This window comes from Rhizobium mulingense, from assembly GCF_029194105.1.
GTDB lineage: Bacteria > Pseudomonadota > Alphaproteobacteria > Rhizobiales > Rhizobiaceae > Rhizobium > Rhizobium mulingense.
Genome location: NZ_JARFVE010000015.1, coordinates 112,571 through 169,403, shown reverse-complemented (window position 1 = coordinate 169,403; position 56,833 = coordinate 112,571). Strand labels below are relative to the sequence as shown.

Genomic DNA, 56,833 nt, shown 5'->3' with positions numbered 1-56,833 from the left:
CGTACCCGAACCAGCTCCTCAAAAGATAGGGAATGATGCCGATCGACGGTGTGGTCATCAGCTTCCAGACGGAGCCGACGATGATTGGCGCCATGATCAGCGGTAGGGTATGGATCGTGCGAAACACTGCTTTTCCGGGAAAGTCCTTGAGCAGCGCCTGGGCGAGGATGTAGCCGAGAACCAGCTCCGACACGACGGCGAACAAGACGAATGCCAGGGTTATGCCGAGCGATGCCAGGAACTGCGGGTCGAAGACGAGCCGCCGATAGTTTTCAGCCCAGTTGAAGATCATGCCCGGATTGGCCGCGAACGGGTTCCATGAATGGAAAGAGACCCAGAGGACATAGATGAACGGAAAGATCCCGAACAATCCGAGGATCACTATGGTCGGTGACAGCAACAGCCACCCGAGCTTCTGCGAATGCATCGCCTATCCCCCATTGAACGTTATGTGGACGTCCGCTCCATTCCGGAGCGCAAGATGACGGGTCGTCGGAACGACCCGTCAGTTGGGGAGGATGTTTTATTTGCGATAGCCGAGCGAGGTGAGCTCCTCTTCAGCCTTGGCCGCCATCTGGTCGAGGCCTTCATCGGGACCGATCTTGCCCGTCAGGATGTCGTAGAAGATCGGAGCGGTCGCTTCACGCACCTGAGCATGGAAGGGGTAGGGAGGAGCACCGGCGAAGAGCTTGCCCTGGTCCTTCAGCATCGTGTAGAAGCCGCCGAGCTTGACGTCCATCTCCTTCACCTTTGGATCGTCGAACGTCGCCGTGTTCGTGATGCGCGGTGCGGCGATGGCCCAGTCGGGCTGCACTTCGTTCTGACCGATGAATTCGAGGAAGAGCAGCGATGCTTCCTTGTTCTTGGACGTGACCGGCACGCCGAAGGCGCCGCCATCGTAGTAGCCGATATAGCCTTTTCCGGCTTTCGCATCTTCCAGCACGCCCGGCTCGAGCGGCGGCAGAGCAAACCCGACCTGGCCGACTACCTTCGACTGCGCTGGATCGCTGGCGATCCACGCGGCGTTCTCACCGTAGATCAATCCCTGGGCGACGCGGCCCGCGGCGAACGTCGTTGCTGTTTCCGTCCAGGTTGACTGCGTCGATTCCGGCGGGGCGATGTCGCGCAGGTGCAGCCAATATTTCAACGCGGCCTTCGCCTTGTCGCCGTTCATCGCGCCGCCATGTTCGACCGTTGCCGCATAATTGTTCTTGGCGTCGATGCCCCAATTATAGACGCCGAAGGTTGGCACGATGGACTCGAAGAATTCATACCACGACGCCGCATGGCCTGTATGTGCCTGAGCAGTCGTGCCCCAGAGTTCCATGCCATTGTCCTTGCCGTATTTCGTGAAGAATTCGGCGATCTGGGTGTATTCCTCGTGGGTGGTAGCCGGCTTCAGGTCCTTGCCAGTTTCCTTCTTGAAGGCTTCCTTGATCTTCGGATCGTCGAAGAGGTCCTTGCGATAGAGATAGGTCTTCAGGAAGGCTTCCATCGGAACGCCGAAGAGATCGCCGCTCGTGTCCTTGAAGTAGTCGGCAAAGCTGGTGAAGTTCGCATCGTCGTAGGTGGGGGCTTTCAGATCCGGCTGGTCTTTCAGCGTCTTCGTGATGTCGATGAGGAAATTCCTGGCGAGATAGGAGTAGATGATGTCCTGTTCGATGTAGACCATGTCATAGATGCCGGTCTTGGATTCCATATCCTTGATGGCCTTGTCGTACATCTGATCCCAGGACGTCGTCTCGATGTCGACCTTGATGCCGGTCTTCTTTTCGAATTCCGGAGCAAGCACGTTCTTGATGTAGTTCGACGGCGGGGTGCTTTCGGTGACGCCGTGTAGGGTGACGCCCTTGAATTTAGCACCGGCGTCGGACCAGAAGTCGACCCAGGCCGGTGAAGCAGCGGCGGCGAGGCTGAGCGTCAGCGCGAGTGCGCTAGCCTTCAAAGCATAGTTCATTTCCAATCCTCCCTGAGTGCAGCGAGATCATTTCGCCGGTGCTTTGTGTAGGCCAAAAAAACCGGCAGCGCAACATTTGTTGTCAAGACATGCAAATGCTCTGTCTATCCTATTGATTTTCGCGGAAACTAAATCTTTACGGGAAGCCCCAGTATTCTCGGTCCGAGATAAAATGTTGCGATGCAAGCAATTTTTGCAAAGCAGCAAAAAACATGCCACGAAAATTATTTGTTGCCTAGCCAAACTAAATGCCCTAGCACTGTCCGTAATCAAAGGCATTTCGTGGAGGAAAAGACCATGCGTCGATTGGGTATCCACTCATTTGTATGGACAGGCGGCCAAACGCAGGAAGGGCTGGAGATGGCCCTCAACAAAACGGCTGAACACGGATATCGCACGATCGAATTTGCCTATCTGCGCCCTGAGAAATTCAACCTCGATCGATTGGCCAAGCTTGCCCAGTCCCTTGACGTCGAGATTGGCGTAACGATGGGTCTTCCACTCGACAAAGATGTATCGAGCGAGGACATATCCGTTGTCTCCGCTGGCAAGCAGACGTTGGCCGACGCCATTCGCGCGGTGCGCGATATCGGCGGCAACAAGCTCGGCGGGATTCTGTATTCCGCGCACACCAAGTACAATCGCCAGCCGACGAAGAAGGGCTGGGACAACAGCGTCGCTGCGATCGCTGCGACCGGGGAAATCGCCACACAGGCAAACGTCGACCTCGTCCTTGAGATAGTGAACCGGTTCGAGACGAACCTGCTGAATACGACGGCGCAGGGACTCAAGTTCATCGCCGAGACGGGATCGGAGCATGTCCGTCTCCATCTCGACACCTTCCACATGAACATCGAGGAAGCCAACCCGGCCGCCGCGATCCGTCTCGCCGGCGACAAGATCGGCTACTTTCACATCGGCGAGAGCAATCGCGGTTACCTCGGCGACGGCGTGATCAACTTCGATCTGATCTTCGACGCGCTGCTCGACATCGACTACAAGCGCGACATCGTGTTCGAAAGCTTCTCGACGACGGTTGTCGACGAAGGCCTGTCGCTCGCCTGCGCGATCTGGCGCGATACCTGGGAGGATAATGATCCGCTCGCGGCGCACGCGAAGCGCTACATCGAGCTTAAATATGACGAGGCCAAGCGCCGCCGCGCCACAAACGCGCGGCCCTGATTATCCTTCTGACAGCCTGTTCCAATCGTGTAAGGGTTGGGCGACTGAAGGGAATTGCAAGATGAACGACACCGTCTCCATTGGAAGTTCGCCGCGCAGGATCCGGCAGAACAATATCGTCGCCGCCTTGCAGACGATCTACGCCCACGGGAGCCTCAGCCGGGCGGATCTCGCCCGCAAGCTCGGCATGAATCGCTCATCCTCGGGAGAGATCGTCGCTGAACTGACGGAAGGCGGGTTCGTTCAGGAGTCGGACGAGGGTGCAAAGCAGCGGCTGGAGCATTCCCGTGCTGGGCGCCCGGGCATCATGCTCGAACTGGTTCCCGATGCCGCATTCTTCGTGGGGATCGAGATTGGCGTCGAGCATATATCAGCGGTCGTTATCGATCTTTCCGCCGAAGTCCGGGCATGTCGGAAAATGGCCTTCGATACGCCGTCCTCCACGGTGGAGGAAGCCATGGCGCAGGGTGTCGAGCTTATTGTCAGTGCGATGGCAAAGAGGATGATCGGAAAGTGCAAAGGTCTCGGCATATCGACGCCGGCCCATATCCGGCCGGATGGATTTGTCACCCTCGCACCCATCATTGGCTGGCGAGACGTACCGTTGAAGGAGATTGGCCAATCCGCCTTCTTGGCCGCCTTCCCAGCCGCCGTGCCCATCGCGGTCGAAAACGACGCCAACGCCTTTGCGATCGGTGACAGCTATCGTCATGGCGCCGCAGGTGTGACCCTGTTTCTGCTCATGGAAACGGGCGTCGGCGGCGGCATCATGATCGACGGCAAGCTGTTCCGCGGCGGCCACGGTCTGGCGGGAGAAATCGGCCACACCCTGGTGCCGGGAAGCGGCGGCCAGAAGTTTGAACAGCTGATCGGTCGCGAGGTGCTCATCAGACAGTATCGCGAGGCTGTCGGACGCCAGGAAGCGGATCTGCAGGAATTCCTCGGCGACGTTCGTGACCGTGTCCCGGCTGCCGTCAATATCGCCGAAAGCTGGTCGCGGCATCTCGCATACGCATTGCTGCAAGCCTGTCGTCTGCTCGATCCGGACAGGATCGTACTGGGCGGCTCCGTGGCGTCGCTCTACCCAATGGTGGCCGCACGGGTGGCGGTCCACATGTCGGAGGGCCAGAACATCCCTTTCCCCACGCCTGAGATCGTCGTGGACGATGAGGCGGAGTTCGGTTCCGCCTTCGGGGCGGCATGCATGCTGCACCAGCGCTTTCTGTCATTGGAGAGCGAGGAGTTCGGCAGCGAGGATGGTGCGCCGGCCCAATCGGCGCCGGGTTGATGACAAGAACTTTCGAAAGCAGGATTGCACATGGCTTCAGCATTGGCCCCGGATGCGCTTGGTCCTACGGTCTGCGTGGGCGAGATCCTTGTGGAGATCGTCGCCACGACCGTCGGAGACGGGTTTCTCGAAGCCCAGCCGCTTGTCGGTCCGTTCGCGAGCGGGGCGCCGGCGATCTTCATCTCGCAATGCGGTCGCCTGGGCGGCAAGGCGGCCATGGTCGGCGCCGTCGGCGATGACGATTTCGGCCGTGTCAATACGGACCGCCTGAAGCGCGACGGCGTCGATGTTTCGGCGATTTCGATCGATGCGGACTATCCTACGGGAAGCGCGTTTGTTCGCTATCGCGCGGATGGCTCCAGAAATTTCGTATACAACATCGCCACATCCGCGGCGGCCCGCTTCGGCTGGTCTCAAACGGTCGGCGATCTCATCGATCGAAGTGGACATCTTCACGTGATGGGCTCGGCTCTGTCGGTCCCCAGTGCGCGCGAAGTGATCGACAAGGCGGTCGACATCGTAAAGGCGCGCGGGGGAACGCTCTCGGTGGATCCGAACATTCGCAAGGAATTGAAGCTGGACGAGGACACCGAGCGCCGGTTTTCCAAGCTTGTGGCCGCCGCCGATCTCGTTCTGCCGACCGGAGAGGAGCTCGAGCGTGCCGCAGGTGTCGAAGGCGAGGCAGAAGCGATCCGTCGCTTGTTCGAGATGGGCGTCAAGGAGATCGTGCTGAAGCGCGGCGTCGACGGGGCGACCTATTTCGGCAGGCAAGGAGACCGCATCGACGCTCCGGCATTTGTCGTTCAGGAGGTCGACCCCACCGGCGCCGGCGACTGCTTCGGCGGAGCCTATCTCACTTGCCGGCGGCTCGGAATGTCTCAGAAGCAAGCGTTGACCTATGCCTCGGCCGCCGGCGCCCGCAACGTGACGGTCCTAGGTCCGATGGAAGGTGCCGGCACTCGGCAGGAACTGGACGCGTTCATCGCTTCAACGGAAAGGCGGCGGTGATGCAGGTGCATCTCAACGAACTGGCCAGGCTGCGGATCGAAGGCCGTCCGACAGGCGTGACCTCCGTATGCTCCGCCCATCCGATCGTGCTCCGCGCCGCGCTCCGGCACGGGCGGCAACAGGGAAGCACCGTCCTCATCGAGGCTACCTGCAACCAGGTCAACCACCTTGGCGGCTACACAGGAATGACGCCAAACGATTTCGCGTCCCTCGTCGTGAAGGTGGCCGCCGAAGAAGGGTGCCCCGAAAAACTCATCCTTCTCGGCGGTGACCATCTCGGCCCCAATCCCTGGCGCGACCGCCCGGCGGAAGAGGCCATGGTCGAGGCTGAGAAGATGATTGCCGCCTATGTCGCGGCCGGTTTCCGAAAGATTCACCTCGACGCCTCGATGGGCTGCAAGGGCGAGCCGGTGGGGCTTGATGATGAAACCACGGCCCGTCGCGCCGCCCGGCTGGCAGCAGTCGCCGAAGCTGCAGCGAAGAAGGTCGGCGGCGCAATGCCGGTTTACGTCATCGGAACCGAAGTGCCGCCGCCGGGCGGGGCTGATCATGCCCTGACAACAATCGAACCGACGGCTGCGGCAGCGGCACTGAAGACGATCGATGTCCATCGTCGGATCTTTGCGGAGGCAGGACTCGGGCAAGCGTTTGGACGCGCCATCGGGCTGGTCGTTCAGCCGGGCGTCGAGTTCGGCAATCACAACGTGATCCTGTATGAGCGCAACGAGATAGACACGCTGAAATCAGTGCTCATCACGGAGCCGCAATTCGTGTTCGAGGCTCACTCGACGGATTATCAGGGAAGCCGACCGTTGTCCGCGCTGGTGGAGGACGGGTTTTCCATCCTGAAGGTGGGTCCCGAGCTGACCTTCGTCCTGCGCGAGGCGCTCTATGCGCTGGATGCGATCGCGTCGGACCTCTTGCCCGATTACGGCCAGCGTCCGCTCTATGCGGCGATGGAAGCGCTGATGCTCGAGCAGCCAGGCAATTGGAGCCGCCACTACCACGGGACAAATGCCGAGATGCGCTGGCTACGCCACTACTCGCTGTCAGACCGCATCCGCTATTACTGGGCGTCTGCTGAAGCGCAAGATGCCGTCGGTCGCCTGTGCGAGGCGCTTCGAGGGCAATCCGTACCGCTGCCGTTGTTCTGGCAGCATATGCCGGCCGCAGAAGATTTCGCGGATGCGCCGCTCGATCCGGAACAGGTTTTGATTTGGAGAGTGACGAAAAGTCTTTCGGACTATCACGCAGCCTGCGGCATCGAGAAAAATTAGCAGTCAGGATCAAGACAGGAGGAAAAAGCGATGAACGAATTGAATGGGAAAATCGCGGCGGTCACGGGTGCAGCGTCAGGCATAGGATTGGCCTCGACCGAGGCGATGCTCGCCGCCGGTGCGACCGTCGTGCTGGTGGACCGGGATGAGAAGGCCCTTGAGACGATTTGCGCCCGGCTTGGCGAGCGCGCTATTCCGCTGGTCATCAACTTGCTGGATCCGGATCAGTGTGCGGGACTGCTCGAAGGCGTCCTGTCGAAGACCGGCAAACTCGACATCCTGCATGCCAATGCGGGCACCTATATCGGCGGCGACCTCATGGAAACCGACCTCGATGCCATCGATCGGATGCTCAATCTCAACGTGAACGTCGTCATGAAGAACGTTCGAAATGTCATTCCTCACATGATCGAACGTGGCACTGGCGACATCGTCGTCACCAGCTCGGTCGCGGGACATTCTGCGGTTCCGTGGGAACCGGTCTATTCGTCATCGAAGTGGGCGATGACGTGCTTCGTCCAGACGATGCGACGCCAACTTCTGAAAAATGGCATTCGTGTGGGGTCGGTTTCTCCAGGGCCGGTGATCAGCGCTTTGCTCGCAGATTGGCCGGAGGAAAACCTTCGCAAGGCCAAGGAAGCTGGGGCTTTGATCGAGCCCAAGGAAGTCGCCGATGCGATCATCTTCATGCTGACCCGGCCGCGCAACGTCACCATCCGCGATATCGTGGTGCTTCCCAGCGCATTCGATATCTGAAGGAGCCGAACATGAGCTACCAGGAGAAATTTCGCCTCGACGGCGAACGTGCGGTGGTCACAGGCGGAGGGCGTGCGATCGGCCTTTGCTGCACCGAGGCGCTGGCGGAGGCGGGTGCCGCCGTCGTCGTTATCGAACGCGGCGAGGCCGACGCCCAGCAAGCGCTTGCGCTGCGCGACAAGGGCTACGACGTCGAAGTCCAGGTGGGCGACGTCACCGATGCGGCCCGCATGGATGCGATTGCGACCGAACTTGCCGACCAAGGTCGGCCGGCGACGATCCTCGTCAACAATGCTGGAATTGGCCAGAGTGGCATCCCGGCGGAGGAGCTCACCGATGCAGACTGGCTGCGCATGATGGAGGTCAATCTCAACGGCGTCTTCTGGTGCTCGCGCGCCTTCGGTCGTCCCATGATTTCGCTGAAACGCGGCGCCATCGTCAACCTCGGCTCGATGTCGGGACATATCTGCAACCGGCCTCAACCCCAGACGGCCTATAATGTCTCCAAGGCGGCGGTCCATCATCTCACGCGTTCGTTGGCCGCCGAGTGGGCGCATCACGGCATCAGGGTAAACGCCGTCGCGCCCACCTATATCGAGACACCGATGGTGGTGGCCGTCGAAGCCAATCGCGAGCGGATTCCGCTCTGGCTCGCCGACACGCCGATGGGAAGGATGGGAATGCCGGAGGAGGTTGCAAGCGCGGTCCTCTTCCTCGCATCCGGCGCCGCCAGCCTGATGACCGGCGCAATAGTCAACGTCGATGCAGGATTCACCTGCTGGTAACTCCAGTCTTCTCAGCCAGTTCTGCAAATCTCTGTGCGATCATGCCCCCGCAACCAAATACACAAAAGCCCGCCTCGTGCGGGCTTTTTTGATTCCAGAACACATCAGAGCAAATCGCTGGCACGAAGACTTCATCTTCTCGCGGAAGGCCAGATAGATGCCCGCAATGGCCAGCTTCAGCTGGTTCACAAACAATCACCGTTTTGTCCTGAAGCAGCGCAATACAGAGACGTGCGCATCGAACCAGTCGTCTCGAACGTCCTGAACCCGCAAACATCATCGCCAGCGACGGCATAACTGTAATGGCATTGTAAGAGGTGCGTCACCGTTATACCATGTAGCCTGACAAAGTGCACAAGTGCTCAGTGTATAGCCGGAGCCGAAGTCCGGTTGAGCGTTTCAACCCGATGAATAAGTAGTCGCGGATCATGGAACTTATCGTCGCCCTTGGCCTGATCGTCTTCAAGGTCGCGTTTCTGATTGCGCTCTTGCTGCTGCTGCCCTTGCCGCTGACCTGGCTGGAACGCAAGATCGCAGGGCACATTCAGCAGCGGATGGGACCGATGCGCGTGGGGTGGCACGGGCTTCTGCAGCCGGTGGCGGACGGAATCAAGCTCTTAACCAAAGAGGACCACATCCCGGCCGAGGCCGATCGCTTCCTGTTCAAACTGGCGCCAATATTGGCGCTCGCCCCGCCCTTTGTGGTGTTCGTCGCGATCCCCTTCGGCGAAAGCATCTCGGTCCTCGGCGCCGAGATCACGCTCTACGTCTCCAACATGAATGTGGCATTACTCTTCGTCTTTGCGGTGATCGGGATCGAGGTCTATGGCGTCATCTTCGGTGGTTGGGCCGCGAACAGCAAATACGCGGTCCTCGGCAGCCTCAGGACCTGTGCGCAGATGATCAGCTACGAGATTCCGATGGGGTTCGCGGTGATCGGGGTGGTTATGTTGGCGCAATCCATGAGCCTGCTCGACATCGTGCGGGCCCAAACCGATGTCTGGAATATCGTCTACCAACCGGTCGGCTTCTTCGTGTTCTTCGTCGCCGGATTGGCCGAGGCGCAGCGTATACCTTTCGACCTTTCGGAAGCGGAAGGCGATCTGGGCGCCGGCTTCCATACAGAATACAGCGGTATCCGCTTTGCATTTTTCATGGTCAGCGAATATGCCATCGTGTTGCTGGTGTCGGTTCTGGTGGTGATCCTGTTTTTCGGCGGCTGGAACGGCATCCTCATCCCCTTGCCACCACTGCTCTGGTTTGTGCTCAAGGTCGCATTCTTCGTCTATGTGTTCATCTGGTTCCGCTTCACTTTCCCCCGCTACCGCTACGACCAACTGATGGCGATCGGATGGAAAGTCTTGCTTCCTCTGTCGATGGCGAACATAATTATAACCGGCGTACTTTTAGGGGCCATGGCGGCTCCGTAGCGAGGCGGCGATGTCGCGCGCGCAGGACAAAGTTGGAACATGGATTGGTTGGGCGTTCTTCGCCGATCTGGCGAATGCGTTGGTTCTGACCTTCGGCTACCTATTCTCCAGAACCGTAACCATGCAATATCCGGACAAGGAAAAATGGCTCCCGTATTCACGCTATCGCGGGCATCACTTCCTTACGCGTGATGAAGAGGGCGAGATCAAGTGCGTGGCCTGCGAACTCTGCGCGCGGATCTGTCCCTGCGACTGTATCGAAGTCGTCCCCTACGAGGACGAGAAGGGCAACCGGCACCCGGCCAAATTCGAGATCGACACGGCTCGCTGCCTGTTCTGCGGGCTGTGCGAGGACGCCTGTCCAGCGGATGCAATCGCCCTTGGCCAGCAGTACGAATTTTCGAGTTTTTCCTCGCGTGACCTGGTGATCGGGCGCGACGACCTGCTCGCCAAGCCGGGCAAGGCGGCAACCGGCGGCGGCGTGGTTACCGCACGCCTGAATACCAAGAAGGACGTGCTCGTCGAGACGAAAGAGATGCAGGGCTATAACTGGTGGCGGAATATCCGGCGAACGTGAACGCGCGCCATCCGTCAAGCCGGAGCGCGCAGACAGGAGGCTCAGATGCTTGTCGGCGAAATCATGAAGAACAAGGGTGTCGGTGTCATCGCGGTCGCGCCCGATCAGACGATGTTGGAAGTCTTGAGGCTGTTTCGCGACAACAATATCGGCTTCGTCGTCGTCAGCCAATCGAACGACGAATACCTGGGTTCGCTATCGGAGCGGGATTGCTGCAATGCGGTGGCGGAATTCGGGGCCGAGGCGGCGATGATGCGGGTCGCGGATGTCATGAACCGGAATGTGGCTACCTGTTCGACACGGGATTTGCTCCCCTCCGTGATGGGGATCATGACCCAGCGGCGTACGCGTCATGTGCTGGTCCTGGATGGAGGCGACGTTGTCGGCGTGGTCAGTATCGGCGACGTTGTTAAACATAGGCTCGACGAAGCGCAGCGCACAGAGCAGGATCTGCAGGACTACATCTGCGGGACCAGGTATCACTGACGTCGCTAGAACAGGATGATTTTAGACCTGGTCGGCGTAAAATCTGAATCCTGTTCTAAATTAAACAGTTAGAGCAATGTCGTCCGAAAACCGCTCACACTTTTCGGCATCATGCTCTGGGCAGCTTGCGGAGGCGCGGCGGCCCGATTCCAAATCTTCAGACCCCACGCCAGATCCGGCTCGTGCGGTTGGCCTCAAGAGTGGCGTCCACCTTCTGGACTTCCACCGGGCATGGGTACTCACCCCGCCGCATCAAGCCGTTGAGACGCAAGGCTCTGTAGTTTTCCGGAACGAAGACGAGGCCCTTTGGAAACCGGGGGTCGACCTTCAGCTGCGCCGCCAGTTCGCCCTGGGCGGACCGCACAATGACCTGATCGCCATCCGAAAGGCCAAGCTGTGCGGTATCCTGCGCGCTCATCGCGACATAGGGATCATTGGCGACCGTGTTCAGGATGTCCGACCGTTCGGAAAGATATCCGTTGTGGAACAGGCAGTCACCGGTGATCAGCATGAGCCGGTCGGCTGCTGGCGGGACGGGCGGCGGCGAAAAGAACCTGGCCGCAGGTGCCGTCGGCACCGCCTTGGTGAATGCGCCGTCGGCGCCAAGTCCATCCTGTGTCAATCCCTGGTAGGCGGGAACAAGCCGCGCAATCTCGTCGAAAATTTCGCCTTGCGTCGACGGCCGCAGTGCCTGGTTGCGAAGCGCCGCGACGAAGTCGAAGATCGCCAGATTGCTCCGCGCCTCGAAGGCGGGTTCGCGAAATTTGCGGATCTTCTGGATTCGCCCCTCGTTGTTGGTGAACGTGCCGGTTTCCTCGCCGTAACCTGCCGCGGGTAGGACGACGTCGGCAAGGCCCGCCGTATCCGTGAGGAAGGCGTCCTGCACGATCAGGAGATCGGCGGCGCCAAGCGCCCGCGTCACGAAATCCCTGTCAGGATAGGCAATCAGAGGGTCGGTTGCGACGATGTAGAGAGCGCCCATCCGGCGGCCGACGCAGAGCTCCAGAATGGCGTCGAGATCCGCGCCGGGTTCAGACGGGATTTCGACGCCCCAGTTCCGCGCAAGCGTTGTGCGCGCTACGTCGTCGGTTACCGCCCGCAACCCCGGCAGAGCCGCCGGCAGAACTCCCATGTCCCAAGCGCCCATCTGGTTGGCACGGTCGAAGAGGAACTGCATCGCCAGGTCCTTGCCGAGCAGGCGCAGAGCCTGCAGCAGGTTATTGATCTGCTGCAGCGTCGCGCTGGCTTCGGGTGATCTCAGGAGGTCGACGCTGACTAGTACGGTGACGCTGCGGCCTTCCTTAAGCGCCGCGGCCAGACGGTCCGGCCCGTCAATGCGGGTTTCCGCCGCTGGCTTGCCGATTGTCGCGCCAATGCCCGCAAGAACGTTGCCCGGTAAGGCCTCACCAACTGCCGCTACGAGACCGGCCACCACCGCCGCAAGGCTCGCCGCTTCTCCGCCCGGCGGCACGCGAACCGCCACCCTGGCATCGGCATCCAGACGGGATGGCCGCGCCGAGAGCATGAGCAATCCGGTCTGCCGTCGCCGCACGCCATCCCGCAGCAGGTATTCGGTGACCGGGTTCTCCTCGGTGACGTTGCCGCCGACGACGAGCACGCAGTCGTTGTCGATCACTTCGTCCAGCGGTGCGCGGCTGTTGAAGGCTGCCATTAGCAGGCCGAGCGTATCGAAGGGCGTGGACCAGCGTGACGAGCAATCAATGCTGTTGGTCCGGAATGCGGTCCTCATCAGCTTCTGAAACTGATAGAGTATCTCGTTGGGTAGGCGAGGCGAGGCCAGCCCGCCGGCAGCCTTGCCCTCGACGGCCGACAGCCGCTGGCGCAGATAGTCCCCCGCTTCGTCCCAGGAAACCGGAACCAGGGTGCTATCACGACGGATCATCGGTCGCTTGATCCGGTCCCGGTTCGCGACGAAATCCAGGCCGAAGCGTCCCCGAACGCAGAGGACTTCGCGGTTAAGCCCCTCGTCCCACTTCGAGCGCACCCGCATGAACTCGCCCTTGCGCGTGCCCACCGTCAACTGACAACCGGTGCCACAATGCGGGCAGACCGTATCGGTCTCGACCAGATCCCAGGGCCGCGCCTTGTAGCGATAGGGGAAGCTCATCAGCGCGCCGACTGGGCAGACCTCGACGCAATTGCCGCACTGATCGCAGCTTGCGAGACTGCCCTCGAAGCCGGTGACGGCGGTATCCATGCCTTTTTCAACGGTACCCAGGGCGACCGCGCCGACGACCTCCTCACACATCCGGACGCAGCGTTGACACTGGATGCAGCGGTTGACGTTCATGATGATGACCGGGCTGAGACGGATGTCCTCGGAATGGAATACACGTTTTGGATCGTGAAACTCGCTTTTGCGAGGCCCATAGGCCATCACCATGTTCTGAAGCTCGCATTCGCCGCCCTTGTCGCAGATCGGACAGTCGAGGGGGTGGTTGGCGAGCAACATATCGAGCATGGAAGCGCGCGTTTCCTCGATCAGAGCTGTGTTCGCCCGCACCACCATACCCTCGGTGACGGCGGTGGCGCAGGACGGCTGCAGCCGCCGCTGCCCCTCGATCTCCACCAGGCACATGCGACAGGAGGCCAGCGGCGGCAGACGCTTCAGATAGCAGAAGGTTGGGATATCGATGCCCAAACGCCGGGCGGCCTGCAGCACCGTCGAGCCAGCCTCAACGTCCAGCGTTTGTCCATCGATCGTAATGTTAACCATACTTCCTCGCACTCCTGTCGCGGCGCAGGCCTTCAGTGAAAGGGGCACCGGTGCTCCTCGATATGGGCGACGAACTCAGCGCGAAAATGCGCGAGTGCAGCCCGCAATCCCATCGCCGCCCCGTCACCCAAGGCACAAAACGTATTGCCGAAAATGCCCTTGCAGAGCATCTCCAGCTGCTCCAGATCGCCGGCAGCACCTTCGCCGGCCTCGACCCGGCGCAGGACCTTCACGACCCAGTTCAATCCTTCCCGGCATGGCGTGCACTTGCCGCAGGACTCATGATGGAAGAATTCGATGATCCGGGTCGCGACCTTGACCATGCAGGTCGAGTCGTCGATCACAATAACGCCAGCCGAGCCGAGCATCGAGCCGGCGGCGGCCAGCGAGTCGAAATCCATCCCGACCTCCAGCCCGTGCTCCGGTATGACCGGCGCTGAGACCCCGCCCGGGATGACCGCCTTGATTTTGCGGCCCGGCAGCACGCCGCCGGCGTGGTTCTCGACCAGTTCGCGCAGCGGTATGCCCATCGGCAACTCATAGAGGCCGGGTTTGCGCACCTGCCCACTGAGGCAGTAGAGCTTCGGCCCGGGGCTCTTGTCCGGACCGATGCCCCGAAACCAGTCCGACCCCCGCGTAACGATATGCGGCACGCAAGCGAGCGTTTCGACGTTGTTGATCACTGTCGGGCTTGCGTAGAGCCCAGCCACGGCCGGAAATGGCGGCTTCAATCGCGGCTGCGCCCGTTTGCCCTCGAGCGACTCGAGCATCGCAGTCTCTTCGCCGCAGATATAGGCGCCGGCGCCGCAGTGGATGTGTATGGTGAAATTGAAATCCGAGCCCAGAATGCGCTTTCCGAGATAACCCTTTGCTTGGGCCTCGGCGATCGCCTGCTCCAGACGACGGATCGCCGTCACATATTCTCCGCGAATGTAGACATAGGCGGTTTCGGCCCCAATCGCGTATGCACTTACCGCCAACCCCTCGATCAGTTGATGCGGGTCGCGCTCCATGATGATCCGATCCTTGAACGTGCCCGGCTCGCCCTCATCGGCGTTGCAGCACAGATATGTCGGCTTGCCGGTCCGCTTCGGCACGAAACCCCATTTCATGCCCGTTGGGAATCCGGCACCGCCGCGACCGCGTAGGTTGGACCGCTTGACGAGGTCGATAACCTCGTCAGGCGTGTTTTCGCACAGCACCTTGGCCAGAGCCTGGTAGCCTCCGCCGGCCTCGAAGGTGGAGAGCAGATGGCCATCCCGAACATCGACATTCTTGAGGAGGATCGGTTCGAACATGACGCTATTCTCCCGGCGGTGCTGCTGAGGCGAGATCGGCACCAGTCGCTTGCCCCGCCTCCGTTCGCAACCTGTCGAGAAGCGCGTCGATGCGCGCGATGTCGAGGTCGCCGTGATAGTCATCACCAACCTGCATCACTGGAGCCATCTCGCAGGCGCCGAGGCATTCGACGGTCGAAAGCGTGAACAGCAGGTCTGGGGTGGTTTCGCCCTTCTTGATCCCGAGGACCTCTTCCAGATGCCTCAGCAGGTCCTCGGATCTGCACAGCATGCAGGAGACGTTGTCGCAAAGCTGCAGATGGAACATGCCTACCGGTTCGGTATGGAAGAGTGTGTAGAAGGTCGCCAGCTCGTAGACCCAGATCCGCTCGACTCCGAGAATGTTGGCGACCTCCTCCAGCACCGGACCAGGCAAATGGCCGTGCTCCGTCTGCGCGATCCGAAGCGCGGGCATGATCGCCGAGCGCTGGTCGGGATACCGCGCCGCCGCCTCTTCGATCTTTTCGCGCAGGGTCATCACGTCCAAATCCTCTGCTACTTGTCCACCTCCGCCATTACGGGGTCGAGGCTGCCGAGCACGGCGATCATGTCCGCCAGATAGCGGGCGTTGCTGACCCCGAAGAGGGCCTGAAGATTGACGAACGAGGGTGCCCGCACCTTCATGCGGAACGGTTTTGGCGAGCCGTCACTGATGATGTAAAAGCCAAGCTCGCCCTTTGGGGCCTCGATCGCCGAATAGACCTCGCCCTTCGGCACCTTGAAGCCGTAGGCCGACAGGTCGAAATGCTGGATCAGCGCCTCCATCGAGCAGTGCACCCGATCCTTATCCAGCGGGAAGGCGATTGTCGGCATATCGATCTGGAACGGCCCCTCAGGCATCTGGTCGATGCATTGTTCGATGATCCCTATGCTTTCGCGCATCTCGTCGACGCGGCATCGCCAGCGTGCATAGCAATCGCCTTCGTGACGGGTGATGACGTTGAAATCGAGCCGGTCGTAGATTTCGTAGGGCTCATCGCGCCGGATGTCCCAGTCGACACCGGAAGCACGCAGATTCGGGCCGCTGAGGCCGAGATCGACGGCATCCTCGGCGGAGATCACGCCGATCCCCTTCGTGCGATTGAGAAACACCCGGTTATCTTCGAGCAGTCGCTCATAGTCGCGAATCCGGTTCGGAAAGATGTCGCAAAACTCCTGGATCTTGGGGAAGAATCCGTCAGGCAGGTCCTCGCGTACTCCGCCGACCCGGCAGAACGAGGTGTGCATGCGCGCACCGGTGATCATTTCCAGGAGGTCCATGATCATTTCACGTTCGCGCATGACGTAAAGCAACGCGGTCATGGCGCCGAGATCCATCGGCAAAGCGCCCGTGATCAGGAGGTGACCGGAGATCCGTGCCAGCTCGGCCATCATCACGCGGATATATTGCGCCCGGATCGGTGCTTCTATGCCGAGGAGTTTCTCCACCGCCAGCGCGAAAGCGAGGTTGTTCGAGGGCGGACAGAGATAGTCGAGCCGGTCCGTCAGCGGGAAAATCTGGGTATAGGTGAAGCTCTCCGCCAGTTTTTCGGTGCCGCGATGGAGGTAGCCGATATGCGGATCGACGCGCTCGACGAACTCGCCGTCCAGTTCGAGGACGAGCCGAAGAACCCCATGGGTGCTGGGGTGCTGCGGACCGAGATTGAGAAGCACTTCCCTGGTATTGAGCGCTTCGCCCTCAGGCCTGCTGAGCTCGGTGACTTCGGTCATCTCAACGTTCCGGCGTAGAACGGCCTCCCTTACGGAATGTCCCTGGTGGCAAGGTCGGGCTGCGTTGGCGGCGGACCTTCGGCACCGAAGGGGTTCAACTTGTCCTTATACCCCCTGAGGGGGAAATCCTTGCGCTGGGGAAAGCCCTCGAAGCCTTCCCACATATAGATCCGGCGCAGATCGGGATGTCCCGCGAAGCTGATGCCATACATGTCCCAGGCCTCACGCTCATGCCAGTTGGCGGTGCGCCAGACTCCCGTGACCGAAGGCACTTCAGGAGGATCGCCAAGGGGGCACTTGATGCGGACCCGCCACCTATTGGGCAGCGAATAGAGATGGTAGACCGCCTCGAACCGCGGCGTTTCGGGATAATGATCGACCCCGCAAATGTCGGAGAGGAAATTGAATTGCAGCGCCGGATGCTCTTTCAGGAACCGGCAGAACTCGACGATCCTCTCGGGCGGGACGGCAAAGGCGTCGATGCCGTGCGCAGTGCCGAGGTCCTCGATGGTTTCTCCGAAGCGCTCCATGATCGGAGCGCGATTGAGGGGCGGCTCCGCACTCATGACGCTATAACCCGATCCAGAGGTGTTCCGGCGAGCGCCCGCGACCTCTTGATCTTTTCTTGAAGCAGGAGGAAGCCATGCATCAGCGCCTCAGGCCGGGGCGGACAGCCAGGCACATGCACATCGACGGGCACGAAGGTCTCCGATCCCTGCACCACGGCGTAGGTGTTGTAGACCCCGCCCGAAATAGCGCAGGTGCCCATGGCGATCACCCAGCGCGGTTCCGGCATCTGGTCATAGAGCCGCCGCACGACGGGCGCGAATTTCCGGGTCACTGTGCCGGCGATGATCATGACGTCGGATTGTCTCGGCGAAGGGCGGAACACCACGCCGAACCGGTCGAGATCGTAGCGGGCGCAACCGGCGGAGATCATCTCGATGGCGCAGCAGGCAATGCCGAAGGTCTCCGGCCACAGCGCCGATCTTCGGCTCCAACTGATGATGCTGTCGGCCGTAGTGAACAGCACGCTGTCGCGGATCGCGTTGTTTACGCCTCCCATTCAAGCGCTCCTTTCAGCCAGGCGTAGGCGAAACCCACGAGAAGCAGCAATATGAAGACGAACATCTCGATATAGCCGACCAGGCCGATCTCTTTCAGGACGACGGCCCAGGGAAAGAGAAACATCGCTTCGACATCGAAAACGACCAGCAGGATCGCGAGGATAAAGAACGGCACCCTGAAGCGGCCCGCCGCCGCCTCGCCCGCTGCGTCCATGCCGCATTCATAGGGCATGTTCTTGGCGGGATAAGGATTGGATGGGCGCAGCAGCGAGGAGACGAACAACGTCACCCCCGCCACCAGAACGACTCCGGCGACCATGAAAAGAACCGGCAAAAATTCCATTGCAGTCATATCACTGCACCGGTCGCCCATCGACCACGCCGCGGCGCGACTTGGGCAATCCTTCCTCTGCCTTCAAGTCTATTCCGTCGGTGTGATCATTGCAAATCCAATCGCTCACCCGCCAAAGACCGACTCTTGGGCAAGCTTTAGAAACCACGACGGAAATAGGCCGATGCCGATGGTGCCGGCAGCGGTGACGGCGAGTGTCGCGCCCACCAAAGGGGTCAGCGCCGGGGCGAACGCTCTCTTCGGCTCGCGCATGTAGATCACCATCACGATGCGGATGTAGAAATAGGCGGCGACGGCGCTGAGCAGTACTGCGATAACAGCCAGCATGACGAAACCACGCTCGACGAGGGCGACCAGCACGTAAAATTTGGCGAAGAACCCGGCCGTCGGCGGAATACCGGCCAGCGAGAAGAGATAGAGCAGCATTAGAAGCGCCAGCCCCGGATGTGACTTGGCGAAACCCGCATAGTCGTCGATGACCTCGCCCGAAAAATCGCCGTTCCGCATCATGATGACGGTGCCGAAAATGCCGAGATTCATGAACGCGTAGATCAGCAGATAGAGCATCACGCTGGCGATCCCATCGGCGCCGCCAGCGGCCACGCCGAAAATGGCGAAGCCTGCATGGGCGATGCTGGAGTAGGCCAGGAGGCGCTTGAAATTGTCCTGGACCAGCGCCACGAAGCTGCCAAGCGCCATCGTCACCACCGCAATGACCGCGACGATGATCCAGACGTCTGAAGCTGCGACCAGAGGGTTGAGGAACACCCGCAGGATGACCGCGAACCCCGCCGCCTTGGGGCCGACCGACATGAACGCGGTGATCGTCGTCGGCGCGCCTTCGTAGACGTCCGGAACCCACATATGGAACGGCACCGCGCCGACCTTGAAGACCAGCCCCGCGACAATGAAGACTACCGCTAGCAGCAATCCGGGATCGAGCGGATTGCCGGTCACCGCTGCAGCCATCGCGTCCAGTTGTGTGGTGCCGGTCAGCCCGTAGACCAGCGAAACGCCGTAAAGGAAAATCCCGGTCGAGACCGCGCCAAGGATCACATATTTCAGCGCCGCTTCGTTCGACCGCCGCTCTCGCCGCAGGAAGCCGGTCAGCACATAGGTACAGAGCACCACCAGTTCGAGGCCCACATAGATCGACATGAGATCGGTGGCCGACGCCATGATCATCATTCCCGAAAGCGCGAAGAGCAGCAGGACATAGTATTCGCTGCTGCCGATCCCTTCGATATCCGCATATTTTCGTGAGAGGAGGAATGTCAGGACGGTGGCTAAATAGAACACGAACTTAAAGAAGACCGCGAAGCGGTCGGCGACGAACATGCCCGTGTAGGCCGGCCGAGCCTCGCCCGCCAGCATGAGTGTCGCCAAGGCGGCAATCAGTACGATGGCAACGGAAGCCCAGACAAGGAAATGTTCCTGTCTCTTTTGCACAAACTGTCCCAGAATCAGCAGGATGCAGGCCGCCGTGACCACGATGATCTCGGGCAGGCTCGCAAGGACCGACTGGAGAAGAGCAGCGGCGGTCATTGGCTACTCTCCTCACCGTGCACCTGCGCGAGGAGATGTTTCGCCGAGGCATCGATGATGTTGAGAAAAGGTTTTGGATAGAGCCCGACCCAGAGCACGAAGACGGTCAGCGACAGGATCGCAGCGATCTCGCGGGCGTTTACGTCACGTATCTTAAATCGGGCACTGACACTCGCCGGACCAAGCGCGACCTTCCCATACATGCCGAGCAGATAGGCCGCGCCAAGCAATGCGCCCAGAACGGCGGCCGCGCCGACGGCCAGGTTGGCCGCAAACCCGCCAGATAGCACGAGCAACTCTCCCACGAACGAATTCGTTCCCGGCAGCGCCATCGACGACAGGATGAACAAGGCAAGAAACGCGGTATAGACTGGTGCTGCCTTCATCAGCCCACCATAATCGGCGATGCTGCGGGTGTGGGTCCGCTCGTAGATCAGGCCGACAAACAGGAACAACGCGCCCGTCGTCACGCCATGATTGAACATTTGCAGGATGCCGCCCTCGAGCCCGCGGAGGTTCAGCGCGAAAATCCCCATCGTCACGAAGCCCATGTGGCTGATGCTGGAATAGGCCACCAGCTTCTTGAGGTCATCCTGCGCCAGCGCAAGCAACCCGCCATAGACGATCGCAAGTGCCGAAAGCGAAAGCATCAGGGTTGAATAATACACCGACGCCTCCGGCAGCATCGGCAGCGAGAACCGCAGGAAGCCGTAGGCGCCCATCTTCAGCAGCACTCCGGCGAGGATGATGCTGCCCGCTGTCGGCGCCTGCACATGGGCGTCCGGCAGCCAGGTATGGACCGGCACCATCGGCACCTTGACCGCGAAGGCGACCAGGAAAGCGAAAAACAGCCACGACTGGACCCGGAACGGCAAATCCTGTGCTGTCAGAGCGAGAATGTCGAAGGTCTCGCCGCCGTTGAAATAGAGCACGATGACGCCGACCAGGAACAGGACGCTGCCTGCCAGCGTGTAAAGGAAGAACTTGAAAGCCGCATAGACCCGGCCGTCGCCGCCCCAGACGCCGATGATCAGGTACATCGGGATCAGCATCGCCTCCCAGAAGACGTAAAACAAGAACAGGTCGAGTGCGCAGAAAACCCCCAGCATCAGCGCCTCCATGGCCAGCAAACTGACCATGAATTCCTTCACCTTGCGATCGATCGCGACCCACGAGGCTAGCACGCAGGTCGAGCCCAGCAGCGCGGTCAAGAAAACGAAGAGGGCACTGATTCCGTCAATTCCAAGCGCATAGGTGATCCCGAGCGCAGGAACCCACGGGCGCGTCTCGGTGAACTGCATCGCGTGGGTCGTAGTGTCAAAACCGGCCAACATAGCGATGCAGAGAGCGAGGTCGAGGACGGTGACACCCAGCGCCATCCATCGCACCGCAGCGTCGCTGCGCAGAACCATCAGAACCGCTGCCCCGGCGACGGGTGTGAATACGATGAGGCTGAGTAGCGGTAACCCCATGTGACCCCCTACCGCCACGCCACGGCGAAGATGGCGGTGGCCGCGATCACACCGACGATCATCGCCAGCACGTAATGGGTCACGACGCCGGTCTGGAGTCGCCGGAGCCGCCCGCCGCCGCGCAGGATCGAGCGGGCAACGCCGTTCACGACAGCGTCCACCCCGGTGAGATCGATCCGCAGTCCCGCCCGTGCCGCTCCATACAGCAGGGGCAGCGCCCCGGTTTCGGACACGTCGCTCACCGCCTTCTCGTAGCGCGCCAGCGGTCGTTCGGCGAGCCACATGAAGACCCGCGCGCCCTTGCGATAGAACCAGTCGGTGTCGATGCTGATGGTGTTCTCCGGGTCGAGCGCCCGCAGGAACAGCACGAACCCGAAGGCAGTGAACATCAGCACGCCGAGGCTCTCCGTGACATGGAGGCCAGTGTAAGGTTCGAAGTCGACCGGATAGGGGAGAAGCGCATAAAGCGGCTGCGGGAACACTCCGATCGCAATGCAAAGCACCGCCGCCATTCCCATCGCGACCAGCATGTTGCGCGGCGGCTCCCGCGCCTCCAGTTTCCGGTCCGTGCCGAAAAACATGTAATACGGCAGCTTCAAGCCCGTGTGCAGGAAGGTCCCCGACGATGCCATTGTCAGCGCCAGCACCACCAGCGCCCGATGATCCTGTCCGGCAGCGGCGATCACCATCGATTTGGTGACGAAGCCGGAGAAGAAGGGAAATGCCGAGATCGCGAAGGCGCCGACCATGTAGAGCGCCACTGTCAGCGGCATGGTCTTGTAGAGCCCGCCAAGCTCTGTGAGCTTGCGACGGCCGGTGACGTAGATCACCGCCCCAGCACCCATAAACAGAAGCGCCTTGTAGAGGATATGCGCGAAGGCATGGCTGGTGGCGCCGTTGACAGCCATCTCGGTCCCGATGCCGACGCCCGCCACCATATACCCCACCTGGCTGACGATGTGATAGGCCAACAGGCGCCGGCAGTCGTTCTCCAGTACTGCATAGATGACGCCGTAAAGCGCCATCGCGGTGCCGAGCCAAACGAGAAGCTCGGTTCCCGGAAACGCGCGCGCCAGCACATACACGGCGGTCTTGGTGGTGAAGGCGCTCATGAATACCGCCCCGGTGACTGTTGCCTCAGGGTAAGCGTCGGTCAGCCAGGCGTTGAGCGGCGGCACGGCGGCGTTCAGAAGGAACCCGGCAAGGATCAGGTAGGCGCCGGCGCCCATCCCCCCCTCGATCGGGCCTAGGAGTAGCGAGCCTGTTGAAAGCCCGTAGAGAATGATTCCGCCAAGCAGGACGACGCCGCCCGTGATATGAACCATGAGATACCGAAACCCGGCGCTGATCGCTTGCCGGCCGCCCTGTGCGAAGACTAGATAGGCAGAGGCAAACGCCATGCCTTCCCAGAACAGGTATAGCGTCAGGTAGTCGCCGGCGAATACCACGCCGAGCGCGCTCCCGACGTAGACGAACGCAGCGACGTGCTGGCCGGGGCGAGGCAAGTGCAGCGCGTAGACCGTTCCGATCAGAGCCATGATGGTGAAAACCGTGGCAAAGACGCTGCTCAGCTTGTCGACCTTCGCGATCTGAATTTGCTGCCCCAGGAACGACGCCGCGCCGTAGTTGTCCGGCTGCATCGTGACCACGGCGAGGATCGCCAACGCCGGGATCAGCAGCAGATAAGCCTTGCGGATCGATCCTCTGAGGAACGGGATCGGCAGAGCGCCGAGAATGAAGAGCAGGGCCGGATGGATGAATTCAGTCATAGTAGTCCTCGCGCCGCATCAGCCCAGCCCGATGGCCGAGAAACTTGGAAACGAAGATGAGAAGCACGCAGGAGCCGAAGCCGTAGACAGCCGACCAGCCCGGCAGGTGGTCCCACAGGTATTCGGCGTGTTCGCGGGGAACTAGAAAGTCGGCGATGACGATAAGAACGAGCGCCAGATAGAACAGCCGGCGCCGCTGATGCGCATATTCTTCGGCGCCGAAGAAATCGACCACGCGCTTGATCATCTGACCACTCCGTCCGCCAAGGTGAGAAAATAGCCAGGGAAAATGCCCATCAGCACCGACAGGATGGCGGTTGCGACCAGCGGGATCGTGACCATCGGAATTTCCCGAACCGTCGCGGGGCTCTCCTGTGCCTCAGTCCCGAAAAAGGCGAGATAGCTGATTGGCAGGAAATAGGCGGCATTCAGGACCGAACTTATGAGGAGCACGATCAGGAATGGGATTTCCCCCGCCTCCACCGAACCCCGTACCAGATACCACTTGCTGACGAAGCCCGCGGTCAGCGGCACCCCGATCATGCTGAGCGAACCGACGAAGAACGCCCCCATCGTCCAGGGCAGCCTTCGGCCGATCCCAGCCATATCGCTGATGTTGCGCTTGCCAGATGCGCAATAGATTGAACCCGCGCAGAAAAAGAGCGTGATTTTGGAGAACGCATGCGCCGCGATGTGAATGATGCCGCCGACCATCGCGACCGGCGACAACAGAACCGCGCCCAGCACGATGTAGGAGAGTTGGCTGACGGTCGAATAGGCGAGCCTCGCCTTCAGGTCGTCCCGCGTGAGGGCGTAGACCGACGCCATGAGGATCGTGAACGAAACCAGATAGGCCGTGGCGATACCGAGGCCCAGCTTCCCCACCAGTTCGACGCCGAAGACATGGAAGACCACTCGCAGCACGCAGAACACGCCCATCTTGACCACGGCCACCGCATGCAGGAGCGCGCTGACCGGTGTCGGAGCCACCATCGCGGCAGGCAGCCAGGCGTGCATCGGCATTACCGCGGCCTTGGCGAAGCCAAAGAGATAGCAGAAATACACGACCGTCAGCAGCAGCGCGGAGGCATCAGCTCCCGCCAGCAGCCCGCCCGTCACAAAGTCGAGCGACCCGGCAATGTGGTAGGTCAGCGCCAACGCGGCGAGCAGCACGCTTTTCGACGCGCCCATCAGATAGACGAGGTACTTGCGGCTGCCCGTCCATCCTTGCTCGTCCTCGTGGTGGTACACGAGGGGATAGGTAACGAGACTGAGCACCTCGTAGAAGATCACCAGCGTAAACAGATTGGCGGCGAAGGCGCCCCCTGCGGCGGCGGCCAGACTGCTGGCGAAGCAGGCGAAGAACCGGGTCTGCGCGTGCTCGTGCAAGTGCCGCATGTAGCCGATGGAATAAATCGCAGCCACGATCCACAGCAGCGACGAGACGGTGGCAAACACCATGCCGAGCGCGTCGACCCGAAAAGCGAAGTCAATCCCCGGCAGGATCTCGAACAGGCGCAAATCGATCGTCCGGCCCGCCAGCACGGTGGGCGCCATCGAGGCGACAATCGCGAACATGGCGATTGCGGCCAACGGGGAGACGACATCGCGGAGTTTCTCGCGGTTGTCCAGAAGGAGAATCGCAAGGGCCGCCAGACCTGCGACGGCAACGGCAAGCAGCGGCCGGATCGATATCACCGGGTCCAAACCGCTATCCTTTCATCATGGTCACGTCGTCGACCTTGAGGGTGGACTTGTTCCTCACGAGGGCGACCAGGATACCGAGGGCGACCGCAACCTCCGCCGCGGTGATTGCGATGACGAAGATCGCGAAGATCTGCCCGCGAAAATCGGCGTAGTAATGCCCGAAAGCGATGAAGTTGATGTTGACCGAGTTGAGCAACAGCTCCAGCGACATGAGCACCACCAGAATGTTGCGCCGGATCAGTACGCCCGCCGCTCCGATCACGAACAGGACCACTCCAAGCACAATATACCACCAGAGCGGAACCATCACTCCGGCTCCTTCCGCGCCAGCACGATGGCGCCGACCAGGGCCGCCAAAAGGATCACGGAGGCGATTTCGAACGGCAGGAGATAGTCGGCGAAAAGCGTCGTGCTGAGCTGTCTGATCTGATCGCCGCCGGGTATGGCGACAGGTTGGATGACCGAAAAGCGGTCACTCCAGAGCACCAGCACAAGCATCTCGACGCCAAGCAGAACGACCAGCACCAGAGCCGGAAGGTTGCCGCCCGGCAAGAACCGCTGCAACACCGCTTCGCGCACATCGATCATCATGATCACGAACAGGAACAGGACCATGATCGCGCCGACATAGACAAAGATCTGGATGACCGCGAGGAACGGCGCCTCGAGCAAGACGAAGATGGCCGAGATACTAAGGAAACACGCCATCAACGCCAATGCGCTGTGAACCGGATTCCGCGCCAGGACCACCGTCAGAGCGGTGATCACGGACACCGTAGCGAACAGAAGAAAGAACCCCTGATCCATCGACGCCGCCCCTCCGGCGCGAACTGTCACTCGGCGCGAGACGGCCGGCTATGAGATCGTGCCGCAACTTCAGATGCGTTCATAAATTGTGCCCTAGTATGAGCTTTTTCACAAGGTTATTGTCATCGGCGGAGCGAAACCGGGCCAGCCCGATGTGGCGAAGACCACTCGCGACGCGCGCGTTCGATAGCGCCATAGCGAGCGGGCGATCTAGCGTAGCCGCGAGAACCAGGCGGTCCCGGCCGACCGAGAGGCATCGATCGGACGTGTCGTGCTATTTCCTTGTGTAGGCAATAGCGTCCTGCAGCTTGGTGCGTCCGCGAAGTACGTATCGTCCTTATCCCTCGCGAAGACAGCTGAGGCCGGTTTGCGGATCGAGGAGATGCATCGCCTCCTCGTCGAAGAAGAGGGTGAGCGTTTCGTCGTAGCGGATCGGCGTGCGCGGCGGCAAACAGGCCATCAGCCGCTGATTTCCGGCAAGGGCGGTGACGACGAGTTCTGGGCCGGTCAGCTCGGCGACCTCCAGGGTTGCCTTGAGCGACGGGCCGGCGCCGTCCGTGCGAAGGGCCTCGGGGCGGATGCCGAGGACGAGTTCGCGGCCATTGACGGCGGCTTCGGCGAAGCGGGCCGGCAGGGGCAGGCTGGCATCGGAACCTGCAATCGCCAGCCGGCCATCGCGCACTGTCGCCTTCAGCAGGTTCATCGGCGGAGCGCCGCGCCGTCGGCGCCCTTCTCGCTACAGCGATTCTTGCTGGTCCCGCTGCCGCCGCCGATAAGACCAAGATTGACTTCTGGTTCGGCAATTCCGGTGACATCGCAAAGCGTGTCCAGGGTGAGAGGGACTTTGCCGAGATCAGTCACGGCACATTCAAGCCGCGCTCTCACCTGGCGGTAGACATGTTCGGAGAGGCAGATGGCACCGGGCTGAGCAACTCCCTCCAATCGCGCGGCGATGTTGACGCCGTCGCCCATCAGGTCGCCGTCGTTCTCCTCGACAACATCTCCCAGATGGATCCCGACCCGGAACTCGATGCGATGCTCCGGAGGCACGCCGATATTGCGCTCGACCATCGCCGTCGGCACCTCGATCGCGCAGCGCACGGCGTCGACGGCGCTGCGAAACTCGATGAGGCTTCGATCGCCGGTGCGCTTGACGATACGGCCATTGTGCACGGCGATCGTCGGATCGACCAGGTCGCTGCGCAGGGTTCTCAGCCGCGCCAGGATGCGATCCTCGTCCGCACCGGCGAGACGGCTTTAGCCAACTACATCCGCGACCAGGATCGCCGCCAGTTTTCGCGTCACGCTCGTAGCCTCAGTTCCTCATCGGACCAAAATAGCACAGTGTGACCGGCAGCGGCGCTAATCTTCGTCTTTTAGAGAAAAGGCGAACACGTAATCGCCGTTGTCCTTGGAATATGGCGCTCCGCCAACCGAGATCACCACATATTGCTTGCCGGTTTTCGGCGAGACGTAGGTCATGGGCGTGGCGCTCGAGCCGACCGGTAGGGGATATTTCCAGAGCTCATCGCCGTTCTCGGCGTCGTAGGCGCGGATGTAATAATCCTGGAAGCCGGCAAAGAAGACGACGCCGCCGGCGGTCGCCGACGTGCCGGCATAACTCGGCAGGCCCATCGGCATCGGCAGATTGGTTTTGATCTTAAACGGCCCGAGCTGTTCGGCGGTCCCGGCCGGGACCTGCCATGCGATCTTGCGTGTGTTCAGATCCACGGCTGTGACGGTGCCGAAGGGCGGCTGCGTGCAGGGAACGCGGAGTCTCGAGGTCCACATTTCGGTGGCCATGCCGTAAGGCGTGCCGCGCTGCGGGGCGGAGGGGCCGTGAGCGGTCGTGGTTAGGGCAAAATCGACATACTCCCCGCGGGGAATGAGTGCGAAGAGGCTGGGCACGCGAATATCGTTCAGGAAGACCCGGTTGTTGGGCAGGTCGACCGACACGCTCCCCCAATTGAGGCCGCCAAGATTTCCCGGCTGCTGGATCGCATATTGCGGGCCGATCGGGGTGAAATCGCCGTCGTAGCGCATTTTTCGAAAGGCGATGCGGCATGCCAACTGATCGAACATCGTCAGTCCCCAAGCCGTCTGCTCCGTCACCCGTTCCGCACCGATCGTCGGCATGCCGACGGAATAGGGTTGCGTCGGAGACAGCTTCTCTTCCGGTGCGCCGCCTTCCTGCGGCACTGGTCTCTCCTGAACCTCGGCAAGGGGTACACCGCTCTGACGGTTGAGCAGGAAAAGCTGCCCGCGTTTGGTGGTCTGTAGGAGAGCCGGCACGGTGGCGCCATTGCCATCGGGCAGGTCGAGCAGAACCGGCTGGGCCGGCAGGTCATAGTCCCAGATATCGTGATGCACGGTCTGGAACTTCCATCTCTCCCGTCCCGTCGTGACATCGAGCGCCACCAAAGTGGCATTGTATTGATCGGCGAAAGCCGGGCGATTGACGCCGTAATAATCCGGGGTGGTATTGCCGAGCGGTGCATAGATGAGGCCGAGCTTGTCGTCGAATGCCGCAGTCGTCCACATGTTCGGCGTGGCCCGCGTATAGGTCTGGCCCTCCGGCGGGAGTTTGGTGATCTCGAGATTGCCGAGATCCCATGCCCATTCGAGGTCGCCGGTGACGACATTGAAGGCGCGGATGACGCCCGAGGGTTCTCCAACCTCCTGATTGTCGATGACCCAGCCTCCGACGACGATCAGATTACGGGCAATCAGCGGCGCCGATGTCTGGAAATAATAACCTGACTTGACTTCACCCATGCCCTGGGAAAGCCGCACGGTGCCATTGTCTCCGAAGCCCTTGCAGAACGCGCCGGTCTTGCTGTCGATCTCCAGGAGGCGGGCATCGATCGTCGTCTGCACCAGACGCTCATTGCAAAGACCGTCGGCTGATTGGGCCTCCGATGGCATCTTGTAGTAACCGAGGCCGCGGCAGCGCTGCCAGTACGGCGCCGCCGCCTTCGGATCGAAGGTCCAGCGCGGTTTGCCCGTATCTGCGTCAAGCGCTGCGATCACGTCCGTCGGCGTGCAGGTGTAGATCGTGTCGCCGATCTGCAGCGGCGTGTTCTGGTCGGCGCCATCGCTTTTCCCGGTGCGATATGTCCAGGCAAGATCGAGCTTGGCAACATTGCCGCGGTTGATCTGATCGAATGGGGAGTAGCGATCCCCGGCCGTGCTGCGGCCATAGGATGTCCAGTCAGAGGGGGAGTTGTTGCCCTTGGCAGTCTTATAGGCGGGGATATCGGCGGAAGGGCGGATCAGCCCATGCGGCGTGAAAGCAAGGCTGAACCCCGCCGCGAGCAGGATCGCCGCAAGCAAAGTGCCGCTGTAAAAGAGCTTCCGGTTGGCGGTTGGCGACAGCGACGGCGCAAAGAGAAGTGCAAAGCCCGCCAGTGCGATGGGGGACATCAAACGCGCAAAGAGCGCCCAAAAATTGAAACCCGACTCCCATAGTGCCCAGGGAAGGGTGAGAACTGCGACAAGCAGGACAATGAGGGCGCCAGACATCTGCCGGCGCCACAGCAGAAGCGCGGCAGCCAGATAGGCAACCCCGCCGATCGCGTAATAGGGCGAGCCACCGAGGCTGAGCAGCAGGGCGCCGCCTCCTATCAGGCCCAATCCGATAAAGGCGAGAACAATAAAAAACAGCCTGGCCAAAAATTTCATGGTTTCCTCATTTGAATTCGCTGCCCGATCGCCTGGTCCAACTCCAACCGTCGCATGGCGCCGCGGAAAGTGCAGGGCGATTGGGTTGTGGTCAGTTGCCTCGTCTTCGGGAGAGGGGCGCTCTCTCCTTCAATTTTTCCTAATGTAGCTCTGGTCACTGACACGCGGTCCCGACCCGGCAATCATGCCGCCGCTGCGCTGCGGCGACAGCTTGCCAATCCAAATCGAGTCAATACTTCTGAAAGGGCCACAGATGTTTCTCGGCGAAAAGCTTGATCTAGCGAAAGGGCGACCGACAGGATTCGATTATATGCGATTACTGTTAGCTTTTTCAGTACTTTGGATACATACGGCCCGCGTCACATACGGCGATGACCTGTTTCTCTGGGAGTCGCCTTTCCGTCCTGTCATCAAATCAGTGCTGCCGATGTTCTTCGTCTTGAGCGGATTCCTGGTGGCTGGCAGTCTTGAACGGTCGAAGACATTGATCTCCTTTCTCGGCAACCGATTTATCCGGATCTACCCTGCCCTTGCGGTGGAGGTATTGCTGGCAGCCTTTATACTCGGAGCGATCTATACAGAGTATGACCTGAGTGACTATTTCACCGATCCTCAGTTCTTTACTTATCTGCTGAATGTCACAGGCCACATCCACTTCAATCTCCCCGGTGTATTCCTGGATAATCCTGACGCCGCAATGGTCAATGGGCAGCTCTGGACGGTGCCCTTCGAGCTTGAGTGCTATGCCGCGATCGCCGCCCTGTTTCTGCTCGGCGTGGTCAGGCGGCGGGTGATCGCCCTTATCGCAACGCCGGCTTTGATCATCAGCTTCGGTATCGCAAGGTATTGGAAACATGAGAGCGATTGGGCAACCATGCCCACGACCGCGTCGGGCAATCTGCTCATCTGCGCGTTTCTCATGGGGGTGACCTTCTATCTCTACAAGGACAAGGTTCTCTGGGATGTGAGAATTTTCCTTGCTTCGGCAACAATCATATTATGGGCCTATTGGTTCACTTCCTTTGGAGATTTCATTGCCATTCCGGCAATCGGATATGTCACGGTCTTCCTCGGCCTGACCTCGCCCCGCAAGCTTGGCATTCTCAGTGGAGCCGACTATTCCTATGGCGTTTTTCTCTACGGCTATCCCATTCAACAGGCGTTCGTAGCGCTCGGACCTTGGGCGCATAACTGGTGGTTGAATGGCATTGTCTGCAGCATCATTGCGACCTGCTTTGCCGCCTTCTCGTGGAGATTCATCGAAAAGCCGGCGTTGAAATTGAGGAAACAAGTTACTTGGCTTGAAAATTTCAGCCTCCAACGCGGCGCAAAACGGCAATTGGCCGCCGCAGTCTCGAAATAGCCTTATCGATGCAGGACATCAGCAGGGCTCGCCATTCACCGGCGAGCCCTGTTTCGTTGAACCGTGGTCGATTGTCGGGGGAGGATCATCACCTGTCGTGGTAAGGAGGAGGCTTACTGCACATTTGCTGATGACGTGCATTAATCTTGCTGCATGCCGCAAACATCTCTTGGTTTCGGACGATAGAGCGGCCCTGTCGGATGAATAGCCGAATATTCTGCGCTTGGTTCGGTCGGCTTACTGAGCGTGTTTTAGGAATATTTTAACAATAATAGATAAAATACTTTAATCGAACTTCGTTTCGACTTTGAGCTTTTGCCATGTCATTGAGGCAGCCGGCGGTTTAAAGGAGATGTGAAGAGAGGAGCGGGTTAATGCTGAAGAGCGCGCTTGTCGTGGTTGCCATCTCCATCGCTGCTGGAGCGACCATTCGCGCCTGGGCCTTTGCAACCTTTGCATTTCTGCTGGTCGTTGCCTTGGGTGCTGTGATCCTGCTGAAAGGTTCCTCCTTCTCGGATGCGATCGCCTACTGCCTCCAAGCGCTTGTCTTGATGGAAGTGAGCTATCTGGCGGGTCTATTCGCCCACTCGTTGTGGGAGCATATGCAAAAGCGCCGGAAAAGGAACTCTGTTGCCGAGGGCGATCCTATGACCGGCAAGCGCCCCCACGGATAATGCTACGAGTATGAGGGAAAACCGAACGACCCTACAGGTCCGTCTTGGGCAGTAAAGCGTGCCTGGAAAGCAGGGCCGCCATAGTCTTTGCCATTATCATGAAATCCAACGTGAGTGTCCAATTGCGCAGATACTCGACGTCGAGGAAAACTCTATTCTGATAACTGACGTGTTCGCTGATCTGCCAATGACCGGTCAGGCCAGGACGGACTGCGACGTAGGCATAGGCGTGTTCGCCGTAACGGGGCAGTTCCTCTTTGGGAATGGCGCGAGGCCCGACGAGGCTCATCTGCCCAAGCAGCACGTTGACCAGTTGCGGAAGCTTGTCGAGGCTCGATCGCGTCAGGATGTCACCGACGATAGCCGCATGCAGGCTGGGCGTTGCGTCTGATCGTGTCGTCCGAAACTTGAGGCAACCGAACTCTTTTCCCCTATAGCCGATAAGCCGATGGGATTTGAAAACGGCACCCCGATCGGTGAGCATTATAATGACTGCTCCCGACAGAAGGAGCGGCGACAGAAGAAATAAAAGAGATGCCGCAATGACAAAGTCTAACGCGCGCTTCAAAATTCTGCTGATTGTATGGGATTTTGACGAATTGAAGGGACGCCCTTCCTTCCGCACCCCGGTGCTACGCCGCCAAAGGTCAGCTGGGTTGATGCCCTGATTTTTTCCTGCCATCCGCGTCTCCGTTGGGCGAATCCCAGAAATACCATCCGAAGCTTGCTTCAATACAAGTTTGATGTCTGTAACCGAGGTCATAATGGTGAATAAATTCTTTATTTCCCAAAGTTCCTCTTTTAAAGCTTTAAGATACTGTTTGCTTTTTGGATATATAAACAAAATATTATTAATTAATGAAAGTGGACGATATTATTCTATAGATCTAATATTCCGTTTGGTGATTGTGATAAATCATATAAAAATCCGGTCTCGGCTTAAGATGATCGATGAGCTAGAATTAAATTTGCATTATATGTGTATTAATGCGACCGTCACTATTTGTGTATAAATCAAGCTTGGAGATCTTATATTATTATATTTGTACTTTACAATTTAATGAATTATGAATGTGGCCGAATAGCAATAGCTAAAATATTCTGCATGGAGTTGCGTCGTATGGACGGAGCGATTAACATAAGAGATAACAAGACTGGTGCATGCGCGGCGCGAATAGGCGAAGCGGTTACTTCAGGGCCTGCAGATATCATATACGGCGGCCGTGGTGATCTGGATCACGAGTTCCCGTTTTGCCGTTCGAGTGTTCGATAGTTTCGACGGGGTGAGGTGATTGCCGGCGCCGGGGACGCCATCGACATGTTCGCATGCGTCCACCGCGGAATGGTGAGCGCAAGCACGCCGCTTGCCGATGGACGGGAGTTCATCGTGGAGATGATCCCAAAAGGCGGCTTGATCGGCGAATTGGAGGTGTTGCGCAAGCAATCCCTCAGCCTGGAATATCGCGCCTCATCGGACTGCGAACTGCATTACTTCGATGGTCGTTTGCTGCGGGATTGTGTGCGAACGATCCGCAATTTCAGTTGAAGCTCCTGTCGAAGGCGCTGGCGCGTGTTTCCGAACTCGAACTGCGGATCATTTGCAACGCTGGATCGAACCTGAGGCAGAGATTGGCCCGGACGCTGCTGCGCCTTTCTGCCGTGTACAAAGTGGATGCGCAACATAGCGGCGATGAGCTGATCATCTCCCAACATGACCTGGCGGCGACGCTGCCGGCGTCGCGCGAAAAGGTCAATCAATGCCTGCGGCGTTTGCGCGAAAGCAAAGTGGTCGACGGCATGCAGGGCAAAGTCCGTATCCTCAATCGGAAGGCGCTGGAAGCCTACGCCGATGGTGTGGCGTCCACATCGCTTGACGGCGCCTCGACGAATGCGGCAGCGAAAGCCTCGACAAAACCCGCCTCGGCGGGGCTTGTGTTTGACGGCGGTTGAAGCGGCTTCCCGATAATAGTGGTTAGACGTCGCTTTCGGAGGCATTCTTCCAGTATTTCCAGCCTTCACCCTGAATAAGCCCGTGATCGGAGAGATCCTTCCAGCTGCGGTAGGTGCCCGTATCGTCGTAGACGAAATCATCCTTGTCCTTGCTCGAGGAATATACCGCATATTCCTCCGTGTGCTGGGACCGGTGCGCGGCATCGGCAACATTGTGAACGAAGGTCGACAGGAATTTGAAATGCAGAAGGGCGCCGGATACGCCGAGCGCTCCGCGCATGTCGCCCAAATTCAGGGAGAGCGGCCAGACCTGGTGCGATGATTTGAGAAAAAGACGTTCACCTTCGATATAGACGAGAGGGATCTTGTTGAGCGCGGGACCATCCCAGAGCCGGTCATGGAAATAGACCCGGCCGCGGACGCCGCCCTTGATCCATATCGTCCAGTTGCGTTCGTCGAAATGCGCGACATAGCCGGACCGGTCGAAGAGATTGCAGACCTCGAGCGGATTGCGGCCGGGTTCGCATATGTTTTCGAGAACGGGATGCCGGCTGTACATGTCGATCATCACCGAGCGCAGCGAATGGCCGCCGGTGGAATCGATATAGGCGGTCAGTTGATCGATCGGCCGTGTGTCGCAATGCGGATAGACCAGGAACTCATCGGCGTCGACATAGAGGACCCATTTCTGCTGGCAGTGCCGGTTGATGACTTCGTTGATCCAGTCGTTTCCAAATCTCGCCGCCTTGTAGGATCCGTGAGCAGAAAGAAGGGAGACATCGTCGAAGCCGGACAGCAATTCGGCTGTGCCGTCTGTCGAGCCGTTGTCGATGCAGATGAAGTGCTCGAAGCCGAGATCGCGATAATACTGGAGGAAAAATGCCAGCCGGTGCCCTTCGTCGCGGATGACGCAGATGACGACGTGACGCGCCTGCTTGAGCCCGTTGCGCAGCAGGTCGTAGCGAACCTGCCGAGCCTTGAGCGAGCGGCGCAGGCGGGCTTTTGCGTAATGCGAGATACTGGTGGCGGAAGCCCTATAACTCATATTCTGTCCTGACCATTATCCATCCTGCAATGAATAGATGAATAGTTGCGCGTCCGCCTGCAACCCAAGGGTCGACCGCGATGCCGAGATCAGTCCCGCGGCTATTCACCCCCAGGCGGACCTCAATGCATCACACGGCGTAATCGCCAACCAGCAGGCTCTGGACCCGCGGATTGGGTCCGTTCGCCTCGATTGCGTGTTTGATGCGCGCCCGCATCGACCGGTACTTATACAGGGCCTTACGATCGAAGCTTATTCCGCGATACAGCGAGTTATAAATCGGATGTGCTTTGCGCAAGTCGACATAGACTTGGCTCTCCCGATCGGTCCAGGGAAAGAAGGTGCCATGCCAAGGCTTCGGATGCGCCATATAATGGACGATCGACAGGGCGGACATGTTGACCAGATGAAGGAACTGTTTAGGAAAGTTCCAGCGGTTCGATACGAGGATGAGCGATGACCCGCAGACATGATTTAATGCGCCCTGATCATGTTTGCCCTCGCAGGCCTCGGGATTTCTAGCAAAAAGCTCAAGCGCCTCCTGCCCGATCCACCCTTTGCGGTGGAATTTCAAGACCCCCGCGTTGAAATAGTGGCTGTTCTTTCCGGTGACGAGGAAGTCATGGATCGCCGTGTAATCGCGCGCCGCAAAAAACCTGCCCTCGGGCACAACCGCATTTTCGAGCCCGCCGAGATCGCTGACTATCTGCGTGTCGCCATCGAGGTAGATGATCTGGGTATAGTTGGCAGGCAGGATCTCGCACAGGACCAGCTTGGCCATGGTGCTGACGCTGATACGTCCCTGGAAGTGCGATCCATCGAGCTTGCCGAGCGAGTCCTGCAGCGCTTCGGTCGCATCGATCAAGTCGACCCCGCTCGCAGCCAGTAGGGCTTTGAGTTCGTCGAAATTATCGAGATGTTCCGACATGAGGACACAGACATCGGTCGCGGGGCTCGCGAATTTGCGAGCCTGCAGCGCTGAGAGAATAGTCGGAAATGAATATTCGACATCCGTGACGTAGACGACGCACTGATTGTTCATGTCTTCACCTTTCCGATCGTTTTTAACAGCACAGAATCGCTGTCGCCTTCCAAGTCGAGGGAACAGTTATTGATCGAGCGGAAGGGGCTGTCGTATGAAAGCCCGGTCCGGTATATATTGCCGCGACACAGCCTCGGTCGTTGGCTGGTCGGCGTCCGGCTGCTGGCGGTTTTCGTGTGTTTCATTGTTGAGATATTCACCATGAAGAATGCCCTGCCTGCGACGACGCTGCGTTTGGATATCTTCTCCCCCGGCACGACAATGGGGGCCGGGGCGCATGTCGGGCCGCAGCGAGAAAAGGTATTTGAATGCTGATTACCGCGCTCATCGCCGCCGTGATTTCGATAGCTGCCGGTGCTTGCATCCGCGCTTGGGCTTTCGCAATCTTCGCATTGCTTGTGGCAATCGGCTTCGGCGGCGTGGCCTTCGTGGATGAGTCCTCCAGTGTAGCGGCGATCGGATCCGGTATCGCGATCCTCGTGCTGATGGAGATTGGCTATCTGTCGGGCGTCTTCCTGTCGGGTGTCCTGCGGCGCAATGCCAGACTGCGGCAGAGCAATTCCCCCGACAGTGTCTCTGCCGCCAGCGAGCGTCAGCAGAGCTGATATTGGGACGGAAGCAGCGGCATATCCCTCCCTGGATCGTGGTTTGGGATCGCTTGCGAACGGCAGCCTGATTTCACCGGGAATCCCTGGAGGGTGCGGCGTCGCCGAGCGGCCCCGAACCTGTGTTCGCCCGTGTCCGGCTGCGCCAGGCCGCCATTCGGCGCAATCGCGAAAGTGCCGAGCGGGCGTCATGGCGTTGAAAACATCGGCGCTCTCAAAGGAGATGCCGATGCCTCTATAGGACGCCGGTTCGCAGGCGATGAGGGCGCCCGATGCCGCGGCACATAAGCTTCGGCCAGGCAGCCCGCGGCCAGCCCCGCCGAAGTGCTGAACAGTAAGCCGAGATCCGTGCCGCTTCCTGATATCGCTGCGGAGCCGATCTGTGCGATGGATGCCATTACGGCGGCGGTTCCGATCGCGTGGGTTTGCCGGTCGCCGGATTTGTGCCGGCCGGCTGCCCTCATCAGACTGTACACGAAGACGGCGAACAGCGCGGTGCCGGTCAATCCGACATTGGACAGCAACGCCGCGATGAAGCTGGAAGCTCGAACCGTGCCCAGTCCGGCGCCGAAAGTGGCGGTATCGACAAATGCGATCAATGCCAGGGTGTTCCAGGCGGTGCGCTCTTCGCCGGACTGCGATTGCAGTTTGTCCGATACGGTGGTGGTCAGGAGACCGGCGATGGAATTCCACGCATCGGGGACAAGGCTGAGCGCGGTGATGGCGCAGGGGATGAAGAACAGCGTGATCGCAAGGAAAGTCACGTGCGGGGTCGTGGCGGAACCGCCGATCAGTCGTTTCAGGCAGAACAACACGAACATGCAGACAAGAAAGACGCCCGCGACATAGGCGGTTGTCGAGGTGCAGAGCACGATGGTCGGGCCGATCAGAAGAGTTGCCAACCCAGCCATGCGGCTTTGGACGCGCTCCAGCCATAACATGAGTGTGAAGGCGAAATAGGCCAATGCAACGGCGCCATAAGCACTTGCTTCGGGAAAGGGGCCGACGATGCGCTTGAAACCGTGGATGGTCTCGGCCGTGTGCATCGTATAATTCGCATTCCTGATGATATCGAGCAGCTGGGCCTGGCCGATCTGGAACGTTGCGAGGTCGATCAGCGCGAAGGCAAAACACGCTATCGATGCGACGATCAGCTGCCGCGCGATGAACCGGCCATATCCCAACCGGGCAAGTCCGGCGACGACGGCGAAGCAGGCGAGGTCGCCGAGAAGATAGACGGACTGGCTGATATTGGATGAACCCGGAGCCAGTGGAGCCGCTACCGTCGACATCATCCCCGAGGGGTCTCTGGCGGAGGAGTAAACGAGGGTCGCGCCGGCAAAAATACGGGGCAGGAAGAAGGACGACACCACGGAGAACAGGATGTAGCAGGCAAACCAGAAGCCGGGGCCGGGATAGGCGATGCTGGCGAGCGTCGCTTGCATCTGAACCGGGCGCAGCAAGACCGTCATGACCAGAAAGAGCACCAGAAGATGGCTCGGCTGGATGCTGCTGCCGCCGAGCGCCGGCAACTGCAGAGCCGCTGCGGCACCGAGCAGCGTCGAAAGGCAAAGGGCGGTGACGGCAAAACGCGCGCCGTTCAGCATGCTGAGCGCGCCAAGCAGCAGAACCACGAAACCGATCGGCTCTATCGACATGCTTCAGATCCCAAGCAGAAGAATGAGCGGCCGAGGCCTGGCATTTGCCGAAAAGTCGCATCCAGCTTTCGGCAGGATGTGCGAGGCGAAAGCCCGCCGGCTGTCGTCGATGATCACAATCGCCTCCTAATTCGATCCGGTCTGGGATATCCAGCCGGGAGCGGAGCGATTGTCTCGGGCCACATCGGATGACGGGACCGTCAAGCTCTGTTTCTGCGGTGCTGTCTGCGGCGATGAGGATGGCGCTTGAGGGGCCGTGTCAAGACCGACCTCGACGAGGTCATGCGGTAGCAATGCGGTTTGCTCGTCCGCCACGATGTCGTGGGAGGTTCCGTCATCATTGCGACGCACGATCCTGTAGTTCTTTTTTGCCCGGCCGAGCCCCGGCGCGTCCGTGTTGATCTGGGCGAGCTGAGCGTCGTAGCCGGCCTGTTCGCCGAGGAGCTGGGCTACCTGGATATCGATCGCCGCCCTGCCGATCGCGAGATTGACCTGATTCAGCAGGTCTTGGTTTTCGCTGTTCTGCCTGTTGACGATGTTGATCTTGGAACGGTCGGCTTCGCTGAGGCCTTGGCGAGCCGTGGTCAGGGCGACTTCGAGATCGATCAAGGTGCCTTGCGCATCCGCCACCCAGCGGTCGACAGAGACCTGGCGGGAATTGCTGACGAGGCCTTTGCTCACCAGGCTGTTGACATTGTCCAGTTCCTTCTGGGCAAGGTCGATCTGCCGTTTTTGCGAACTGATCTTGGCCGTGAGCGATTCGACCTGTTGGCCATAGAGGCGGGTCAGGTCATTCGCCGCTTCGATCCGGCTGTCGATATCGACGCGCCGCAACCGCATTAGGTTCAATTCCTGTGCCTTCAACTTGTCGACGTCGGGCGTTCCCACCAGTTCGTCGGGGATCTCGAAACTCTGTTGGCCGGCGATCTCGGCGCGCAGCCGCGCCTGTCGCATCAGGAGATCGCGCCGGTTGATAACGGCCGTCCGGTAGGCGCCGGCAGCCTGGATCCGGTCGCGCTCGAAATAGGTGTTGTCCTCGCGTTCTCTGAGGAAGCCGCCGGCGATGCTGACGGCCTTCATCACCGTCATGTTGGGTTCAAACGGATAGCGGCCGGGGGTTTGCACGGTTCCGGTCACGAAAATCGGTGCGTGCTCGGCAATCTCCAGGGCGATATACGGCTTGCCCGGAAGTGCGGATTTTTCGGCCAGCGCGCTGGCAATGGCATCGGCAAGCTGCTCGGTCGTCTTTCCATTCGCCTGCAGGTGGCCAGCGATCGGGATCGACAGGTTGCCGGCATCGTCGATGGTATAGACGCCATCGAGGGCCTCCCAGCTGGCATAGCGGGAATCCGACGACCGCCATTCGACGACGCGCAGCCTGACCTTGTCTTCCGGCACGAGAGTGAATGTTTGCGCATGGGCGACGCTCCAGCCGGTCAGGCAGGCGAATGCCAGCAAGGCGAGTGGCGCGGAAACGAGTCGATGGAACAGGGATGCTGGCTGCATTGGTCTATCTCCGCTCCGTTGCGATCGACGGTGAAGGCATTTCGTGCGGCGAGGAAGTGCCGAATTCGAGAATGCGGGACGGAGAGGCACGACCGACGACAAGATCGGTCAGCGCCAGCAAATTGCCGTTCAAACGTCCCCACCGATCGATCAGCCGGTCCTTCAACAGGACGCCCGACATATTAGCCAGGATATTGCGGCCGATCTGCGCGATTGCACGGCCTTTCGACATCGTGCCCTTGCGGATCAGGTAGAAAGGATTGGCGACCTGCGAATAGCCGAGCCTTCGGCCGGGCTGGCGTCCGGATCTGACGCCGAGATGCACGCCGCGGGCGCCTTCGACATAGACGGACCGGCCGTGGCGGGCGACGGACCTGCTGAAATCGACATCTTCGAGCCAGCCGTAAAGCGGCAACTGCTCGTCGAAGGTCAGGGCGTGCTCGACGACGGGCGCAAGGCGAACCGCCATGTTGCATCCATAGGCGTTATAGACATCCGCCACGTGCTCGGCGCCTTCGCCTGCCGTATAGAGAACCTCCAAGGCCTTCGCCATGCTGAGGCCCCCGTCGAGCACGCCGTCGGCCAGCACCTCGCCGGTGGCGATTGCCACGTCCGGCTTTGTTGCAAAGACGGCCGCCATGCGCGATAGGAAAGTCGCGGCGGGAATGAAGTCGTCATCGAGGAAGATCAGAACGTCCGTATCAGCCGCGGCGGCCTGGATGATCCTATTGCGCTGGGCGGTCAGGCCGCGGCTGCCGACGATGACGTCCACGTCGCGGCGGTCGGCAAGCCCGGCCGCATCCTCGATCACGGGCACGCAGACGATGAGCCGTTCCGCCTGGTCCGGCAGGCCGGTGAGATAATCGATGGTCTCCCGCAATATCGAAGGGCGGCCCGCCGAGGCGATCCCCAAGGCAATTCGCAATGGACGGCCCTGTCCTGCTGTTCCTGTCGGAGGTGAGATCATGACTCTATTCTCTTCGGTGCATGGTTGATGACCGCGCCGAGGATCTCGGCGCCGACATTGCGCATGGTCTCAATAACGCGCACGGTATCGTCGATCGAAGTGCGCCCATGCGAGGTGACGACGAGGACGCCATCCAGCTCCGGCGCGATCGCATTGGCGTCGGGGGAAGTCGAGAAGGGGGAAATATCGACGAATATAGCGTCGAATTCCTTTTTCAGGTCGGCGAAGCTCAACTGGGTGCGGCGGGAACTTAGACGAACGGCCGGCGTCACGGCTTCTACCTTCCCGAGTGGAAGGAATTTCAGGGTCGGGGTGAGGGGCAACGCCGCCGTCTGGATCAGTTCGCCATTGTCGAGAACATCGACGAGACCTTTGGAACTATGAGGCGCGATCGATTTGCTGAGCGAGGAATTCTGCGCTGCCGCATCGATGAGCAGCGTCTGCGCCCCTGACATCGACGACAGCACCGCCAGTTCGCATGCAATGGTCGATGTCCCGCTGCCGGTATCGACGGCGACGATTCCGATGACGACGCGGCGTTTGCGCCGAAGGCCGACGACGGTTGCGCTCAATTCCGCCATGCCGGGAATAACTGGATAGGCGGCCGTATTCATGCTGCCCGCGTCGGCGGCGAGGACGCCGGCTGAGTGCCCATTCCGGTTCTGCTTCGATCTTGCCAGCACGGTGATGATGGACACTCCGCCGGCATCCGCGATCTGCTGAGGACGGACGATCCGGCGGTCGCTGGCGTGCCTTACCATGGCGAGCGCCAGGCCGACGCCAAGGCCGACCGCCCCGGCAAAGGCAATGATGAGCGTGCTGCGCGGCCTCGCCTTTGAAAGAGGTAGCGTGGCCCGTGAGACGATCGTGGCGTCGGATACGGGGTAGGTTATGCGCTGCTTGGCTTCGGTAAGCTGGGTCAGCGTGCTTTCATAAAGGGCGCGGCGGGCATCGGTCGCGCTCTGCAGCTCCGCAAGCTTGAACTGGTCGCGCGGGTTGCTGTTGAATGTGTTCAGGGCGCTGGAGGCATCGGCGAGCCCACGCTGTTGCTCCCTCACGAATTTCTCCAGCCAGTCGCTGTATTGGCGGGAGGAATCGGCCTTCATTGCGATATTCTTCTGGATATATTGCCTGGCGAGCGTATCAGCGATGGCGACGGCCTTCTGAGGGGTCGACGCTGCAGCTGATATCTCGATGATCGTGGAATTCCCGATCCGGCGTAAGGCCATCATGTTCTGTAGGGTGGCGATTGCCAGGTCGTGGAGCTGTTCCTGCTCCGTCCGCGGTCTGGATGGGGTATCACTCGCTCTCATGCCTGCCGCTTCCTGCCCCGTATCCATTTGAGCAGAAATTCTCAGAAGCCAGTCCTTCGACTTGTCCAGAAGCGAAGGTTTCCAATCGACAAAGTCGGGATCGCTATCAAGGTCGAGCGCTCTTACCGTTCCGTCGACGACATCGCTTGATCTGGCAATCTCCAGCTGCCCTTCGATGAATGCATCTTCCGCGAAGGCTCTTTGAGCTTCGGAGCTGTTCACCTGGGGGAAGATGACAAGTTGCGTGCTGGCAACATAAGTCGGCGCGGCGGTGAGAAGGTAGCTGCCGGCGATTACAAGGAAGGCAAAGGTCGTGGCCAGGATCCATAGCCAGCGCATTTTAAGAAAAAACAGCATGTCCCGCAGGGTCAGCGGCGAGTTCCCGCCAGCGGCTGCGGCGGCAGGCAGGGATATCGGGGAAACACCGCTGAAGATTGTGCTTGAGGTCATGTCGTCCTAATCCAAACTGGCGAGATTACGGAGTTACGAGATACTGGCAGCCTGGAGGGGACGAAGGGGGCGTGTCTTCCGACGGACATGTTCGGCAGCTTTCCCCTTCGATGCTCAGTACGAGCCACGCTGCGAAAACAGAGCTGGGATCGTCTTGGCGATGATGATCAAGTCCCGGCCGAGCGACCAGTTATTGAGGTAGTGAACGTCGAGGGAAACCCGGTGTTCATAGCTGACATCGTTGCGCCCGCTGGTCTGCCAGTGACCGGTCAGTCCAGGACGGACGGCCATGTAGGCCCAGATGTGCTCGCCGTAGCGCGGCAATTCTTCGGCGGTGATCGGCCGCGGTCCGACCAGGCTCATTTCGCCACGCAGCACATTGAACAACTGGGGGAGCTCGTCGAGGCTCGACCGTCGCAGAATGTCGCCGACGGCGGTGATCCTCGGATCATCCTTCAGCTTGCGCGTCGCTTCCCATTCGCTGCGCGCAGCCGCGCTGTTTTGCAGCAATTCGGACAGCTGCGCGCTCGCATCGGTCTTCATCGTGCGAAACTTGAGGCATCCGAACGGCGCTCCGCCGAAGCCGATGCGCGTATGGGAATAGAAGACCGGGCCGCGGTCGGAGAATTTCACGATCATTGCGACGAGCAGCAGAAGCGGGGAAAGCAGGACCAGGGCGGTGATCGCCAACTGAAGGTCGAGTGCGCGCTTGACCGATCTGCCCGCTGTACGAGGCCGGGACGCATAGAGGTCGCCGTCTTTCGCAGACCGTTCGACACGCGACCATGCCTCGAAACTATGTGCATCCCATGCCATTGGGGGTCTCCAAAAACTTTCCGATTAACAACCGTTCGAAATTTGCTGCGCCGCACTCTTGTTGTCTGTTACCAAAGTCATAATCCTTAATAAATACTTTATGCTAGGAAACCGCAGAAGAGAGATCCGATCGTGGCGTCTGGCAAACTATTTTGATTTTAAATCAGGATTTAAACTACCAAATCGTGGTTAGGGCGCGTAGATACATCTATATTTGTGATATCGTCATTCGGATTAATGATATTTTTTAATCATCAAGACTTGTAGATGAGCGTAAATTTCAATCAGATGCGCTTTATTTGATCTTCTCGAGGTTCTTAACGCGATATATTGATGTATTTTTGTTTTTTCAACTAATTGTAATCTCGATATTTACGTTGACTATTGGAGATGTAATTTGACTTGGATATTAAGGTAATATAAATGGTGCGGTGCAGCATTTTTGTCGTTATTCGAGTATTGGAGTTATGCGCATGGACGGGGTGACACACGCATCAGATCGCAGGGCCGGCATCGGCAAGCCGACGATATCGGCCAGCGGCGGCATTCATCTCGGCAGCCGCATCGTGCTTGACGATGAATTTCTTTCCTGCCGGTCGAGCGTCCGGCGTTTCCGGCGCGGCGAGGTCATTGCCGGGGCCGGCGTCCTTATCGATATGTTCGCGCGCGTGCATTCCGGGGTGGTTAACGCAAGTACGATGCTGCCCGACGGCAGGGAATTCATTGTCGAGATCATTCCGAAATCAGGCCTGATCGGCGAGCTCGAGGTTCTGCGCAGGCAGACGGTAAGCCTCGAATACCGAGCGGGCTCCAACTGCGAGCTGCATTTCTTCGAAGGTCGCCTGTTGCGCGACAAGTACGCCAGTGATGCCTCCTTCCGCGAAAAGGTTTTTTCCAGGGCGCTGGCGCGTATTTCGGAGCTTGAACTCCGGATCATTTCGAATGCGGCGTCGAGCCTGCAGTCGAGGCTAGCCAGCACACTGCTGCGGCTTTCGGCTGTTTATGGAAAAGACGTTGTAAACAGCGGGGACGAACTGATCATCTCCCAAAATGACCTGGCCGCGACGCTGCCGGCGTCGCGCGAGAAGGTCAATCAATCCCTTCGGCGCCTGCGGGAAGGCAAGATCATTGACGGGGGGCAGGGCAAGATCCGCATTCTCAACCGCAAGGCGCTTGAAGCCTGTGCCAACGGCGCGGTTTTGGTGAAGTAATGCGCCCGTCGCTTTCCGAGGGTCTTCGATCCACCGCAAGCATTGGCCGCCTTCCCGGCCCACGCACGGCAAAGATCGATCGCGTGGTCGTGATTGACGACTATTCGGTGGCCAAAGGCGGTGCGACAGCCCTGGCGGTACTGTCTGCCAAGCTTTTTCGCGGGCTCGACATCCCCGTGACCTATATCAGCGGGGATGATGCGGCCAATGCGGAGCTTGTCGCACTCGGGATCTCGATGTTCGGGCTGAACAGCCGCGACCTGCTCAGCGCCGAGCGTGCGAAGGCATTCGTCACCGGCATTCACAACGGCGCCGCCGTCCGCATGGCGGCGAACTGGATTGCCGAAAAAGATACCGTCAACACCGTCTACCATGTGCATGGCTGGCACCAGATCCTGTCCCCCGCGATTTTCAAGGCACTGGCGCCGGTCGCCGGACGGTGCGTGGTTCACGCCCATGATTTCTTCACGGCCTGCCCCAATGGCGCCTTCTTCGACTATCAGTCGCAGGAAATCTGCCTACGGCGCCCGCTTGGCGGAGGCTGCATTGCGACGGCTTGCGACAAGAGAAGTTATTCGCACAAATTGTGGCGGGTTGCCCGCGGCTCGAATATCCTTCGGCTGCTGAAGGGTCAGGCTGAATTCGGCCGGATCATCCTGCTGCATGAGAAGATGGCGAGTTTTCTGGTCGGCGCCGGCTATCGGCCAGAACGGCTGACGACGATCCGCAATCCCGTCGCTCCACTCTCCATCAACCGCATCGAAGCGGAAGCCAACGACGAGTTCGTGTTCATCGGACGGCTGGACGAGGAGAAAGGCGTTGAGGACGCCGTCGCCGCCACGCGCCGAGCCGGTGTCAGGCTCTGCGTGATCGGCGACGGGCCGCTGATGCCGCGGGTCGCAGCGTCGGGAGATCATGTCAGGGCAATCGGCTGGCAGTCGCATGCGGAGATAGGCCCGATCATCCGCAAGGCGCGTGCGCTGTTGATGCCCTCGCGCTATCCCGAGCCGTTCGGTCTCGTCGCTATCGAAGCGGCAAGAAGCGGTCTGCCCGTCATCATGTCGCGCAGCGCCTTTCTCGCCGAAGAAATGGAAAGAGCCGGCATGGCACTTGCCTGCGACACCGCCGATGAAAGTGCCTTTGCCGATACTTTGACGCGGTTCAGTCAAATGCCCGCGCAAGAGGTCCGCGCCATGAGCGAGCTGGCCTTCCGGCTGTCGCCGGATCTCGCCACGACACACGAGGAATGGCGCGATGCGCTTCTTGCCGAATATTACAGCCTGATTTCGACGAATGCGGTTTCCGAGCCGGCAGACGGTGTGGCGATACAAGGAGTATTCAGTTGACCCTTAAAGCAGCGACCTCTCTTCCCGACGCGAGGCTATTTTTGACCGATGCGCCTGTTATGACGAAAAGACGCGTCACCGAGGCCGGAACCTCAAAAGAGAGCGGGCAACTTCGTGTCGCCATCGTACATTACTGGCTCGTTTCGATGCGCGGCGGCGAGAAGGTTCTGGAAGAGCTGTGCCGGATGTTCCCGCAGGCCGACATCTTCACCCTCGTCTGCAACCGGGATCGCATCAGCGATTTTCTGAAGACGCGCAACATTCGCACGTCCTTCCTGCAGAAGATCCCCGGCGCTCAGCGACACTACACCAAGATGCTGCCGCTGATGCCCTTTGCGCTTGAGCAGTTCGATCTGCAGGATTACGACCTTGTGCTGTCGAGCGAATCCGGCCCCGCCAAAGGCATCATCACACGCGCCGACGCCCTCCATGTCTGCTACTGCCATTCGCCGATGCGCTACATCTGGGATCAGTTCCATGTCTATCGCCATGGCCTGCCCTGGGTGGGACGTGCCCTGATGTCAATTACCGCGCCCGTGCTGCGCGCCTGGGACGTGACGACGTCCTCACGCGTCGATGTGTTCGTCGCCAACTCCGAATATGTCGCAAGCCGCATCCGACGGTTCTACGATCGGGACGCCGTCGTTATCCATCCGCCGGTTGCGACCGACGATTTTGCCGTGGGCAAGGGGAAAGGCGAATTCTACCTCTATGCGGGACAGCTAACTACCTACAAGCGGCCGGATATCGCCGTGCGCGCCTGCACCGAGGCCGGCCGGAAACTGGTGGTGATCGGAGAGGGCGAACAACTCCCTTACCTGAAGTCGATCGCCGGGCCGACCGTTCAGTTTCTCGGCCATCAGCCTTTCAACGTGCTGCGCGATCACCTGTCGCGATGCAGGGCCTTGTTGTTTCCGGGCACGGAGGATTTCGGCATCCTGCCGGTTGAAGCGATGGCATCAGGGCGGCCGGTTTTGGCCTTCGATGCGGGCGGCGCCCGGGAAACCGTATCCGCGCCGCAGGTCGGCTTTCGCTTCGCTGAGCAGACGACGGAAGCCCTTTTGGAAACGATGGCAGCATTCGAAGAGGTCGAGGACGATATCGATCCGCATGCAATCCGCGCGCATTCGCTGAAATTCTCCTCGGCCGTATTCCGCGATCGCCTGTCCGGTCTCATTGAGCAACAACTGTCCAGCCACAGAGACGGAGCAGCCGGCGTCTTCAGAAGACGGCCGGGTTGAGGGGGAAAGAACGCAGCAGCCCGCCTTGCAGCCCCGACCGCCGTCTCAACCCCTCGACGAGAAATAGATAAACCGATCATGTCAAGCGTATCTCAGAGGACGGCGACCGCGAGCATCTGGACGATCAGTGGAAAATTCCTCGCGCGGATGCTCGATTTCGTCAGCCTCCTTGTCCTGGCAAGGCTGCTGAGTCCTGCGGATTTCGGCCTGGTCGCCATCGCGACGTCGGTCCTGGTTATCGTCGAGGCAATCCTGGACCTGCCGTTGACCCAGGCGCTGATGCGTCAATCGTCGCCTTCGGACGAGATGTTCGCCACGGCCTTCACCCTCAGCCTGCTGAGAGGGCTGGCCATCAGCCTGCTGATGATGATCATCTCCTGGCCAATGGCGCTGGTCTACAACGATCCTCGGCTTTTCGCCCTTGTCGCCGTTCTCGCGATCGCGCCTGCGATGCGCAGCGTGGTCAGCCCGCGCATGGTTCTTTTCATGCAGCGGTTCGATTTCAAACGCGAGTTCGCGCTCGACCTCATCGCCAAGGGATCGACGTTGCTGTTCGGAGTGGGGGTAGCTGTGGCAACAGGCAGCTATTGGGGGCTGGCGATCGGAGCGGTCGCCGGCCCGACCGCGGCGATGATCACCTCCTATGTTCTTGCGCCGATGCGACCGACGTTCAGCCTTTCCGAATGGAAGCATTTTCAGGACATGATCAGCTGGAATACGGTGTCGCAGGTGTTGAGTTCGATCAACTGGCAACTGGACCGGCTGCTTCTGCCGCGTTTTACCGGCCTGTCGACGTTCGGCGCCTTCAGCGTCGCCGACAATATCGCCGGTATTCCGTATCAAACCTTCGTCGGACCGTTGCTGCGCCCGCTGATGGCGGCCTTCTCCACGGTCGAAGATCGCCGCAACCTGATCGCCGCCTATCTGAAGGCGACGAATGCGATCACCTTCGTCGCGGCACCCATTCTCATTGCACTTGCCCTTCTCGCCGAGCCGACCGTGCGCATCCTCGTCGGCGAGAAGTGGGCATCGGCCGCGCCAATTCTGCAGTGGCTGTGCCTTGTCAGCCTGCTTGGTCTTCCGACAAACATGATGCCGCCATTGGCGATGGTCATGAACAATACCCGTTATGTCGCTCTCAGGATGTTTGTCGAGTTCGCCGTCAGGGTACCGGTCACCATTCTGGGCATCGGCTATTTTCAGGTGGCGGGGGCACTCGGCGCGCGGATCGTGGCAGTCCTCGTCGCCTATGGCGCATCGCTTGTCATCACACGGCGGCTGATCGGCGCAAGTTTTGCCACGCAACTGAATTCCTTTATCCGTCCGCTGGCCGCGAGCCTGCCGATGATCGCCTTCCTGCTCTGGGTGGGGCCGATGCTCGTCGCCATGCCTGTCGGCGTCACTCTTGTCGTCTGCGTCGCGCTTTGCGGCGGGGTGGCAGCGGGCATTTTCTGGGTTGGCGCGCTACTGCTGTGGCACATGGTCGGAAGGCCCGACGGCATTGAGGCCATCGTCGTTCAAAGGCTGATGCCGCGACGGAACGAGGTTCTCACCTCATGATCGGGGCAAATGCCCCCGACGATTTGGTTGAAGCGTTTTCAAGGGAATAACAATGCGTTACGGGATATCTGCCAAGTGGCTCGGTCTGCTCGTCGTACTCGGTCTAGGCGCGCTGCCCGGCCAGCCTAGCGTGGCCCAGGAACCGCTCAATATTGATGCATACCAGCTGACATTCGACGAGAGTTTCGACAGCCTCGACGTTTCGCCCTGGGGAGAGAAAAGCTCCCGCTGGATCGCTCATACGCCCTGGAACGGCGATTTCGGTGATGCCCGTTTCACTGATCCGGCTCCCGGCTTTCCGTTTACCACCGATCAGGGAATTCTGAAGATCGAAGCACGCAAGGAGGCCGATGGCACCTGGCGTTCAGGCTTGCTGTCGTCAGTGAACCCGAAGGGCGAAGGTTTCTCGCAGCAGTTCGGCTATTTCGAAGCACGGATGAAGCTGCCGCCGGGCAAGGGCGTCTGGCCGGCCTTCTGGCTCATCGGGCTCGACCGGTCGAAATACACAGCCGAGATCGACGTGCTGGAATATTACGGCCGCGCGCCTTACGAATTCAGCATGGGTTTTCATATCTGGCGTCAGAGCCAAGGCGGCCAGAACTCGACCGGCGGCTATTGGAAAACGGTCGAGGACGGAATTCTAAACAGCGAGTATCATACCTACGGCGTCGATATCCAAGCCGACAGGACGACCTTCTATTTGGATCGGCAATACCTTTGGAGCTTCGAAACCCCGAAGGAGTTCCACATGCCGTTCTATCCGCTGGTCAATCTGGCGCTCGGCTCGGGATGGCCGATCGATGAAACGCCGAATCCTTCCATTCTGCTCGTCGACTATATCCATGTTTACAAGCGAAAGCCCGCCGACGCGGCGAATTGAACGAGGAGCTCAGGGTGCCATGGTCGGCCTATTGCTCCTTGAGGCAGCTGAGACCGGTTTCCAGGTCGAAGAGATGCATCGCCTCCTCGTCGAAGAAGAGGGTGAGCGTTTCGTCGTCGCGGATCGGCGTGCGCGGCGGTAGGCAAGCCATCAGCCGCTGATTTCCGGCAAGGGCGGTGACGACGAGTTCTGGACCGGTCAGCTCGGCGACCTCCAGGGTTGCCTCGAGCGACGGGCCGGCGCCGTCCGTGCGCAGGGCCTCGGGGCGGATGCCGAGGACGAGTTCGCGGCCATTGACGGCGGCTTCGGCGAAGCGGGTCGGTAGGGGCAGGCTGGCATCAGAACCTGCAATCGCCAGCCGGCCATCGCGCACTGTCGCCTTCAGCAGGTTCATCGGCGGAGCGCCGACGAAGGTGGCAACATAGAGTGTTGCCGGATGGTTGTAGATTTTCTCAGGCGAGCCCAGCTGCTCGATACGGCCGTCGCGCATGACGGCGATGCGGCTTGCAAGGGTCATCGCCTCGATTTGATCATGGGTTACATAGACGACCGTGGTCTTCAGCATCTGATGCAGCCGCTTGATCTCAGTGCGCATCTCCATGCGCAGCTTGGCGTCGAGATTGGAGAGCGGCTCGTCGAAGAGAAACACTTCCGGCTTACGCACCAGCGCCCGGCCGATCGCGACGCGCTGGCGCTGGCCGCCGGAGAGCTGGCTCGGTTTGCGGTCGAGAAGGTTTTCGATCTGCAGGAGTTTCGCGGCATCGCGCACGGCCTTGTCGCGCGCGGGCGCCGGCACCTTGCGCATTTCCAGGCCGAAGCCGATGTTCCGGTGCACCGTCAGATTGGGATAGAGCGCATAGGATTGAAAGACCATGGCGATGTCGCGGTCCTTCGGATGTACTCCGAGCACCGACCGCCCACCGATCCTGACGTCGCCGCTCGTCGCCTCGGCAAGGCCGGCAATGATGTTGAGGAGCGTGGACTTGCCGCAGCCCGACGAGCCGAGCAGCACGAGGAATTCGCCGCTTTCCAGCGAGATGTCGATGCCTTTCAGCGTTTCCACTTCGCCATAGGTCTTGCGGATGTTTTCAATGTCGAGCGCGCTCATGACATGGGCTCCTGAGGAGCCGATGGCTCGCCATAGCTGCGGGGAAGGGTGGAAATGGCGCGCGAGGCGACCTGTGTCCCTGCCGCCAGGCAGGAAGCCAGCGGCTTGCCGTCTGCCAATGCTGCCAGGAAGCCGGCATTGAAGACATCGCCGGCGCCGATCGTATCGACGACCTTGACGACGGGTGCAGTTGCGGATGCCGGCAGGCCGTCCGGCCCGATGGCGATGGCGCCGTCCGGGCCGCGCTTGACGACGACGATCACGCCCTCCGGCATATGCGACCTGATCTCACGGGCGGCTTCGAGCGGATCGGCGATGCCGGCAAGCGTCGTCGTCTCGACCTCGTTCAGGAGTGCGATGCCGCTGCGCGAAAGCCAGGCGCGGGCGGCCGCGCAATTTTTTTCGGTCCAGCCGTCGAGCGGCCAGCCGGTATCGAGTGCGACGGTGATGTCGTGGCTGTCGGCCCAGTCGAAGAAAGCGTCATATTCGCTCGCCAGGTCGTTAGTCAGAAAGCCGCCGCAGAGAAGCGCGTACCCACCGCGCAGCCTTTCGCCGTCGATGACGGCGAAGACGTCGGCGAGGCTGAAGCGCGGCAGGTGGCCGGTCGTCGTGAAGAAAGTACGCTCGCCGTCCGGATGGGTGATGCCGACGGAAAGCGTCGTTTTCTCGGGGCGCGCCGGCCACTTCTCGGAACGCCGGCCGAAGGCTTCGGCCAGCCAGCGGCCGAACTGGTCGCTGCCGATATTGGCGGCGATCTCGAATTCGATGCCGAGCGCCTGCCAGGCGAGCGCGCTGTTGCCAGCGGAGCCGCCGACGCGGAGCTCGTCGTGATCGACGATGATTTCCGTGCCGGCCTTCGGCCAGGGGGCGGCCGGTCCGAGGATGAGATCGACATTGACGTTGCCGATGACTGCAAGCGGCCGCATTCATTCACTCCGGGTAATCTTGGTGGAGCGGATCGGCGTTCCGGCATTCTCCACGCGGGTTCCTGCAAAGGCGATCATCAGCCGCTGGGCGACCGGCAGCATCGCGAAGATCGCGGCAAGCCCCGTCGCTGGCGCAAAACGGATCGTCACCGCCCCTGTGACGGGGGCTTCGCTCGAGGCGTCGAACAGGATGACGGGCGCGCCGGTCTCGACGGCGGATACCGCCATGGTGGTGACGAGGCCGGCGGTCTCGTCGAAGCCGCGAAACAGTACGACGCCAATCTCCGGCCCCAGCATTTCCATTGGGCCATGGCGCAGCTGGCCGCCTTCGAGGGAGAAGCAGGGCCGTCGCGAAAGCTCCGTCAACCCGAGGGCCAATGCCTCGGCGACACCTTGCAGGCGGCGGCCGGAGGTGACGACGGTCACGACGTTTTCCAGTGCGGAAAGGGCCGCTGAGATGTCGTGGTCTTCCGGCGCCTTGAGGACGGCAAGTGCGGCCGCGGGATCTTCGCCGAGGGCAGTCAAGATCGCGAGATGCAAGGCGAAGGTCACTGTCAGGCTGCGGGTTGCGGCAAAGGCAAGTTCCGTGCCGCCGCTGCCGACCAGCGACGGGGCGGTTCTGGCGAGGAAGGAACTGCCTTCGAGCGTCAGGCCGAAGCTTTCCTCCGTACCGCCGGTTTCGTTGAACCAGCGCACGACTTCGGCACTTTCGCCCGATTGCGAGGTGACGAAGATCGTCCTGCCGGCGATCGGCAGCGGCTGACCGAGCTGCTCGGACAGCGGCAAGGCGACGGCATCGATGCCGAGCGCACGGTAGAGCGGCTCGACGGCGCGGTTGACGGCATGCGAGCCGCCCATGCCGAGCAGTAAAAGCCGGCCGGTCTTCTTCAGCGAGACGGCGGCTCTTGCCGCCACCGGTGCGGCGGCTTCATAAGAGGCGATTGCATCGGCGTGCTGGCGCACCATCTCGCGGTCGATCGCAGCAAGTCCGGCCGGCCGGTTTCTTTCTGTTGTCATCTTCATCCCTTGACGCCGCCGCTGGTGAGCCCTGAAATCAGGGCGCGTTGCATGACGAGGCCGATCAGCACCGGGGGCAGGGCGGCGAGCACGCCTGCCGTGGCGATCAGTCCGTAATCGGAAACGCGGCCGCCGGCGAGATCGGCAATGGCGACGGTCAGCGTCTTGGCGCGCTGGTCCGAGGTGAAGAGCAGCGCATAGAAGAATTCATCCCAGGCCAGCAGGAACGCGAAGAGGCTCGATGTCGCGACCACGGGGGCGGCAAGCGGCAGCGTAATAATTCTCAGCGTCTGGAACAGGCCGGCGCCATCGATCATTGCGGCGGATTCAATCTCGCGCGGGATGGAATCGAAGCCCGATTTCATCAGCCAGGTGGTGAAGGGTGCCAGGATGGTGAGATAGACGAGGGCTAGGCCGAAGACGTTGTTCAGCATGCCGAGATGGGACAGACCCATATAGAGCGGCACGGCGAGTGCTACGGGCGGCAGCATATAGGTGGCGATCACCATCGACAGCGACCATCCCACAGAAGGCGTGCGCGACACCGCCCAGCCGGCCGGAATGGCAAGCGCGATGGCGGCGATGGTCGCCATGCCGGCCACCTCGACGCTGTTGCGCAGCGATGAGGTGAAGGCGGCGCCAGCGCTATTTTCGAGCGTCGACAGCAGGACCTGGTAACGCGAGAAATCCATCGTCTGCGGCCACCAGCGCAGCGGCTTTGCCGCAAGATCGGCGGCCGGCGAAATGCTCATGATGAACAGCCACAGGATCGGAGCCAGGATGACGGCGGCAAGCAGCAGCGCTGAGAGATGAATGAAGGCGGAAAACAGCGGGCTCTGGCGTTCCATCAGACGGCACTCCCGGCGGTCTTGCGCACCAGGGCGGCATAGCCGGCGGCAAGCAGCGTGACCAGCAGCGTGACGATCAATGCCAACGACGCGCCCGAGCCCGCCCGCTGGAAGGAGAAGGCTTCCTGGTACACGAGGATCGAGAGCGTGCGGGTGCTGTTGGCCGGTCCGCCGCGGGTCATGACCCAGATGATGTCGAATACCTTGAAGGCTTCGATCGTGCGCAGCACGAGCGCTACCATCAGCGGGCCGGCGAGATAGGGCAGGATGACGAAGCGGAAGCGGGCGAAGGGGCCGGCGCCGTCAACGAGGGAGGCGGCGGTAATATCGCGCGGCACGGCCTGGAGTGCGGCAAGCGCGATCAGCGCCACCAGCGGGAAGTTCTTCCAGCAGTCGGCGACGATGAGGGCGGCAAGCGCCGTGCCCGGCTCGCCGAGCCAGGAGCGATAGGCATCGAGCAGACCAAGCTGCGTCAACGCCGCGTTGAGCGCACCGTATTCAGGATTATAAATCAGCCGCCAGAGCGTGGCGTTGACGACCGTCGGCAGCGCCCAGGGCAGGATCATCAGGGCGCGGAGCGCAGTGCGGCCGCGGAACTGCTGATTCAGCAGCAGCGCGGCAAGCACGCCGATCACCATTTCGGCGGCGACCGAGACGATCGCGAACCATGCAGTGGTGACCAACGTGCGCTGGAAATTCGAGCCGGAGAGCATCTTGGCGTAATTGTCGATGCCGACGAAATTGCCCTCGGTGCCGACCAGCTTGGCATCGGTGAAAGAGAGGCCGACGGTATCGGCGAGCGGCCAGCCGATGACTGAGATCATGACCATGAGAAGCGGCAGCATCAAAAGCCACGCGCGGGTTGTCAGCCATGTGCCCGACATCGAGGCGACCCTTCTTCATCACAGGTTTGGGAGGCGGGCGGCGACAGGCGCCGCCCGGGGTTCATGCCGGCTTCAGAGGCCGCTGTTTTCGGCAGCAGACTTCAGCGCGTCCTCGGGAGTGGACTGGCCGAGCAGCGATTCCTGGATTGCCTGCTGCAGCGCCGTCGAAAGCTCCTGATATTTCGGGGTCGTCGGGCGCGGATACATGGCGGCGAGGCCGACCTTGGCGGCGGAAATCAGCTCTTCCTGGCCCTTGGTGACACCGGGGTCGTCATAGGAGGAAGCCCAGATCGGCAGGCTGAGCTTGGCGTAGGCGTTCTGTGTGGCCTGCGAGGTCATGAAGGTGATGTACTTCCAGGCCTCGTCGGGATGCTGGCTGGCGGAGGTGATGCCGAGGCCCATCGAGCCGTTGACGGCCGAAGCCTCGCTCTTACCGGCGACGCCCGGCGCCGGCACGACGCCGACCTTACCCGCGACTTTGCTGTCCTTCGGGTCGTTCGCCATGTTGTACATGTAGGTCCAGTTGAGAGCGAAGGCGGCATCACCGTTCTGGAAGACCTTGCGGACGTCCTCTTCCAGGAACTCTTTGGAGTTCGGATTGGTCAGGCCTGACGTGTAGCTGGCCACCATATATTTCAGGGCGTCAAGGCCGCCACCGCTTTGGAAGGCAGGTTTGCCGTCCTTCAGGAAATCGCCACCATAGGCGCTAACCAGCGTGGTATAATCGCAGATTGCCGCTTCGGCCTGCGACCAGCTCCAGGCGATCGGAGTTGCCAGCAGACCCTTGTCCTTGATTGCCTTTGCCTGCTCAGTCAGCTCGTCCCAGGTCTTCGGCGGCGCCTTGATGCCGGCCTTCTCCAGGATTTCCTTGTTGTAGAACAGATATTTGGTGTCGAGGATCCAGGGCATGCCGTAATATTTGCCGTCATACTGTACAGTGGTCCAGGCGCCCGGCAGCACGCCCTTCTTCATCTCGTCGGTGATGCGGGAGGAGACGTCGACCAGCACCTTGTTTGTGGCGTATTCGGCCGGCCAGATGACGTCGAAGAGGACGACGTCGTAGCCGCCGCCGGAACCCTGCGCCAGCACGGTCTTGTCGTGCAGGCCCTCATAGGGAACGAATTCGAGATTGACCTTGATGTCGGGGTTCGCCTTGGCGAAGGCGTCGGTCATGGCGCGCACATCGGCTTCGCTATAGGCGGCCTGCGCCATGAACAGCGCGTTCAGCGTCGTTTCGGCGAAAGCATGCGGGGCAAGGGATGCGCCGATCAAGGCCGCACCCAAAAGCGTCTTATTCAAGGATTTCAGCATTGCAGCCTCCAGTTTTTGACATTTACGCATAGCCGAGGGCGGATTTCCGCCATCGGGTTTTCGAGAAGGCACGCATAAAAAAACGTGCCGGTTCGTCACCTCGGAGCGTCGTTGGAGGCCCTGTACGGCTTCCTGCGTTCCCTGGAACTCTCCGGTTCCTTATTAAGTCAATTGTCTTGACTTATTACTTCTTCAACATTCTACTGGAGTCAAGAGGCAATTGCACATGAATGACAGCAGGCCGATCAGGGCCAAGAGCGGCACCAATCACGAAGGCACCAGCGCGCATAATCGGCGCGTGATAGTCGATGCCTTGAGGATCAATGGTGCGCTCTCGCGCGCCGATCTGGCGCGGGCGACACGGCTGACCAAGCAGACGGTGTCGAATATCATCGAGGAACTCGAGCGCGACGGTCTCGTCAGTTCGCAGGAGGCGGTGCGCAAGGGCAGGGGCCAGCCCTCGACGCCCTTTCGGCTCGTTCCCGGGGGCGCCTTTTCGATCGGCCTGCAGATCGACCGGCATGTGACGCGGGCGGTTGCCGTCGATCTCGTCGGCAGCGTTCTAGTGCGCGCCGAGGCCGCTTTGCCGCCGGGAGGCCCGTCCACTGGAGCGAAGGTCATTCTCGACCTCGTCGCAGGCGTGCGCTCGAAGCTCGCTGGGATCGTCCGGCAATCGGATAAGCGGCTGGTCGGCCTCGGCGTTGCGATGCCCGGTCCTTTTGGGATTGACGGCAGCGGCGACGACCCGTGGATGATGGGGGCCTGGCAAAAGTTTCCCCTGCTGGAAACCCTGGCCGCCGGCACTGGGCTCGATGTCGGACTGCAGAACGATGCGGCGGCGGCTGCGACCGCCGAGCGCATGGTGGGGGCCGCCCACGGCCTCGATAATGCCGTCTGCCTCTTCGTTGGCTACGGCATCGGTGCCGGCCTCATCCTGAATGGTGAACTCTACCGCGGCGCCAACGGCAATGCCGGCGAGATCGGCATGGCGCTGCTCTTTGCCGACGGTAAATCGACGCCGCTCGAACACCGTGCCTCGCTCGCCTCGCTTTACCAGCATCTGTCGGCCGACCCCGCCGATCCCGATCTCCATGCACGCATCGACAACCTCGCCTTGAGAGGCGACCCGAGCATCGAGGCCTGGATCGGGACGGCCGCAGCGGATTTGCGCTGGAGCATCCATCTGATCGAAACGATCTTCGATCCGCAGACGGTGATCCTCTGCGGCAGCGCGCCGGAAGGGCTGGTTAACAGGCTGATTGCGGCGATCGGGCCGCTGCTCCCTTCGATCGCCGAAAGGCGTGGCCGGACCCTTCCGCGCCTGCAGCCCGGCATGGCCGATCCCTGGTCGGTGGCGCTCGGAGCCGCCGCAGGACCGATCAGCCGGGCATTCGATCCGCATTTTGCTGCAATTTTGAAGGATTCCCGCTGATTTCGAGGCTGAAACCGGGCGTTGCGCGGCAGTGCAGCGGCAGAAAAATGGCGCTATATGTAAGTTTCAAGTGACCATTACAAGCGAATAAAGAGGCGCTATCGAAGTATAGTCAAATATTGAAAATCATTGAAACTTATGGGAATTCTGGTATAGATATAACTATTCGGTAGTGCGCTGGGGTGGTTGGCGAGGCTTCTCTCAATATAGCCTTCAGCCGTGGCAGATAACATCCGCATGAAGGTTTCGTGATGGCGCGATTTCGGTTGTTTCGTGTCATGGAATATTCATTGGCCGCGGCAATTTGGACCAGCTAATAGGGCGTGCGCTGAAAGTACGCGTCTCTTTTACGTTCGAGGTTCTCATGCAAGCCAAGCTTCTCGGCGCCGTCGGCGCCCTTCTCGCTACAGCGTTTCTTGCTGGCCCGGCTGCCGCCGCCGAAAAGACCAAGATTGACTTCTGGTTCGGCAATTCCGGTGACATCGCAAAGCGGGTCCAGGAACAGTGCGATCGCTTCAACCAGTCGCAGGCCGATTACGAAGTCGTCTGCACTAGCCAGGGCAGCTACGACGCCTCCCTGCAGAACACTATTGCCGCCTTTCGCGCCGGCAAGCAGCCGACCATCGCTCAGGTTTCCGACGCCGGCACGCTCGACATCATGCTCTCCGGCGCCTACTACCCGGCAAACAAGCTGATGGCCGACATGGGCTACACCGTCGACTGGAACGATTATTTCTCGGGCATCGCAGG

General features: G+C 60.3%; 51 protein-coding genes and 3 pseudogenes (2 of these 54 cut by a window edge). 21 read left to right on the top strand and 33 right to left on the bottom strand.

The window, feature by feature from the left end:
- A protein-coding gene (locus PYR71_RS27425) for a carbohydrate ABC transporter permease (protein ID WP_275621616.1) crosses the window boundary here: on the bottom strand, window positions 1-427 show its beginning. It extends 449 nt beyond the left edge of the window; 427 of the gene's 876 nt are visible here — the first part of the coding sequence; the start codon lies at window positions 425-427; its stop codon lies off the left edge, out of view.
- A gap of 96 nt (window positions 428-523) precedes the next feature.
- Window positions 524-1,957, bottom strand: a complete 1,434-nt coding sequence (locus PYR71_RS27420; RefSeq protein WP_275621615.1) for an extracellular solute-binding protein — start codon at window positions 1,955-1,957, stop codon at window positions 524-526.
- A 297-nt stretch (window positions 1,958-2,254) separates the two neighbouring features.
- Between PYR71_RS27420 and PYR71_RS27415 the strand changes: the two genes are divergently transcribed.
- The 9 genes from PYR71_RS27415 (at window position 2,255) to PYR71_RS27375 (ending at window position 10,746) form a co-directional block, all read left to right on the top strand.
- Entirely contained in the window at window positions 2,255-3,139 is an 885-nt protein-coding gene (locus tag PYR71_RS27415) for a sugar phosphate isomerase/epimerase family protein (RefSeq protein WP_183920097.1), read from the top strand.
- A gap of 61 nt (window positions 3,140-3,200) precedes the next feature.
- Window positions 3,201-4,427 carry an ROK family transcriptional regulator gene (locus tag PYR71_RS27410; RefSeq protein ID WP_183920080.1) on the top strand — a complete coding sequence of 409 codons (1,227 nt, stop codon included), beginning with the start codon at window positions 3,201-3,203 and terminating at the stop codon, window positions 4,425-4,427.
- A 30-nt stretch (window positions 4,428-4,457) separates the two neighbouring features.
- Entirely contained in the window at window positions 4,458-5,435 is a 978-nt protein-coding gene (locus PYR71_RS27405; protein WP_183920078.1) for a tagatose kinase, read from the top strand.
- Complete coding sequence (locus tag PYR71_RS27400; RefSeq protein ID WP_275621614.1) at window positions 5,435-6,712, top strand: D-tagatose-bisphosphate aldolase, class II, non-catalytic subunit; 1,278 nt, start codon at window positions 5,435-5,437, stop codon at window positions 6,710-6,712. Before PYR71_RS27405 ends, PYR71_RS27400 begins: the two co-directional genes overlap by 1 nt.
- Before the next feature lie 30 nt (window positions 6,713-6,742).
- On the top strand, window positions 6,743-7,468 hold the full coding sequence (locus tag PYR71_RS27395) for an SDR family oxidoreductase (protein WP_275621613.1): 726 nt from the start codon (window positions 6,743-6,745) through the stop codon (window positions 7,466-7,468).
- A gap of 11 nt (window positions 7,469-7,479) precedes the next feature.
- Window positions 7,480-8,253: an SDR family NAD(P)-dependent oxidoreductase gene (locus PYR71_RS27390; protein ID WP_275621612.1), complete on the top strand. Its 774-nt coding sequence runs from the start codon at window positions 7,480-7,482 to the stop codon at window positions 8,251-8,253.
- 428 nt (window positions 8,254-8,681) lie between these two features.
- Window positions 8,682-9,683, top strand: a complete 1,002-nt coding sequence (gene nuoH, locus PYR71_RS27385) for an NADH-quinone oxidoreductase subunit NuoH (protein WP_275621611.1) — start codon at window positions 8,682-8,684, stop codon at window positions 9,681-9,683.
- 10 nt (window positions 9,684-9,693) lie between these two features.
- The gene (locus tag PYR71_RS27380; protein WP_183920069.1) at window positions 9,694-10,260 is read left to right on the top strand and encodes an NADH-quinone oxidoreductase subunit I; all 567 of its coding nucleotides are present in this window, start codon (window positions 9,694-9,696) and stop codon (window positions 10,258-10,260) included.
- Window positions 10,261-10,305: 45 nt separating this feature from the next.
- Window positions 10,306-10,746 (top strand): CBS domain-containing protein, encoded by a 441-nt coding sequence (locus tag PYR71_RS27375; RefSeq protein ID WP_275621610.1) that lies wholly within the window; start codon window positions 10,306-10,308, stop codon window positions 10,744-10,746.
- Between the two features lie 157 nt (window positions 10,747-10,903).
- Here the strand turns inward: PYR71_RS27375 and nuoG are convergent, their stop codons facing one another.
- The 17 genes and pseudogenes from nuoG to PYR71_RS27290 all read right to left on the bottom strand — a co-directional run bounded on the left by nuoG (window position 10,904) and on the right by PYR71_RS27290 (window position 28,930).
- Window positions 10,904-13,483 carry an NADH-quinone oxidoreductase subunit NuoG gene (gene nuoG, locus PYR71_RS27370; RefSeq protein ID WP_275621609.1) on the bottom strand — a complete coding sequence of 860 codons (2,580 nt, stop codon included), beginning with the start codon at window positions 13,481-13,483 and terminating at the stop codon, window positions 10,904-10,906.
- A gap of 32 nt (window positions 13,484-13,515) precedes the next feature.
- Window positions 13,516-14,781 (bottom strand): NADH-quinone oxidoreductase subunit NuoF, encoded by a 1,266-nt coding sequence (gene nuoF, locus PYR71_RS27365; RefSeq protein WP_183920065.1) that lies wholly within the window; start codon window positions 14,779-14,781, stop codon window positions 13,516-13,518.
- 4 nt (window positions 14,782-14,785) lie between these two features.
- The gene (gene nuoE / locus PYR71_RS27360) at window positions 14,786-15,298 is read right to left on the bottom strand and encodes an NADH-quinone oxidoreductase subunit NuoE (RefSeq protein ID WP_275621622.1); all 513 of its coding nucleotides are present in this window, start codon (window positions 15,296-15,298) and stop codon (window positions 14,786-14,788) included.
- Between the two features lie 17 nt (window positions 15,299-15,315).
- Window positions 15,316-16,530 (bottom strand): NADH dehydrogenase (quinone) subunit D, encoded by a 1,215-nt coding sequence (gene nuoD / locus PYR71_RS27355; RefSeq protein WP_275621608.1) that lies wholly within the window; start codon window positions 16,528-16,530, stop codon window positions 15,316-15,318.
- 29 nt (window positions 16,531-16,559) lie between these two features.
- Window positions 16,560-17,096 (bottom strand): NADH-quinone oxidoreductase subunit C, encoded by a 537-nt coding sequence (locus PYR71_RS27350; protein ID WP_275621607.1) that lies wholly within the window; start codon window positions 17,094-17,096, stop codon window positions 16,560-16,562.
- On the bottom strand, window positions 17,093-17,596 hold the full coding sequence (locus PYR71_RS27345) for a NuoB/complex I 20 kDa subunit family protein (protein ID WP_003582024.1): 504 nt from the start codon (window positions 17,594-17,596) through the stop codon (window positions 17,093-17,095). The genes PYR71_RS27350 and PYR71_RS27345 overlap by 4 nt, the downstream gene beginning before the upstream one ends.
- Entirely contained in the window at window positions 17,584-17,949 is a 366-nt protein-coding gene (locus tag PYR71_RS27340; protein ID WP_097582071.1) for an NADH-quinone oxidoreductase subunit A, read from the bottom strand. Before PYR71_RS27340 ends, PYR71_RS27345 begins: the two co-directional genes overlap by 13 nt.
- A gap of 105 nt (window positions 17,950-18,054) precedes the next feature.
- Complete coding sequence (locus PYR71_RS27335; protein WP_275621606.1) at window positions 18,055-19,494, bottom strand: NADH-quinone oxidoreductase subunit N; 1,440 nt, start codon at window positions 19,492-19,494, stop codon at window positions 18,055-18,057.
- Window positions 19,491-20,966, bottom strand: a complete 1,476-nt coding sequence (locus PYR71_RS27330) for an NADH-quinone oxidoreductase subunit M (protein WP_275621605.1) — start codon at window positions 20,964-20,966, stop codon at window positions 19,491-19,493. Before PYR71_RS27330 ends, PYR71_RS27335 begins: the two co-directional genes overlap by 4 nt.
- 8 nt (window positions 20,967-20,974) lie before the next feature.
- Window positions 20,975-22,735: a Na(+)/H(+) antiporter subunit D gene (locus PYR71_RS27325; RefSeq protein WP_275621604.1), complete on the bottom strand. Its 1,761-nt coding sequence runs from the start codon at window positions 22,733-22,735 to the stop codon at window positions 20,975-20,977.
- The gene (locus PYR71_RS27320) at window positions 22,728-22,982 is read right to left on the bottom strand and encodes a hypothetical protein (protein WP_183920051.1); all 255 of its coding nucleotides are present in this window, start codon (window positions 22,980-22,982) and stop codon (window positions 22,728-22,730) included. Before PYR71_RS27320 ends, PYR71_RS27325 begins: the two co-directional genes overlap by 8 nt.
- Entirely contained in the window at window positions 22,979-24,442 is a 1,464-nt protein-coding gene (locus PYR71_RS27315; protein WP_275621603.1) for a monovalent cation/H+ antiporter subunit D family protein, read from the bottom strand. Before PYR71_RS27315 ends, PYR71_RS27320 begins: the two co-directional genes overlap by 4 nt.
- 4 nt (window positions 24,443-24,446) lie before the next feature.
- On the bottom strand, window positions 24,447-24,749 hold the full coding sequence (gene nuoK, locus PYR71_RS27310; RefSeq protein ID WP_183920047.1) for an NADH-quinone oxidoreductase subunit NuoK: 303 nt from the start codon (window positions 24,747-24,749) through the stop codon (window positions 24,447-24,449).
- Window positions 24,749-25,249 carry an NADH-quinone oxidoreductase subunit J gene (locus PYR71_RS27305; protein WP_275621602.1) on the bottom strand — a complete coding sequence of 167 codons (501 nt, stop codon included), beginning with the start codon at window positions 25,247-25,249 and terminating at the stop codon, window positions 24,749-24,751. Before PYR71_RS27305 ends, nuoK begins: the two co-directional genes overlap by 1 nt.
- A 337-nt stretch (window positions 25,250-25,586) precedes the next feature.
- Window positions 25,587-25,964 (bottom strand): annotated as a pseudogene (locus PYR71_RS27300) (TOBE domain-containing protein); the annotation flags it as partial.
- A 17-nt stretch (window positions 25,965-25,981) separates the two neighbouring features.
- Window positions 25,982-26,554, bottom strand: a pseudogene (locus tag PYR71_RS27295) (adenylate/guanylate cyclase domain-containing protein); the annotation flags it as partial.
- A gap of 57 nt (window positions 26,555-26,611) precedes the next feature.
- A complete protein-coding gene (locus PYR71_RS27290) occupies window positions 26,612-28,930 on the bottom strand; it encodes a membrane-bound PQQ-dependent dehydrogenase, glucose/quinate/shikimate family (protein WP_275621601.1) in 2,319 nt (772 codons plus the stop codon).
- 253 nt (window positions 28,931-29,183) lie between these two features.
- On the opposite strand from PYR71_RS27290, the gene PYR71_RS27285 reads away from it, so the two are divergent.
- Window positions 29,184-30,293: an acyltransferase family protein gene (locus PYR71_RS27285; protein WP_323115751.1), complete on the top strand. Its 1,110-nt coding sequence runs from the start codon at window positions 29,184-29,186 to the stop codon at window positions 30,291-30,293.
- Between the two features lie 374 nt (window positions 30,294-30,667).
- A complete protein-coding gene (locus PYR71_RS27280; protein ID WP_275621599.1) occupies window positions 30,668-30,967 on the top strand; it encodes a hypothetical protein in 300 nt (99 codons plus the stop codon).
- A gap of 31 nt (window positions 30,968-30,998) precedes the next feature.
- Here the strand turns inward: PYR71_RS27280 and PYR71_RS27275 are convergent, their stop codons facing one another.
- Window positions 30,999-31,649: a sugar transferase gene (locus PYR71_RS27275; RefSeq protein WP_275621598.1), complete on the bottom strand. Its 651-nt coding sequence runs from the start codon at window positions 31,647-31,649 to the stop codon at window positions 30,999-31,001.
- Between the two features lie 438 nt (window positions 31,650-32,087).
- Between PYR71_RS27275 and PYR71_RS27270 the strand changes: the two are divergent.
- A pseudogene (locus PYR71_RS27270) lies at window positions 32,088-32,830 on the top strand (Crp/Fnr family transcriptional regulator); the annotation flags it as partial.
- Between the two features lie 109 nt (window positions 32,831-32,939).
- Here the strand turns inward: PYR71_RS27270 and PYR71_RS27265 are convergent.
- Window positions 32,940-33,962, bottom strand: coding sequence for a glycosyltransferase family 2 protein (locus PYR71_RS27265; protein WP_275621597.1), 1,023 nt, complete (start codon window positions 33,960-33,962; stop codon window positions 32,940-32,942).
- A 130-nt stretch (window positions 33,963-34,092) separates the two neighbouring features.
- On the bottom strand, window positions 34,093-35,004 hold the full coding sequence (locus PYR71_RS27260; protein WP_275621596.1) for a glycosyltransferase family 8 protein: 912 nt from the start codon (window positions 35,002-35,004) through the stop codon (window positions 34,093-34,095).
- A gap of 69 nt (window positions 35,005-35,073) precedes the next feature.
- On the opposite strand from PYR71_RS27260, the gene PYR71_RS27255 reads away from it, so the two are divergent.
- Both PYR71_RS27255 and PYR71_RS27250 read left to right on the top strand, forming a co-directional pair.
- Window positions 35,074-35,319 (top strand): hypothetical protein, encoded by a 246-nt coding sequence (locus tag PYR71_RS27255; RefSeq protein WP_275621595.1) that lies wholly within the window; start codon window positions 35,074-35,076, stop codon window positions 35,317-35,319.
- Window positions 35,313-35,609 (top strand): hypothetical protein, encoded by a 297-nt coding sequence (locus tag PYR71_RS27250; protein WP_077994891.1) that lies wholly within the window; start codon window positions 35,313-35,315, stop codon window positions 35,607-35,609. The genes PYR71_RS27255 and PYR71_RS27250 overlap by 7 nt, the downstream gene beginning before the upstream one ends.
- Window positions 35,610-35,797: 188 nt before the next feature.
- Here PYR71_RS27250 and PYR71_RS27245 read toward each other — a convergent pair whose 3' ends face one another.
- From PYR71_RS27245 to PYR71_RS27225, 5 genes are all read right to left on the bottom strand, one after another.
- A complete protein-coding gene (locus PYR71_RS27245; RefSeq protein WP_106796557.1) occupies window positions 35,798-37,267 on the bottom strand; it encodes a hypothetical protein in 1,470 nt (489 codons plus the stop codon).
- Window positions 37,268-37,393: 126 nt separating this feature from the next.
- The gene (locus tag PYR71_RS27240; protein WP_275621594.1) at window positions 37,394-38,773 is read right to left on the bottom strand and encodes a polysaccharide biosynthesis/export family protein; all 1,380 of its coding nucleotides are present in this window, start codon (window positions 38,771-38,773) and stop codon (window positions 37,394-37,396) included.
- Between the two features lie 4 nt (window positions 38,774-38,777).
- The gene (locus PYR71_RS27235; RefSeq protein ID WP_275621593.1) at window positions 38,778-39,740 is read right to left on the bottom strand and encodes a glycosyltransferase family 2 protein; all 963 of its coding nucleotides are present in this window, start codon (window positions 39,738-39,740) and stop codon (window positions 38,778-38,780) included.
- Window positions 39,737-41,503 carry a GumC family protein gene (locus PYR71_RS27230; RefSeq protein WP_183920027.1) on the bottom strand — a complete coding sequence of 589 codons (1,767 nt, stop codon included), beginning with the start codon at window positions 41,501-41,503 and terminating at the stop codon, window positions 39,737-39,739. Before PYR71_RS27230 ends, PYR71_RS27235 begins: the two co-directional genes overlap by 4 nt.
- 114 nt (window positions 41,504-41,617) lie before the next feature.
- Complete coding sequence (locus PYR71_RS27225) at window positions 41,618-42,319, bottom strand: sugar transferase (RefSeq protein ID WP_009995030.1); 702 nt, start codon at window positions 42,317-42,319, stop codon at window positions 41,618-41,620.
- A gap of 473 nt (window positions 42,320-42,792) precedes the next feature.
- On the opposite strand from PYR71_RS27225, the gene PYR71_RS27220 reads away from it, so the two are divergent.
- The 5 genes from PYR71_RS27220 to PYR71_RS27200 all read left to right on the top strand — a co-directional run bounded on the left by PYR71_RS27220 (window position 42,793) and on the right by PYR71_RS27200 (window position 48,557).
- A complete protein-coding gene (locus tag PYR71_RS27220; RefSeq protein ID WP_183920025.1) occupies window positions 42,793-43,530 on the top strand; it encodes a Crp/Fnr family transcriptional regulator in 738 nt (245 codons plus the stop codon).
- Entirely contained in the window at window positions 43,530-44,876 is a 1,347-nt protein-coding gene (locus tag PYR71_RS27215) for a glycosyltransferase family 4 protein (RefSeq protein WP_275621592.1), read from the top strand. Before PYR71_RS27220 ends, PYR71_RS27215 begins: the two co-directional genes overlap by 1 nt.
- Window positions 44,873-46,117 carry a glycosyltransferase family 4 protein gene (locus tag PYR71_RS27210; RefSeq protein ID WP_275621591.1) on the top strand — a complete coding sequence of 415 codons (1,245 nt, stop codon included), beginning with the start codon at window positions 44,873-44,875 and terminating at the stop codon, window positions 46,115-46,117. The genes PYR71_RS27215 and PYR71_RS27210 overlap by 4 nt, the downstream gene beginning before the upstream one ends.
- 78 nt (window positions 46,118-46,195) lie before the next feature.
- Window positions 46,196-47,677: a lipopolysaccharide biosynthesis protein gene (locus tag PYR71_RS27205; protein WP_077994884.1), complete on the top strand. Its 1,482-nt coding sequence runs from the start codon at window positions 46,196-46,198 to the stop codon at window positions 47,675-47,677.
- 52 nt (window positions 47,678-47,729) lie between these two features.
- Window positions 47,730-48,557: a glycoside hydrolase family 16 protein gene (locus PYR71_RS27200; RefSeq protein ID WP_077994883.1), complete on the top strand. Its 828-nt coding sequence runs from the start codon at window positions 47,730-47,732 to the stop codon at window positions 48,555-48,557.
- 28 nt (window positions 48,558-48,585) lie between these two features.
- Here the strand turns inward: PYR71_RS27200 and PYR71_RS27195 are convergent, their stop codons facing one another.
- The 6 genes from PYR71_RS27195 to PYR71_RS27170 form a co-directional block, all read right to left on the bottom strand.
- The gene (locus PYR71_RS27195) at window positions 48,586-49,665 is read right to left on the bottom strand and encodes an ABC transporter ATP-binding protein (RefSeq protein ID WP_275621590.1); all 1,080 of its coding nucleotides are present in this window, start codon (window positions 49,663-49,665) and stop codon (window positions 48,586-48,588) included.
- Entirely contained in the window at window positions 49,662-50,591 is a 930-nt protein-coding gene (locus PYR71_RS27190) for a PfkB family carbohydrate kinase (protein WP_275621589.1), read from the bottom strand. The genes PYR71_RS27195 and PYR71_RS27190 overlap by 4 nt, the downstream gene beginning before the upstream one ends.
- Window positions 50,592-51,614, bottom strand: coding sequence for an SIS domain-containing protein (locus PYR71_RS27185; RefSeq protein WP_275621588.1), 1,023 nt, complete (start codon window positions 51,612-51,614; stop codon window positions 50,592-50,594).
- A complete protein-coding gene (locus PYR71_RS27180; protein ID WP_275621587.1) occupies window positions 51,611-52,456 on the bottom strand; it encodes a carbohydrate ABC transporter permease in 846 nt (281 codons plus the stop codon). The genes PYR71_RS27185 and PYR71_RS27180 overlap by 4 nt, the downstream gene beginning before the upstream one ends.
- Window positions 52,456-53,340 carry a carbohydrate ABC transporter permease gene (locus tag PYR71_RS27175; protein WP_275621586.1) on the bottom strand — a complete coding sequence of 295 codons (885 nt, stop codon included), beginning with the start codon at window positions 53,338-53,340 and terminating at the stop codon, window positions 52,456-52,458. The genes PYR71_RS27180 and PYR71_RS27175 overlap by 1 nt, the downstream gene beginning before the upstream one ends.
- A gap of 72 nt (window positions 53,341-53,412) precedes the next feature.
- Entirely contained in the window at window positions 53,413-54,651 is a 1,239-nt protein-coding gene (locus PYR71_RS27170; protein ID WP_275621585.1) for an extracellular solute-binding protein, read from the bottom strand.
- A 226-nt stretch (window positions 54,652-54,877) separates the two neighbouring features.
- On the opposite strand from PYR71_RS27170, the gene PYR71_RS27165 reads away from it, so the two are divergent.
- Both PYR71_RS27165 and PYR71_RS27160 read left to right on the top strand, forming a co-directional pair.
- Window positions 54,878-56,083, top strand: coding sequence for an ROK family transcriptional regulator (locus PYR71_RS27165; protein WP_275621584.1), 1,206 nt, complete (start codon window positions 54,878-54,880; stop codon window positions 56,081-56,083).
- Between the two features lie 364 nt (window positions 56,084-56,447).
- Window positions 56,448-56,833, top strand: the 5' portion of a protein-coding gene (locus tag PYR71_RS27160) for an extracellular solute-binding protein (protein ID WP_183911897.1). Its footprint extends 970 nt past the window's final position; the window shows 386 of its 1,356 coding nt (coding positions 1-386); its start codon is at window positions 56,448-56,450; the stop codon falls past the right edge of the window.

Coding starts and splice junctions, on each gene's coding strand:
- PYR71_RS27420 (WP_275621615.1), bottom strand. CDS start 1,957: ATGAACTATGCTTTGAAGGCTAGCGCACTCGCGCTGACGCTCAGCCTC.
- PYR71_RS27415 (WP_183920097.1), top strand. CDS start 2,255: ATGCGTCGATTGGGTATCCACTCATTTGTATGGACAGGCGGCCAAACG.
- PYR71_RS27410 (WP_183920080.1), top strand. CDS start 3,201: ATGAACGACACCGTCTCCATTGGAAGTTCGCCGCGCAGGATCCGGCAG.
- PYR71_RS27405 (WP_183920078.1), top strand. CDS start 4,458: ATGGCTTCAGCATTGGCCCCGGATGCGCTTGGTCCTACGGTCTGCGTG.
- PYR71_RS27400 (WP_275621614.1), top strand. CDS start 5,435: ATGCAGGTGCATCTCAACGAACTGGCCAGGCTGCGGATCGAAGGCCGT.
- PYR71_RS27395 (WP_275621613.1), top strand. CDS start 6,743: ATGAACGAATTGAATGGGAAAATCGCGGCGGTCACGGGTGCAGCGTCA.
- PYR71_RS27390 (WP_275621612.1), top strand. CDS start 7,480: ATGAGCTACCAGGAGAAATTTCGCCTCGACGGCGAACGTGCGGTGGTC.
- nuoH (WP_275621611.1), top strand. CDS start 8,682: ATGGAACTTATCGTCGCCCTTGGCCTGATCGTCTTCAAGGTCGCGTTT.
- PYR71_RS27380 (WP_183920069.1), top strand. CDS start 9,694: ATGTCGCGCGCGCAGGACAAAGTTGGAACATGGATTGGTTGGGCGTTC.
- PYR71_RS27375 (WP_275621610.1), top strand. CDS start 10,306: ATGCTTGTCGGCGAAATCATGAAGAACAAGGGTGTCGGTGTCATCGCG.
- nuoG (WP_275621609.1), bottom strand. CDS start 13,483: ATGGTTAACATTACGATCGATGGACAAACGCTGGACGTTGAGGCTGGC.
- nuoF (WP_183920065.1), bottom strand. CDS start 14,781: ATGTTCGAACCGATCCTCCTCAAGAATGTCGATGTTCGGGATGGCCAT.
- nuoE (WP_275621622.1), bottom strand. CDS start 15,298: ATGACCCTGCGCGAAAAGATCGAAGAGGCGGCGGCGCGGTATCCCGAC.
- nuoD (WP_275621608.1), bottom strand. CDS start 16,530: ATGACCGAAGTCACCGAGCTCAGCAGGCCTGAGGGCGAAGCGCTCAAT.
- PYR71_RS27350 (WP_275621607.1), bottom strand. CDS start 17,096: ATGAGTGCGGAGCCGCCCCTCAATCGCGCTCCGATCATGGAGCGCTTC.
- PYR71_RS27345 (WP_003582024.1), bottom strand. CDS start 17,596: ATGGGAGGCGTAAACAACGCGATCCGCGACAGCGTGCTGTTCACTACG.
- PYR71_RS27340 (WP_097582071.1), bottom strand. CDS start 17,949: ATGACTGCAATGGAATTTTTGCCGGTTCTTTTCATGGTCGCCGGAGTC.
- PYR71_RS27335 (WP_275621606.1), bottom strand. CDS start 19,494: ATGACCGCCGCTGCTCTTCTCCAGTCGGTCCTTGCGAGCCTGCCCGAG.
- PYR71_RS27330 (WP_275621605.1), bottom strand. CDS start 20,966: ATGGGGTTACCGCTACTCAGCCTCATCGTATTCACACCCGTCGCCGGG.
- PYR71_RS27325 (WP_275621604.1), bottom strand. CDS start 22,735: ATGACTGAATTCATCCATCCGGCCCTGCTCTTCATTCTCGGCGCTCTG.
- PYR71_RS27320 (WP_183920051.1), bottom strand. CDS start 22,982: ATGATCAAGCGCGTGGTCGATTTCTTCGGCGCCGAAGAATATGCGCAT.
- nuoK (WP_183920047.1), bottom strand. CDS start 24,749: ATGGTTCCGCTCTGGTGGTATATTGTGCTTGGAGTGGTCCTGTTCGTG.
- PYR71_RS27305 (WP_275621602.1), bottom strand. CDS start 25,249: ATGGATCAGGGGTTCTTTCTTCTGTTCGCTACGGTGTCCGTGATCACC.
- PYR71_RS27290 (WP_275621601.1), bottom strand. CDS start 28,930: ATGAAATTTTTGGCCAGGCTGTTTTTTATTGTTCTCGCCTTTATCGGA.
- PYR71_RS27285 (WP_323115751.1), top strand. CDS start 29,184: ATGTTTCTCGGCGAAAAGCTTGATCTAGCGAAAGGGCGACCGACAGGA.
- PYR71_RS27280 (WP_275621599.1), top strand. CDS start 30,668: ATGCTGAAGAGCGCGCTTGTCGTGGTTGCCATCTCCATCGCTGCTGGA.
- PYR71_RS27275 (WP_275621598.1), bottom strand. CDS start 31,649: ATGGCAGGAAAAAATCAGGGCATCAACCCAGCTGACCTTTGGCGGCGT.
- PYR71_RS27265 (WP_275621597.1), bottom strand. CDS start 33,962: ATGAGTTATAGGGCTTCCGCCACCAGTATCTCGCATTACGCAAAAGCC.
- PYR71_RS27260 (WP_275621596.1), bottom strand. CDS start 35,004: ATGAACAATCAGTGCGTCGTCTACGTCACGGATGTCGAATATTCATTT.
- PYR71_RS27250 (WP_077994891.1), top strand. CDS start 35,313: ATGCTGATTACCGCGCTCATCGCCGCCGTGATTTCGATAGCTGCCGGT.
- PYR71_RS27245 (WP_106796557.1), bottom strand. CDS start 37,267: ATGTCGATAGAGCCGATCGGTTTCGTGGTTCTGCTGCTTGGCGCGCTC.
- PYR71_RS27240 (WP_275621594.1), bottom strand. CDS start 38,773: ATGCAGCCAGCATCCCTGTTCCATCGACTCGTTTCCGCGCCACTCGCC.
- PYR71_RS27235 (WP_275621593.1), bottom strand. CDS start 39,740: ATGATCTCACCTCCGACAGGAACAGCAGGACAGGGCCGTCCATTGCGA.
- PYR71_RS27230 (WP_183920027.1), bottom strand. CDS start 41,503: ATGACCTCAAGCACAATCTTCAGCGGTGTTTCCCCGATATCCCTGCCT.
- PYR71_RS27225 (WP_009995030.1), bottom strand. CDS start 42,319: ATGGCATGGGATGCACATAGTTTCGAGGCATGGTCGCGTGTCGAACGG.
- PYR71_RS27220 (WP_183920025.1), top strand. CDS start 42,793: ATGGACGGGGTGACACACGCATCAGATCGCAGGGCCGGCATCGGCAAG.
- PYR71_RS27215 (WP_275621592.1), top strand. CDS start 43,530: ATGCGCCCGTCGCTTTCCGAGGGTCTTCGATCCACCGCAAGCATTGGC.
- PYR71_RS27205 (WP_077994884.1), top strand. CDS start 46,196: ATGTCAAGCGTATCTCAGAGGACGGCGACCGCGAGCATCTGGACGATC.
- PYR71_RS27200 (WP_077994883.1), top strand. CDS start 47,730: ATGCGTTACGGGATATCTGCCAAGTGGCTCGGTCTGCTCGTCGTACTC.
- PYR71_RS27195 (WP_275621590.1), bottom strand. CDS start 49,665: ATGAGCGCGCTCGACATTGAAAACATCCGCAAGACCTATGGCGAAGTG.
- PYR71_RS27190 (WP_275621589.1), bottom strand. CDS start 50,591: ATGCGGCCGCTTGCAGTCATCGGCAACGTCAATGTCGATCTCATCCTC.
- PYR71_RS27185 (WP_275621588.1), bottom strand. CDS start 51,614: ATGAAGATGACAACAGAAAGAAACCGGCCGGCCGGACTTGCTGCGATC.
- PYR71_RS27180 (WP_275621587.1), bottom strand. CDS start 52,456: ATGGAACGCCAGAGCCCGCTGTTTTCCGCCTTCATTCATCTCTCAGCG.
- PYR71_RS27175 (WP_275621586.1), bottom strand. CDS start 53,340: ATGTCGGGCACATGGCTGACAACCCGCGCGTGGCTTTTGATGCTGCCG.
- PYR71_RS27170 (WP_275621585.1), bottom strand. CDS start 54,651: ATGCTGAAATCCTTGAATAAGACGCTTTTGGGTGCGGCCTTGATCGGC.
- PYR71_RS27165 (WP_275621584.1), top strand. CDS start 54,878: ATGAATGACAGCAGGCCGATCAGGGCCAAGAGCGGCACCAATCACGAA.